This window comes from Bradyrhizobium lablabi (assembly GCF_900141755.1).
In the GTDB taxonomy this organism is placed as follows: Bacteria; Pseudomonadota; Alphaproteobacteria; order Rhizobiales; family Xanthobacteraceae; genus Bradyrhizobium; species Bradyrhizobium lablabi_A.
Map to the genome: position 1 here is coordinate 454,856 of NZ_LT670844.1, position 53,364 is coordinate 508,219.

Annotated in this window: 63 protein-coding genes (1 of these 63 running past the window's edge); 20 read left to right on the forward strand and 43 right to left on the reverse strand. The window is 62.2% G+C overall.

Features of this window, described 5'->3' with window-relative positions; all coding sequences use genetic code 11:
• The 4 genes from B5526_RS02140 to B5526_RS02155 all read right to left on the reverse strand — a co-directional run.
• Nucleotides 1-88, reverse strand: the beginning of a protein-coding gene (locus tag B5526_RS02140; protein WP_079536495.1) for a branched-chain amino acid ABC transporter permease. It extends 776 nt beyond the left edge of the window; the window shows 88 of its 864 coding nt (coding positions 1-88); it begins with the start codon at nucleotides 86-88; its stop codon lies off the left edge, out of view.
• A gap of 79 nt (nucleotides 89-167) precedes the next feature.
• Nucleotides 168-1,391 (reverse strand): ABC transporter substrate-binding protein, encoded by a 1,224-nt coding sequence (locus tag B5526_RS02145; RefSeq protein ID WP_079536497.1) that lies wholly within the window; start codon nucleotides 1,389-1,391, stop codon nucleotides 168-170.
• 34 nt (nucleotides 1,392-1,425) lie between these two features.
• Nucleotides 1,426-2,163, reverse strand: coding sequence for an ABC transporter ATP-binding protein (locus B5526_RS02150; protein ID WP_433994679.1), 738 nt, complete (start codon nucleotides 2,161-2,163; stop codon nucleotides 1,426-1,428).
• Nucleotides 2,164-2,170: 7 nt separating this feature from the next.
• Nucleotides 2,171-2,926 (reverse strand): ABC transporter ATP-binding protein, encoded by a 756-nt coding sequence (locus B5526_RS02155; protein ID WP_079536500.1) that lies wholly within the window; start codon nucleotides 2,924-2,926, stop codon nucleotides 2,171-2,173.
• A 377-nt stretch (nucleotides 2,927-3,303) separates the two neighbouring features.
• Here B5526_RS02155 and B5526_RS02160 point away from each other — a divergent pair, with 377 nt between their 5' ends.
• Together B5526_RS02160 and B5526_RS02165 are read left to right on the forward strand one after the other, a co-directional pair.
• Complete coding sequence (locus B5526_RS02160) at nucleotides 3,304-3,945, forward strand: PAS domain-containing protein (RefSeq protein ID WP_079536502.1); 642 nt, start codon at nucleotides 3,304-3,306, stop codon at nucleotides 3,943-3,945.
• Between the two features lie 7 nt (nucleotides 3,946-3,952).
• Nucleotides 3,953-4,576, forward strand: coding sequence for a hypothetical protein (locus B5526_RS02165; RefSeq protein ID WP_079536504.1), 624 nt, complete (start codon nucleotides 3,953-3,955; stop codon nucleotides 4,574-4,576).
• Here the strand turns inward: B5526_RS02165 and B5526_RS02170 are convergent.
• A complete protein-coding gene (locus B5526_RS02170; RefSeq protein ID WP_079544628.1) occupies nucleotides 4,573-4,944 on the reverse strand; it encodes an ArsC family reductase in 372 nt (123 codons plus the stop codon). The two genes, B5526_RS02165 and B5526_RS02170, sit on opposite strands and share 4 nt — an antisense overlap.
• A 238-nt stretch (nucleotides 4,945-5,182) precedes the next feature.
• On the opposite strand from B5526_RS02170, the gene B5526_RS02175 reads away from it, so the two are divergent.
• From B5526_RS02175 to B5526_RS02185, 3 genes are read left to right on the forward strand one after another with little or no spacing between them, the layout of a single operon-like run.
• A complete protein-coding gene (locus B5526_RS02175) occupies nucleotides 5,183-5,626 on the forward strand; it encodes a MarR family winged helix-turn-helix transcriptional regulator (protein WP_079536506.1) in 444 nt (147 codons plus the stop codon).
• A 35-nt stretch (nucleotides 5,627-5,661) separates the two neighbouring features.
• The gene (locus B5526_RS02180) at nucleotides 5,662-6,003 is read left to right on the forward strand and encodes a hypothetical protein (RefSeq protein WP_079536507.1); all 342 of its coding nucleotides are present in this window, start codon (nucleotides 5,662-5,664) and stop codon (nucleotides 6,001-6,003) included.
• The gene (locus B5526_RS02185) at nucleotides 6,000-7,265 is read left to right on the forward strand and encodes an MFS transporter (protein ID WP_079536509.1); all 1,266 of its coding nucleotides are present in this window, start codon (nucleotides 6,000-6,002) and stop codon (nucleotides 7,263-7,265) included. Before B5526_RS02180 ends, B5526_RS02185 begins: the two co-directional genes overlap by 4 nt.
• Here B5526_RS02185 and B5526_RS02190 read toward each other — a convergent pair.
• From B5526_RS02190 to B5526_RS02230, 8 genes are all read right to left on the reverse strand, one after another.
• On the reverse strand, nucleotides 7,183-7,887 hold the full coding sequence (locus B5526_RS02190) for a glutathione S-transferase family protein (protein ID WP_079536511.1): 705 nt from the start codon (nucleotides 7,885-7,887) through the stop codon (nucleotides 7,183-7,185). The genes B5526_RS02185 and B5526_RS02190 overlap by 83 nt on opposite strands.
• Before the next feature lie 71 nt (nucleotides 7,888-7,958).
• Complete coding sequence (locus tag B5526_RS02195; RefSeq protein WP_079536512.1) at nucleotides 7,959-8,657, reverse strand: GNAT family N-acetyltransferase; 699 nt, start codon at nucleotides 8,655-8,657, stop codon at nucleotides 7,959-7,961.
• Nucleotides 8,658-8,666: 9 nt separating this feature from the next.
• On the reverse strand, nucleotides 8,667-10,004 hold the full coding sequence (locus tag B5526_RS02200) for an amidohydrolase (protein ID WP_079536514.1): 1,338 nt from the start codon (nucleotides 10,002-10,004) through the stop codon (nucleotides 8,667-8,669).
• Nucleotides 10,005-10,073: 69 nt separating this feature from the next.
• Nucleotides 10,074-10,424: a Lin0512 family protein gene (locus B5526_RS02205; RefSeq protein WP_079536516.1), complete on the reverse strand. Its 351-nt coding sequence runs from the start codon at nucleotides 10,422-10,424 to the stop codon at nucleotides 10,074-10,076.
• A 68-nt stretch (nucleotides 10,425-10,492) separates the two neighbouring features.
• The gene (locus B5526_RS02210) at nucleotides 10,493-11,059 is read right to left on the reverse strand and encodes a type II toxin-antitoxin system VapC family toxin (RefSeq protein WP_079536517.1); all 567 of its coding nucleotides are present in this window, start codon (nucleotides 11,057-11,059) and stop codon (nucleotides 10,493-10,495) included.
• A gap of 1 nt (nucleotide 11,060) precedes the next feature.
• Nucleotides 11,061-11,465 carry a hypothetical protein gene (locus B5526_RS38760; protein WP_244562176.1) on the reverse strand — a complete coding sequence of 135 codons (405 nt, stop codon included), beginning with the start codon at nucleotides 11,463-11,465 and terminating at the stop codon, nucleotides 11,061-11,063.
• A 722-nt stretch (nucleotides 11,466-12,187) separates the two neighbouring features.
• On the reverse strand, nucleotides 12,188-12,853 hold the full coding sequence (locus B5526_RS02220; protein ID WP_079536519.1) for a DUF429 domain-containing protein: 666 nt from the start codon (nucleotides 12,851-12,853) through the stop codon (nucleotides 12,188-12,190).
• Nucleotides 12,854-13,182: 329 nt separating this feature from the next.
• The gene (locus tag B5526_RS02230; protein ID WP_079544630.1) at nucleotides 13,183-13,626 is read right to left on the reverse strand and encodes an SRPBCC family protein; all 444 of its coding nucleotides are present in this window, start codon (nucleotides 13,624-13,626) and stop codon (nucleotides 13,183-13,185) included.
• 97 nt (nucleotides 13,627-13,723) lie between these two features.
• Here B5526_RS02230 and B5526_RS02235 point away from each other — a divergent pair, with 97 nt between their 5' ends.
• Nucleotides 13,724-14,812: an adenylate/guanylate cyclase domain-containing protein gene (locus B5526_RS02235; RefSeq protein ID WP_079544631.1), complete on the forward strand. Its 1,089-nt coding sequence runs from the start codon at nucleotides 13,724-13,726 to the stop codon at nucleotides 14,810-14,812.
• On the opposite strand, the gene B5526_RS02240 is transcribed toward B5526_RS02235, so the two are convergent.
• Genes B5526_RS02240 through B5526_RS02250 form a run of 3 tightly spaced genes read right to left on the reverse strand, consistent with a single transcriptional unit; the run spans nucleotide 14,796 to nucleotide 16,716 of the window.
• Nucleotides 14,796-15,578: a DUF899 domain-containing protein gene (locus B5526_RS02240; RefSeq protein WP_079536523.1), complete on the reverse strand. Its 783-nt coding sequence runs from the start codon at nucleotides 15,576-15,578 to the stop codon at nucleotides 14,796-14,798. The two genes, B5526_RS02235 and B5526_RS02240, sit on opposite strands and share 17 nt — an antisense overlap.
• A 53-nt stretch (nucleotides 15,579-15,631) precedes the next feature.
• Nucleotides 15,632-15,925 (reverse strand): hypothetical protein, encoded by a 294-nt coding sequence (locus B5526_RS02245; protein ID WP_079536525.1) that lies wholly within the window; start codon nucleotides 15,923-15,925, stop codon nucleotides 15,632-15,634.
• Nucleotides 15,922-16,716 (reverse strand): DUF899 domain-containing protein, encoded by a 795-nt coding sequence (locus B5526_RS02250; RefSeq protein ID WP_079536526.1) that lies wholly within the window; start codon nucleotides 16,714-16,716, stop codon nucleotides 15,922-15,924. Before B5526_RS02250 ends, B5526_RS02245 begins: the two co-directional genes overlap by 4 nt.
• A 174-nt stretch (nucleotides 16,717-16,890) precedes the next feature.
• On the opposite strand from B5526_RS02250, the gene B5526_RS02255 reads away from it, so the two are divergent.
• The 4 genes from B5526_RS02255 to B5526_RS37315 all read left to right on the forward strand — a co-directional run bounded on the left by B5526_RS02255 (nucleotide 16,891) and on the right by B5526_RS37315 (nucleotide 19,468).
• Nucleotides 16,891-17,187 carry a hypothetical protein gene (locus B5526_RS02255; RefSeq protein WP_079536528.1) on the forward strand — a complete coding sequence of 99 codons (297 nt, stop codon included), beginning with the start codon at nucleotides 16,891-16,893 and terminating at the stop codon, nucleotides 17,185-17,187.
• A gap of 106 nt (nucleotides 17,188-17,293) precedes the next feature.
• Entirely contained in the window at nucleotides 17,294-18,514 is a 1,221-nt protein-coding gene (locus B5526_RS02260) for a helix-turn-helix domain-containing protein (protein ID WP_079536530.1), read from the forward strand.
• A gap of 43 nt (nucleotides 18,515-18,557) precedes the next feature.
• Nucleotides 18,558-19,190, forward strand: coding sequence for a Vgb family protein (locus B5526_RS02265; protein WP_079536531.1), 633 nt, complete (start codon nucleotides 18,558-18,560; stop codon nucleotides 19,188-19,190).
• Nucleotides 19,191-19,300: 110 nt separating this feature from the next.
• Nucleotides 19,301-19,468, forward strand: coding sequence for a hypothetical protein (locus B5526_RS37315; RefSeq protein ID WP_154071088.1), 168 nt, complete (start codon nucleotides 19,301-19,303; stop codon nucleotides 19,466-19,468).
• A 182-nt stretch (nucleotides 19,469-19,650) separates the two neighbouring features.
• On the opposite strand, the gene B5526_RS02270 is transcribed toward B5526_RS37315, so the two are convergent.
• Together B5526_RS02270 and B5526_RS02275 are read right to left on the reverse strand one after the other, a co-directional pair.
• On the reverse strand, nucleotides 19,651-20,568 hold the full coding sequence (locus tag B5526_RS02270; RefSeq protein ID WP_154071089.1) for a hypothetical protein: 918 nt from the start codon (nucleotides 20,566-20,568) through the stop codon (nucleotides 19,651-19,653).
• 644 nt (nucleotides 20,569-21,212) lie between these two features.
• Nucleotides 21,213-21,497, reverse strand: coding sequence for a transposase (locus B5526_RS02275; RefSeq protein WP_079536534.1), 285 nt, complete (start codon nucleotides 21,495-21,497; stop codon nucleotides 21,213-21,215).
• A gap of 214 nt (nucleotides 21,498-21,711) precedes the next feature.
• On the opposite strand from B5526_RS02275, the gene B5526_RS02285 reads away from it, so the two are divergent.
• Together B5526_RS02285 and B5526_RS38340 are read left to right on the forward strand one after the other, a co-directional pair.
• Nucleotides 21,712-22,041 carry a hypothetical protein gene (locus B5526_RS02285; RefSeq protein ID WP_154071090.1) on the forward strand — a complete coding sequence of 110 codons (330 nt, stop codon included), beginning with the start codon at nucleotides 21,712-21,714 and terminating at the stop codon, nucleotides 22,039-22,041.
• Nucleotides 22,042-22,434: 393 nt separating this feature from the next.
• A complete protein-coding gene (locus tag B5526_RS38340) occupies nucleotides 22,435-22,587 on the forward strand; it encodes a hypothetical protein (protein WP_172841950.1) in 153 nt (50 codons plus the stop codon).
• Between the two features lie 78 nt (nucleotides 22,588-22,665).
• Here B5526_RS38340 and B5526_RS02295 read toward each other — a convergent pair whose 3' ends face one another.
• The 6 genes from B5526_RS02295 to B5526_RS02315 all read right to left on the reverse strand — a co-directional run bounded on the left by B5526_RS02295 (nucleotide 22,666) and on the right by B5526_RS02315 (nucleotide 27,064).
• A complete protein-coding gene (locus tag B5526_RS02295; protein ID WP_079536541.1) occupies nucleotides 22,666-23,595 on the reverse strand; it encodes a sigma-70 family RNA polymerase sigma factor in 930 nt (309 codons plus the stop codon).
• A complete protein-coding gene (locus B5526_RS02300) occupies nucleotides 23,592-24,350 on the reverse strand; it encodes an SDR family oxidoreductase (RefSeq protein ID WP_079536543.1) in 759 nt (252 codons plus the stop codon). Before B5526_RS02300 ends, B5526_RS02295 begins: the two co-directional genes overlap by 4 nt.
• 134 nt (nucleotides 24,351-24,484) lie before the next feature.
• Nucleotides 24,485-25,255 carry an SDR family NAD(P)-dependent oxidoreductase gene (locus B5526_RS02305; protein ID WP_079536544.1) on the reverse strand — a complete coding sequence of 257 codons (771 nt, stop codon included), beginning with the start codon at nucleotides 25,253-25,255 and terminating at the stop codon, nucleotides 24,485-24,487.
• Nucleotides 25,252-25,404: a hypothetical protein gene (locus tag B5526_RS37320; protein ID WP_154071091.1), complete on the reverse strand. Its 153-nt coding sequence runs from the start codon at nucleotides 25,402-25,404 to the stop codon at nucleotides 25,252-25,254. Before B5526_RS37320 ends, B5526_RS02305 begins: the two co-directional genes overlap by 4 nt.
• A gap of 206 nt (nucleotides 25,405-25,610) precedes the next feature.
• The gene (locus B5526_RS02310; protein WP_079536546.1) at nucleotides 25,611-26,120 is read right to left on the reverse strand and encodes a hypothetical protein; all 510 of its coding nucleotides are present in this window, start codon (nucleotides 26,118-26,120) and stop codon (nucleotides 25,611-25,613) included.
• Nucleotides 26,121-26,245: 125 nt separating this feature from the next.
• Nucleotides 26,246-27,064, reverse strand: a complete 819-nt coding sequence (locus B5526_RS02315) for a class I SAM-dependent methyltransferase (RefSeq protein ID WP_079536548.1) — start codon at nucleotides 27,062-27,064, stop codon at nucleotides 26,246-26,248.
• A gap of 63 nt (nucleotides 27,065-27,127) precedes the next feature.
• On the opposite strand from B5526_RS02315, the gene B5526_RS38610 reads away from it, so the two are divergent.
• Nucleotides 27,128-27,412 (forward strand): hypothetical protein, encoded by a 285-nt coding sequence (locus B5526_RS38610; protein ID WP_079536549.1) that lies wholly within the window; start codon nucleotides 27,128-27,130, stop codon nucleotides 27,410-27,412.
• 45 nt (nucleotides 27,413-27,457) lie between these two features.
• On the opposite strand, the gene B5526_RS02325 is transcribed toward B5526_RS38610, so the two are convergent.
• Both B5526_RS02325 and B5526_RS02330 read right to left on the reverse strand, forming a co-directional pair.
• Nucleotides 27,458-27,817 (reverse strand): Imm51 family immunity protein, encoded by a 360-nt coding sequence (locus tag B5526_RS02325; RefSeq protein ID WP_079536551.1) that lies wholly within the window; start codon nucleotides 27,815-27,817, stop codon nucleotides 27,458-27,460.
• A 575-nt stretch (nucleotides 27,818-28,392) separates the two neighbouring features.
• Nucleotides 28,393-28,773, reverse strand: a complete 381-nt coding sequence (locus B5526_RS02330; protein WP_079536553.1) for a TfoX/Sxy family protein — start codon at nucleotides 28,771-28,773, stop codon at nucleotides 28,393-28,395.
• A 122-nt stretch (nucleotides 28,774-28,895) separates the two neighbouring features.
• On the opposite strand from B5526_RS02330, the gene B5526_RS02335 reads away from it, so the two are divergent.
• The 3 genes from B5526_RS02335 (at nucleotide 28,896) to B5526_RS02345 (ending at nucleotide 30,663) form a co-directional block, all read left to right on the forward strand.
• Nucleotides 28,896-29,387, forward strand: coding sequence for a GNAT family N-acetyltransferase (locus B5526_RS02335; RefSeq protein WP_079536555.1), 492 nt, complete (start codon nucleotides 28,896-28,898; stop codon nucleotides 29,385-29,387).
• Between the two features lie 7 nt (nucleotides 29,388-29,394).
• On the forward strand, nucleotides 29,395-29,997 hold the full coding sequence (locus B5526_RS02340) for a DUF6151 family protein (protein ID WP_283807595.1): 603 nt from the start codon (nucleotides 29,395-29,397) through the stop codon (nucleotides 29,995-29,997).
• A 177-nt stretch (nucleotides 29,998-30,174) separates the two neighbouring features.
• Nucleotides 30,175-30,663, forward strand: coding sequence for a hypothetical protein (locus B5526_RS02345; RefSeq protein WP_079536558.1), 489 nt, complete (start codon nucleotides 30,175-30,177; stop codon nucleotides 30,661-30,663).
• A gap of 97 nt (nucleotides 30,664-30,760) precedes the next feature.
• On the opposite strand, the gene guaA is transcribed toward B5526_RS02345, so the two are convergent.
• From guaA to B5526_RS02360, 3 genes are all read right to left on the reverse strand, one after another.
• Nucleotides 30,761-32,356 carry a glutamine-hydrolyzing GMP synthase gene (gene guaA / locus B5526_RS02350; RefSeq protein WP_079536559.1) on the reverse strand — a complete coding sequence of 532 codons (1,596 nt, stop codon included), beginning with the start codon at nucleotides 32,354-32,356 and terminating at the stop codon, nucleotides 30,761-30,763.
• Nucleotides 32,357-32,558: 202 nt separating this feature from the next.
• A complete protein-coding gene (locus B5526_RS02355) occupies nucleotides 32,559-33,860 on the reverse strand; it encodes an RsmB/NOP family class I SAM-dependent RNA methyltransferase (RefSeq protein ID WP_079536561.1) in 1,302 nt (433 codons plus the stop codon).
• 35 nt (nucleotides 33,861-33,895) lie between these two features.
• Nucleotides 33,896-34,318, reverse strand: a complete 423-nt coding sequence (locus B5526_RS02360) for an MAPEG family protein (protein WP_079536563.1) — start codon at nucleotides 34,316-34,318, stop codon at nucleotides 33,896-33,898.
• A gap of 173 nt (nucleotides 34,319-34,491) precedes the next feature.
• Between B5526_RS02360 and B5526_RS02365 the strand changes: the two genes are divergently transcribed.
• The gene (locus B5526_RS02365) at nucleotides 34,492-35,205 is read left to right on the forward strand and encodes an acriflavin resistance protein (RefSeq protein WP_433994617.1); all 714 of its coding nucleotides are present in this window, start codon (nucleotides 34,492-34,494) and stop codon (nucleotides 35,203-35,205) included.
• Between the two features lie 83 nt (nucleotides 35,206-35,288).
• Here B5526_RS02365 and B5526_RS02370 read toward each other — a convergent pair whose 3' ends face one another.
• Nucleotides 35,289-35,600, reverse strand: a complete 312-nt coding sequence (locus tag B5526_RS02370; protein WP_244562177.1) for a hypothetical protein — start codon at nucleotides 35,598-35,600, stop codon at nucleotides 35,289-35,291.
• A 204-nt stretch (nucleotides 35,601-35,804) separates the two neighbouring features.
• On the opposite strand from B5526_RS02370, the gene B5526_RS02375 reads away from it, so the two are divergent.
• Entirely contained in the window at nucleotides 35,805-36,632 is an 828-nt protein-coding gene (locus tag B5526_RS02375) for a metallophosphoesterase family protein (protein WP_079536567.1), read from the forward strand.
• A 3-nt stretch (nucleotides 36,633-36,635) separates the two neighbouring features.
• On the opposite strand, the gene B5526_RS02380 is transcribed toward B5526_RS02375, so the two are convergent.
• The 7 genes from B5526_RS02380 to B5526_RS39670 form a co-directional block, all read right to left on the reverse strand.
• Complete coding sequence (locus tag B5526_RS02380; RefSeq protein WP_079536568.1) at nucleotides 36,636-38,906, reverse strand: spermidine synthase; 2,271 nt, start codon at nucleotides 38,904-38,906, stop codon at nucleotides 36,636-36,638.
• A 1-nt stretch (nucleotide 38,907) separates the two neighbouring features.
• Complete coding sequence (locus B5526_RS37330; protein ID WP_154071092.1) at nucleotides 38,908-39,078, reverse strand: hypothetical protein; 171 nt, start codon at nucleotides 39,076-39,078, stop codon at nucleotides 38,908-38,910.
• A gap of 171 nt (nucleotides 39,079-39,249) precedes the next feature.
• Entirely contained in the window at nucleotides 39,250-40,275 is a 1,026-nt protein-coding gene (locus B5526_RS02385) for an NADP-dependent oxidoreductase (RefSeq protein ID WP_079536570.1), read from the reverse strand.
• Nucleotides 40,276-40,412: 137 nt separating this feature from the next.
• Nucleotides 40,413-41,909, reverse strand: coding sequence for an IMP dehydrogenase (gene guaB, locus B5526_RS02390; RefSeq protein WP_079536572.1), 1,497 nt, complete (start codon nucleotides 41,907-41,909; stop codon nucleotides 40,413-40,415).
• A 174-nt stretch (nucleotides 41,910-42,083) separates the two neighbouring features.
• On the reverse strand, nucleotides 42,084-42,332 hold the full coding sequence (locus B5526_RS02395) for a hypothetical protein (protein WP_079536573.1): 249 nt from the start codon (nucleotides 42,330-42,332) through the stop codon (nucleotides 42,084-42,086).
• A gap of 686 nt (nucleotides 42,333-43,018) precedes the next feature.
• A complete protein-coding gene (locus B5526_RS02400; protein ID WP_079536575.1) occupies nucleotides 43,019-43,429 on the reverse strand; it encodes a helix-turn-helix transcriptional regulator in 411 nt (136 codons plus the stop codon).
• Between the two features lie 9 nt (nucleotides 43,430-43,438).
• Nucleotides 43,439-43,537, reverse strand: a complete 99-nt coding sequence (locus B5526_RS39670) for a type II toxin-antitoxin system RelE family toxin (protein ID WP_154071093.1) — start codon at nucleotides 43,535-43,537, stop codon at nucleotides 43,439-43,441.
• A gap of 317 nt (nucleotides 43,538-43,854) precedes the next feature.
• On the opposite strand from B5526_RS39670, the gene B5526_RS02410 reads away from it, so the two are divergent.
• Nucleotides 43,855-45,330, forward strand: coding sequence for a DHA2 family efflux MFS transporter permease subunit (locus B5526_RS02410; RefSeq protein WP_079536576.1), 1,476 nt, complete (start codon nucleotides 43,855-43,857; stop codon nucleotides 45,328-45,330).
• Nucleotides 45,331-45,455: 125 nt separating this feature from the next.
• On the opposite strand, the gene B5526_RS02415 is transcribed toward B5526_RS02410, so the two are convergent.
• The 5 genes from B5526_RS02415 to B5526_RS02435 form a co-directional block, all read right to left on the reverse strand.
• Nucleotides 45,456-46,196, reverse strand: a complete 741-nt coding sequence (locus B5526_RS02415; protein ID WP_154071094.1) for a hypothetical protein — start codon at nucleotides 46,194-46,196, stop codon at nucleotides 45,456-45,458.
• Nucleotides 46,197-46,582: 386 nt separating this feature from the next.
• Nucleotides 46,583-47,452, reverse strand: coding sequence for a lytic transglycosylase domain-containing protein (locus B5526_RS02425; protein WP_244562178.1), 870 nt, complete (start codon nucleotides 47,450-47,452; stop codon nucleotides 46,583-46,585).
• Between the two features lie 92 nt (nucleotides 47,453-47,544).
• Entirely contained in the window at nucleotides 47,545-47,787 is a 243-nt protein-coding gene (locus tag B5526_RS39365; RefSeq protein ID WP_154071095.1) for an ABC transporter substrate binding protein, read from the reverse strand.
• A 15-nt stretch (nucleotides 47,788-47,802) separates the two neighbouring features.
• The gene (locus tag B5526_RS02430; protein WP_079536581.1) at nucleotides 47,803-48,513 is read right to left on the reverse strand and encodes an RlmE family RNA methyltransferase; all 711 of its coding nucleotides are present in this window, start codon (nucleotides 48,511-48,513) and stop codon (nucleotides 47,803-47,805) included.
• Between the two features lie 168 nt (nucleotides 48,514-48,681).
• Entirely contained in the window at nucleotides 48,682-49,779 is a 1,098-nt protein-coding gene (locus tag B5526_RS02435; protein WP_079536583.1) for a Ppx/GppA phosphatase family protein, read from the reverse strand.
• 197 nt (nucleotides 49,780-49,976) lie between these two features.
• Here B5526_RS02435 and B5526_RS02440 point away from each other — a divergent pair, with 197 nt between their 5' ends.
• Nucleotides 49,977-52,349, forward strand: coding sequence for a xanthine dehydrogenase family protein molybdopterin-binding subunit (locus B5526_RS02440; protein ID WP_079544634.1), 2,373 nt, complete (start codon nucleotides 49,977-49,979; stop codon nucleotides 52,347-52,349).
• Between the two features lie 136 nt (nucleotides 52,350-52,485).
• Here B5526_RS02440 and B5526_RS02445 read toward each other — a convergent pair whose 3' ends face one another.
• Entirely contained in the window at nucleotides 52,486-53,286 is an 801-nt protein-coding gene (locus tag B5526_RS02445) for a hypothetical protein (protein ID WP_079536584.1), read from the reverse strand.
• Nucleotides 53,287-53,364: the final 78 nt, after the last annotated feature.

A 53,364-nucleotide genomic window follows, 5' to 3' on the forward strand; every position in this document is an offset into this window, starting at 1 on the left:
CGAAGATCACGGCAAGCCCGAGACTGAGCAGCGCGTAGAACGAGCCGTTGATCAGTCCCACCAGAAGCTGTGCGTAGAGAGCCTGCATCGATCGATCTTTCGCAACCAAAATCAAATGGTAACACGGAAACGGAGCCCACCGGCGCAAGGCCGGCGGGCCAACGCAGTTACTTCTTCAGCAGCGGGCACTTGCTTTCCGAAAGCGGCGTGAAGGCCTGGTCGCCGGGAACGGTTCCGACCAGCTTGTAAAAATCCCAGGGCGCCTTGGATTCCGAGGGCTTCTTCACCTCGAACAGGTAGGCCGAATGGATGGTGCGGCCGTTGGGCTCGATCTCGCCCTTGCCGAACAGGGGATCGTCGGTCGGAATCGACTTCATTTTCTCCACGACCTTGGCGCCATCGTGCGGATTGCCACCGAGCGCGTCGAGCGCCTTGAAATAGTGGATCAGCCCGGCATAGACGCCGGCTTGCACCATGGACGGCGGCGCGCCGTTCTTCATGCGCGCGGCGAACTTCTTGGAAAATTCCCGGGTTTTGTCGTTGAGGTCCCAATAAAAGGTCTCGGTGAAGTTCAGGCCTTGCGCGGTCTCCAGTCCGATCGCCTTGACGTCGGTGATGAACAAGAGAAGCGCCGCGAGCTTTTGGCCGCCCTTGACGATGCCGAATTCGGCCGCCTGCTTGATCGAGTTCGTGGTATCGCCGCCGGCATTGGCAAGACCGATGATCTTGGCCTTCGACGACTGCGCCTGCAGCAGGAACGAGGAGAAGTCAGAAGTATTCAGGGGATGCTTGACGCCGCCGACCACCTTGCCGCCATTGGCCAGGATGACCGCGGTGGTGTCGCGCTCGAGCGCGGCGCCGAAGGCGTAGTCGGCGGTGAGGAAGAACCAGGTATCGCCGCCGGCCTTCACCAGAGCCTGCCCGGTGGCATGGGCGAGCATGTAGGTGTCGTAGGTCCAGTGCACGGTGTTCGGCGAGCACTGCGCGTTGGTGAGATCGGAGGTCGCGGCGCCCGAGTTGATGTAGACGCCGTTCTTCTCCTTGATGATGTTGTTGACGGCAAGCGCGACACCCGAGTTCGGCACGTCGACGATGACGTCGACCTTGTCGACGTCGAACCACTGCCGCGCAATCGCGGTGCCGATGTCGGGCTTGTTCTGGTGATCGCCGGAGATGACGTCGATCTTCCAGCCCTTGGCGGTCAGACCGGAATCCTCGGCCGCCATCTGGGCAGCCAGCGTCGAGCCCGGGCCGGCGAGGTCGGCGTAAAGCCCGGATTGATCGGAGAGCGCGCCGATCTTGACGGTTTTGTCCTGCGCGGCCGCGAAACTTGCCGAGGCAAGGATCAGCGCGCTGCTGAGTAACAATGATGCGGCAATGTTAGTTTTCATATTGGTTTCCTCTTCGGATTCTTCTCGTTGTTCTTCAGACACCGAGATAGGTGTGAAGCTTGTCCATGTTGGCCGATAGCTCCGAATTGGCAAAGCCATCGATGATCTTGCCATGCTCGACGATGTAGTAGCGGTCAGCGACCGTCGAGGCGAAGCGGAAATTCTGTTCGACCAGAAGGATGGTAAAGCCTTCTTTCTTCAGCCGCGCGATGGTGTGGCCGATCTGCTGAATGATGACGGGCGCAAGCCCTTCGGTCGGCTCGTCCAACATCAGAAACCGCGCGCCGGTCCGCAGGATCCGCGCGATCGCCAGCATCTGCTGCTCGCCGCCCGACAATTTGGTGCCCTGGCTGTTGAGCCGCTCTTTCAGATTGGGAAACAGATCGAAAATCTGGTCCAGCGACAGCCCGCCCGGGCGCACGATCGGCGGCAACAGGAGGTTTTCGCGGACATCGAGGCTGGCGAAAATGCCGCGCTCCTCCGGGCAAAAGGCGATGCCCATCCGCGCGATGCGGTCCGAGGAGGTGCGGATAATCTCCTGCCCGCCGAACCGGATCGAGCCGGTGCGCTTGGCGATAATACCCATCACCGATTTCAGCGTCGTCGTCTTGCCGGCGCCGTTGCGTCCGAGCAGGGTGACGACTTCGCCGGCGTTGACGTTGAAATCGATGCCGTGAAGGATGTGTGACTCGCCGTACCAGGCCTCGAGATTTTGCACCGTCAGCACCGCAGCACCAGCTGTCGATGTGGGCTTCGTGGCGGTTTCGGTCATGGTCAGTTCAGGCATGACCCGCCCCCAGATAGGCTTCCTTGACGCGCTCGTCCTTGGTCAGGTCGGTATAATGGCCTTCCGCCAGTACGTGACCGCGCGTCAGCACAGTGATGATGTCGGAGAGATTGGCGACCACGCTCAGATTATGTTCGACCATCAGGATCGTGTATTTCGCGGAGATGCGCTTGATCAGCGCGGCGATCTTGTCGATGTCTTCATGGCCCATGCCGGCCATCGGCTCGTCGAGCAGCATCATCTCCGGATCGAGCGCCAAGGTGGTTGCGATTTCCAGCGCGCGCTTGCGCCCATAGGGCATCTCGACCGCCGGCGTCTTGGCAAATTCGCTCAAGCCGACATCGTCGAGCAATTCATGGGCGCGGCCGTTGAAGCGGTCGAGCACCGACTTGGAACGCCAGAAATCGAAGGAATGCCCGTGCTGGCGCTGCAACGCGACCCTGACATTTTCAAGCGCGGTCAGATGCGGAAACACCGCCGAAATCTGGAACGAGCGCACCAGCCCAAGACGCGCGACGTCGGCCGGCGCCAGCGCCGTGATATCCTGTCCCTTGTACAGGATCTTGCCGGCCGACGGCTTTAGGAACTTCGTCAACAGATTGAAGCAGGTGGTCTTGCCGGCCCCGTTCGGCCCGATCAACGCATGGATACTGCCACGGCGGACCCTGAGATCGACATCGCGAACGGCAAAGAAGCCTGCGAACTCCTTGGTCAATCCGTGGGTTTCGAGGATGAACTCATCGGCCAATCAAATTTCCCCCATCACCATCGCCGCGAAGAGCGTTTCGCACGTGGCTAATTATTTCCTAACCGGAAGGTTCTCGTGAGACGTCCTTTTTAGAAATTCCGTCCCGAACCGCCCGCCTCCGGGCGCGAATATGCCGTCAACGGGCCGGCTTAGGCAAGGCGGAAAGCTGGGCATGCGCCGGCCTGCGCGGATTCGCCATTAATCGAATGGCGTGAGGACCTTAGCGATGGGTCGCCCGAGGCCTTTCGGCCGCCGGTTTCGGTGCGCCCGGAAGGGCCACCCTGATCCGGGAAAGCCACCATTAACGGTATTTCGACGCGGTGGCTCGCTTTCATCAAAAATTTCCCCCTAAGGTCGATGGTTCGGTGTTTTGCTTCATGTGTATTGAAAACGGATTGCTGGCCGTGGAATTCGAGAGCGCCAACCCATCGGTGGTCAAATCGATCAAGCAGCGGGATCTGTTGAATACCTGGCTGCGGCTTTATGCCCGGGAGCAGTTACCGCCGCGCATCGAGGAATACCAGCCCGAACGGCTCGCGGAAGAACTTTCCGACCTCGTCTATTATATCGTCGATAGCGCGCAAGCGCCGCCACGCCTGACGATCCAGAGCGACGGCACACGGATGGCAACCGCCTATGGCAATACCGGCAAGGGCCGCTACCTCGACGAATATGTCGGGCCGCGACTCGCGCCGATCGTGATGCCCGTCTACCATCAATGCTTAAAGCGCGCGCTGCCGGTCTACACGATCGCCAAGTTCGATGACATCTACGGGCGGATCGTCGACTATGAGCGGCTATTGCTGCCGTTCTCGGAAGGCGGCCAAAATGCCGGCCAAATTACCCATGTGATCGCCTCGCTGAAGACCATCAGCGAAGACGGCGGCTTCGAGATCAAGAATTTGATGCGGGGGAATGACTCGTTGCCGACGCCAAAGCTTCGCGCGGTGATCGATCGCGACCTGTTCCACCGCGCCCCCGGCCGCATTCCGGCCGGCGACGTGATCGAATTCAGTTAAAGCTCAGATGGAGTTTTCGAGCGCCAACCCCTCGGTGGTCCGATCCATCAGACAACGCGATCTGCTCAACACCTGGCTGCGCGCGCTGGTCAAATCGCGCACCCTGCCCGTGCTCGGCGATTACCGGCCGGAATGCATCGCGGACGAGCTGGCGGACATGATGGGATTTGACGTCATCGGCGAAGGCTGCGACGCCCGCTTCCTGATCACCCAGGAAGGCGCCAGACTGACCACGACCTACGGCAACGAACACATCGATCCCGACAAGCGGACCAACCGTTATCTCGACGACGCGATCGGTCCGGAACGATACGAACGCGTCGTCACCTTGTACCGCACCTGCTTGGCGCGAAAGCGGCCGACCTATTCGATCTCCATGGTGCAGGACGCCGATGGCAAGGACGTTCAGTACGAGCGCTTGCTGCTGCCGTTCGGCAGCGCCGGTAGCGTCGAGCAGATCGTCGGCTCCTATAAAGCGATCAGCATCGAGGGCCACTTCAAGATCAGGAACCTGATGGCAATCAGGCCGAGAGCTGTACCGGCGATCGTCGTCAGGGCCGTCATCGATCAAGACATCGTTCGCAGCTCCACGCACGTTCGTGCCTCGGAAGACATTATCGAAGTGAGCTAGCGTTTCCGCGCCGCGCCCGACGGCGCCACCTCCTTGGCGTAGATTTCCGGCTTGAAGCCGACCAGCAATTTGCCGCCGAGATCGAGCACCGGACGTTTGATCATCGACGGCTGCGCCAACATCAAGGCGAGCGCCTTGCGCTCGTTCAAGCCTTCCTTCTCGCCATCGGGCAATTTGCGGAACGTCGTGCCCGCGCGATTGAGCAGGGTTTCCCAGCCGAGTTCGTCGCTCCAGTCTTTCAATTTGTCCTTTGCGATGCCTTCGCTCTTGTAATCATGAAAGCCGTAGGCGATGCCGTGGCTGTCGAGCCAGGCGCGCGCCTTCTTCATGGTGTCGCAGTTCTTGATGCCGTAGATGGTGATGGGCAAAGCTGATCCTCGCGCGAATTTGCGGCGCGAGGTTAGCCATGCAAACGGCACCACGCCAGACTGTGCGTTGACGTGATGTGGATGCATCCCGGCCACGCTGCAGCGTCCGCGATTCTAGGAATTCTGTGTCGATCTCCGTCCGGCAAATACCCGGCCAAACAGGGCGAACCTTGAATATGAACAGGAAAACTTGCCAGTCTAAACTTGCAAGTTTTCCTGTTGATGCTATCTTGGTGGCATGAACGACGTCGCCGAAGCTCCAAACCCGACGGAAACAGCCGCCTCTGAGCTTTCATTGGCGATCGGGCAGCTGGTGCGTCGCCTGCGCACAGAAGCTAATCCGGGTGAATTGAGCTGGTCGCAGATCACGACGCTCGCCCGGCTCGACAAGGTGGGCTGGATGACGACAGCGGACCTCGCCCGCTCCGAGTTCGTCAAACCCCAGTCGATGGGCACGACGCTTTCGGATCTCGAGCAGCAGGGATTGGTCCGGCGCCGGCCGCATCCGACCGATGGCCGGCAAGTCCTGTTCGGGCTGACCGCGGCGGGAAGCGAGGCGAGACGACAGCGCAATATCGCCAAACGCGAATGGCTGCTGGCTGCGATGGCGAAGCTCGATCCGGCCGAACAAGCGACGCTGATGTCCGCGGCCGCGCTGATCAAGCGCCTGGCGGAATCTTGAATGTCGCGCCGCGCGCGAGACGAGGGTGCCTGACGATGAACTTTCTTCACGACATCTCCTATTTTTTTGCCGGCGCCTTTCTCACCAACGCGATCCCGCATTTTGTCAGCGGCGTGATGGGGCGTGTGTTTCAAAGCCCGTTTGCGACGCCGCGCGGCGAAGGTCCCTCATCTTCAACAGTCAACGTCCTCTGGGGCTTCTTCAATCTCGCGGTCGGCTATTGGCTCATCTGCCGCGTCGGAAACTTCGATCTGCATTCCAACGAGGATGTCGTTGTCTTGGGGATCGGCATTCTCCTCGCCGGCGTCCTGCTGGCGCGCCGGTTCGGAAGATTCAACGGCGGCAACTTTCCTGACGACAGGCAGGCGGTCCGGTGAAAAATACTTTTCGTTCGCTGAGCGGCTTCAATTATCGGGTGTGGGCGTGCGGCGCGCTGGTGTCCAATGTCGGGACCTGGATGCAGCGCATCGCCCAGGGCTGGCTCGTGCTCACCCAACTGACCCACAACAATGCGACCGCCATGGGCATCGTGATGGCGCTGCAGTTCGGACCGCATCTGTTGCTGCTGCCCCTGACCGGCTTTGCGGCCGACCATCTCGACCGCCGCAAACTCCTGATCGGCACGCAGGCGGCGATGGGCGCGCTTGCCTTCGGGCTCGGCATCCTGACCATTAGCGGACTCGTCCAGTTGTGGCATGTCTACGCGTTCGCGTTCCTGTTCGGCTGCGTGACCGCGTTCGACTCGCCGGCGCGTCACACCTTTGTCTCGGAGCTCGTTGGAGAGGCCGACCTGTCGAATGCGGTGGCGCTGAATTCCACCTCCTTCAACGCCGCGCGGATGATCGGTCCGGCCATTGCCGGCACCCTGATTGCTTCCGTCGATTCGGGTTGGGTGTTCCTGATCAACGGGGCCTCGTTCGTCGCCGTGCTCTCTTCGCTGGCGCTGCTTCGCGTCAATGAGCTTCATGTCCAGGAGCGGGCCTTTCGAACCCCCGGCAGCCTCGTCGATGGCTTCCGCTATGTCTGGGGACGGCCCGACCTCCGGGCCATTTGCTTCATGCTGTTCCTGATCGCAACGTTCGGGCTGAACTTCCAGATCTTTATTTCGACGATGTCGGTCAAGGTCTTTCATGCCGGCGCAAGCCAGTACGGGTTGTTGACGTCGGTGATGGCGATCGGCACGATCGCCGGCGCGCTACTCGCCGCCGGGCGGGAAAAGCCCCGCTTCGCGCTGCTCGTGACAGGGTCGGCGATTTTCGGGCTCGGCTGCACTTTGGCCGCGATCGCGCCCAATGCCTGGTTCTTCGGTATCGCGCTCGTCATCATCGGCGTGTCGGCTTTGACGCTGACCAACTCGACCAACAGCCTGATGCAACTCTCCACCGAGCCGATGATGCGTGGGCGCGTGATGGCGATCCGTCTCGCCATCGCGCTCGGCTGTACGCCGATCGGCGCGCCGATCGTAGGCCTCGTGGCCGATCGCTTCGGGCCGCGCTGGGCGCTTGGCCTCGGCGCCGCTTCCGGCTTTGCCGCCGCCATCGTCGGCATTCGCTACCTCAGGACCGCTTCGGAATCTCTAACCCGCGCTGTACCGCAGGCCGCGCCAGGCCACGCGCGAGCCAGGCCGGGACGCTCTTGAAACCATCGAACTCGACGAGCTCGCGCGCGCCGTAGAAGCCGATCAGATTGCGCACCCAGCCGAGCATCGAAATGTCGGCAATCGTATACTCGTCGTCCATGATCCACTGCCGCCCGTCCAGGCGCGTCTCGATCACCCCAAGCAGGCGTTTTGACTCCGCGACATAGCGCTCGAGCGGCCGCTTGTCGGCAATCTCCTTGCCGGCGAATTTATGGAAGAACCCGACCTGGCCGAACATCGGCCCGATGCCGCCCATCTGGAAGTGCAGCCACTGGATGGTCTCGTACCGGCGCGCCGCATCGTCGGGGAAAAGCTTTCCGGTTTTCTCGGCGAGATATTGCAGGATCGCGCCCGACTCGAACAGTCCGAGCGGCTTTGCGCCCGGCCCGTTCGGATCGATGATCGCCGGGATCTTGCCATTCGGGTTGAGCGACAGAAATTCCGGCGTCTTCTGGTCGTCCTTGCCGAAATCGACGAGATGGGCCTCGTACGGCAGCGCGATCTCCTCCAGCATGATCGAAACCTTGACGCCGTTCGGCGTCGGCAGTGAATAGAGCTGCAGCCGATCAGGATATTCCGCGGGCCAGCGCTTTGTAATCGGAAAGGCGGAAAGGTCGGTCATCGCAACTCGTTCTTTGCTTCGTAGTTGACGCGGCTAATGTACGGGCATGGAGTGAGGTGGCAAGGCCGGCATCACGTCAGCCTTTGCAACGCCGTGACGTGCAGACGCCTGCGGATTTGCATCCCCTGGCGCCGGTACAGCGCAATGGCCGAGCTGTTGTTCGAAAACACGTGCAGGAATGGAATTTCGCTTCGCGCCAAAATCTGTCTTGAGATAGCGCCAAGCAGAACTTGCGCGTAGCCGCAGCCGCGATGCGATGGATGGACGCAGACGGCGGTGATTTCCGTGTAGTTGGCGGGCTTCATCCGTTCGCCGATCATCGCGACGAGCTGCCCGTCGACCCGGATGCCCAGAAACGTCCCCAGTTCATGCGTTCGCGCCGCAAACGGACCGGGATTTGTGAGTTTTGTCAGTTCCAGCATCGCGGGGACGTCGGCGGCGCCGAGCGTGACGATGTCGACGCCGGCGATCGAGCTTTCCGCGGGCGTTCCAATCATCTGCTCTCCGGTTTCGGCGAGCAGAATCTTGAACTCTTCCGTCGGGGTCACCGGCTCGGGCGTAAACAGCACGGCTACCTCGGACGGTGACATCAGCGCGCCGAGCGCGGCAAAACTCTGCGCCGACATGTCGGCTATCGCCGCGAATGGCCCGATCGCCGGAGGATAACGCCGCGCCCGCGCGCCGCCTTCCGCAAGGGCGTGCTGCCGGGACATCAAGGCATTCCAGATCGGATGATCCAGCGGATGGGTCGAGGTACCGGGAGCGGACATGGCAGCGCTTCATTTGCCCCTTGCATGCTGATCGAACGCACTCAACACGGCGAGCGTCATCGCCTCGACGCCGGTTTCGATGGTCGGCTTCGGCACCGGGGCGAACAGCGGCGAATGATTGGACGACAGTTGCGGGCCGGTTCCGTTGGCTGCCGCAGCGACGCGCTCCGGCTCGTAGACGCCGATGTTGAAGAACATCGAGGGCACGCCTGCGTTGATGAATTCGGAATAATCCTCGCTCGGCGTGCCCGGCGGCGATGGCTTGAACTTGTCGCCGAACGCTGTTTTGAGCACCTTCTCGGCGGTCGCGACAACAGCGGGATCGTTGACCACGGCTTTCGCGCCCTCGGTGATCTTGATCTCGGGCGCCGGCGCATCCGACATCGCGGCGGCAGCCTTCGCCGTCCGCTCGATCCCCGCCAGCATCTTTGCGCGCACCTGCGGCTTGAAGGTGCGGATGGTTCCACGCAGCAGCACGTCGTCGGGAATGATGTTCTCGGCGGTGCCGCCCTGAATCGCGCCGATCGAGACCACGCCGAATTCAGTCGGGTCCTTTTCGCGGCTGATCACGCTTTGCAGATCGACGACGAAGCGCGCCGCGATCATCACGGGATCGATGGTCAGCTGCGGCGCCGCGCCGTGACCGCCGCGGCCGCGGAATTTTATCTCGAGGCTGTCTGAATTGGACGAGCCGATGCCGACGCGATAGCTGATGTATCCATAGCCGAACGCGCCGTCATGCAGGGCAAAGCCAAAATCAGGCTTTTTGAATCGCGTGAACAGGCCGTCGGCCAGCATCGCCTTGGCGCCGGACACCGTCTCTTCGGCGGGCTGGGCGATGAACATCAGCGTGCCCTGCCATTTGTCCTTCAGGCCGACCAATGTCTTCGCCGTTCCGACCCAGCTTGCCATATGGATGTCGTGGCCGCAGCTATGGGCGACAAACGTCTCGTGCCCCTGCCAGATGGTCTTGTCGTGGCTCGCATAGGGAAGACCGGTTTTTTCCTCCATCGGCAGCGCGTCGAGTTCGGTGCGCACCATGATGGTCGGACCGTCACCATTTTTGTAAATGGCGACCAGGCCGGTCTTGCCGACTTTCTCGGTAACGTCAAAACCGAGCGCGCGCATCTCACTGGCGAGCTTGCTTGCGGTTTTCTCTTCCTGAAAGGCGATCTCGGGATGGGCGTGGATGTCCTTGTAGAGCGCGTCGAGCTTTGGATAGTCGGCCTCGACCGATTTTTCGATCGCGGCCTTGAGCGAGGCAACATCGATCTCCGCGCGAACAGGCAAGATGGTGGCCGCGCAAAGAGCGGCGGAAGCCAGCAGGCATTTTGTGAATCGGTTCATGGCAACGACGCTCCCTGATGGCGTTTTGTGGTTGAACGCGGATAGCTTGGACGACACAGCTAAAAGTGTCTAGCCGGGCTTGCCGTCGTCGAGCGACACAATCACGGCAGCGTTGGTAATGATGATGGAATCGCTGCCCTGCTCGGCCGGAATTTCGAGCCCGCCCTTGACCGCGGTCACCGTCACCGTTCCATACGGCAATTCGGTCGCGACCGCTGCGGTGTCGACCGCGCCGGGATCCGGCACGCCGATCGTGACATCGACGAACATATCGCGCGAGGTCTTGCCCACCATCCGGAAGAACCCGATGCTCGAGTGCCGGATCGCATCCGAGACCGCGCGTCTCGCGGCCTTGGTGGCATCGCGTCCGTGAACGTCGACGCCCATGCCCATTTCAGTAATACAGCGCACGCGTGCCATCGGGTTTCCTGTCATTGTTTGGGTGGATCGTATCAATCTCTGAGGATTTGCGTCATGCTGCGCCGGCCTCATTTGCGGCGATAGAACAGCGCCCGCCCCGTCGGGATGAGTTGGAGCAGGATGTCGTAGTCACCCACATTCGCGGTCAGCACAACCAACCCGAGCTTCTGCGCCTGCAGGAACAGCACACAGTCCTGAAGAGCGCGCAGCTTACCGTCTTTCCCGTATCCTTGGAGACGGCATAGTATTCCCGATAACAGCGCCGCTCTTCCAAGAGCCTCAACGTCGGGTGCAAAGATCCGATGTGGCGGCATAGCCTTGATCTGCCGGCCGATCGCAGTAATTGCACCCGCCGTTCGCGGATCCGAGGGGCTCAGTATGCCGACCGTGTGCATCAACTCCTGGATCGCGACGGTCGAATGGTTAACCTGTCGCTGCGCGATCAGGTCGTCCAATACCCGCGGCGAACGATCTTGCATTTGGTCGATATAGACGCATGTGTCGAGCAAAAGGCCCTGCCCGCCGATCAGGCGCGCCTTGACGAATGGAAGCTCTTCGTCGCCTCGCCGTGCCAGCGTCTTTTGCTGATCGAACCGCGCCCAGCGTCGCGCTGCGCCGAAATCGAACTCCGCCACCTCAAAAGCCGAGCTTCAATTCTGGATCGGCCTTGCCTCGAGACCGCTTGAACGTCTCTGCGAAGGTGTCCTCAAGCGCGACTGTCGCGAGCGCAAACTCGATCAGATCCGTGTCGGTCTCGATCCCGGTCTGCCTCTTGGCTTGCTTGACCAACGCTGGGCTCACCCTGCCGCCGATCCGGCCACTTTTCTCGCTCAGAAGGCCAGATTGCTCCGCCGCCTGCATCACCGCCTCGAACCGCGCCCTGCTGATGACAAATTGGCCTGTCTTCGCACGGCGCTGATCGGATTTTGTCCGACCCGCGGCGCTCTCTGCCGACCACTCGGGGCCACGCGGCGCAGATTTGCTCCCTGTCTTTGCCATAGTAATCCCTACTGTTCGACAAAATTCGATTTCGTCTGACATACACTGTTACGGCCCCACTTTCAATACGGTCATGGTGAACATTGCAAAAGGCGCCGGCGACCCTGGTAACATCGTTGGTGGCGCGATTTTTCGAAACAGCTGAGCACATATGCGCGTTCATTCCCGCGACGCGTGGCGCCCGGGTTATGCCTGAACTTTGTCCCTCCCAAAGAAAGAGGGCGCAGGGAAAGCCGGGTGTCCGATGCACCCGCGGCCCCACGTGCAAAGGTAGAAAGCACGTGGGTAGGCACCACAGGTTCACCGGTCCAGTCCGGCTTTCCCTGCGCAATGGTTTTAACGGCTGCTTCGTGCTCTCCCCGGTGACCGGGCTCTTTTGCCACCGTCGCCTTGCGGATTGGCGGCGAGCCCGGCCCGGTTGGGCCGCGACTTGCCTCCGCAAAACTTGACGCCAGCGTCGGGGCGTCAGGACCACACGACTTCACCGTCCGCAACAACATCGTTCGTCTGCGCGCCGGATCACCGCTCACAAGTCCGAAGGACAAGCCCTGCGATTTCCATTGGCGCGCTGACGCTGCCGCGTCCACCGCATCCCGCCCCACGTCCGTGACGATCGCGAGCCGCCCCTCTTGCGGGCGAGACGGGCGGATTCTTAGAGGTGATTTGCCCGACGGGTTAAGCGGAATATTTTTTCAATCGGGGCTGGACAGGAATTTGCTGATTTGCCCGTCGGGCAGTTTGCGCATAACAGCCCATCGCTGGCGTTAGTAATTGATCTCCATCCGCAATCCCCGCGGATCGACTTCAGCGCCGCCGAGACGTGCAGTGCTGTCGCGAGCCGCAACCGCGCAGGCACAGGCGTCGATCAGATCGTCGCGTCCGATCCCCGTGCCGTAGCGTTGCGCCAGCCATTTTGAGAGTCTGACAAAACCCTGGTCGGCGAGGAGCTTGATGCGTTGATCGCGGCCACGCTCCAACTTCTTTCCGTGCAGGCGAAGCTGATTGCCAAGCTTCCGGAAGATCAACTCCGGATGTGCCTCGCAGATGGTCGCCTGACGATCCGGCGTGATAAAATCGTCGACTTCCTTGATCTTGTCTCTGATATTCCAGAGCTGGCAGGAAACGCCCATTCCCCGGCCTTCATGCTCCCAGTAATATCGGTTGGCAGAAGCTTGGTCTGCAAACTCCCAGAGGTTTCGGCGAGCACCGAGGAAGACGGAGGCGCCGACCATTTCGCGGGCGCTGATGTCGCAGCTTCGGTGGCCGGACATCTTCAGGCCGATCGGCATGTCGATCATCGCCCGCCGGTACGGCGTCGCGAGAAGCCTGCTCAAGTCGGATGAATAATCGAAGCCGTGGTTGCCTTGATCATCGATCCAGGCCGCGACCCAGCCACCGCGAAATCCGTCAAGCCCGAGATAGTGTGCCACTCTCTTACTCACACGCGAATTGTTCCAGCGTCGAACGATCGACGAGATACACCGGCACGTTAGCGGCTTGATTTCCGCGAAGGTGATTTGTTACGACCGGGTAAATCCTCCGTCGTCAAGGGCGCCGCCATGAGCAGACGACCGAAAGTCGGAACAGCCGATAGCCGCTCCCACTCCTCGTAGCTCACCACCACCGCCTGAAGAAGCCAAGCGCATAGGGAACCTCCATGAAACCCACGGCGAGCAACTCCGCCCACGCCATCCTGATGCGGGAGTACGGAGTTATGGTGACAGTGCGGTCACCGTCATGCTGAGTGGTGGCGGAGATTCTAAAGACCGCGATCGATGCCGGGATCTTGGCCCGCCGCCGCGATCGCCAGCCGGCCTAAATAATGCGCCCAACCCTTGGCGTGGCTGGCGCACTCCGTCTCGTTCGGAAGGCCGCTATGGGTCATGCGCAGAAACGTGCCGCCGTCGCGGTCGACAAGATCGATCTCGACCAGGCTCGATCCCGGCGGCACCTCTTCGCGCCCCTCCCAACCAAAACTGTAGGCGAGGCGGTGGATCGGCACCACCTCCCGGAACGCCCCGCGCGCCGTGCTGGCACGGGCGCCGACGCCTTTGAGGAGATAGAGCCCGCCCGGATGCGCCTCCATATCAGCCTCGGTGCCCATCCAGCTCACGATATTTTCCGGATCGGTCAGGAAGGCGAAAACCGTGGCAGGCGGGGCTGCGATCTGGATCTCGCGTCGGACCACGAGCGGTTCAGTCATCGATGCCTCCTTGGCTGAGAGCGCGCGGATGGCGCGAAAGCCCCTTGTCACAGGATAGCTCGTGACAAGGATGGTGCGTCAACATCATAATCAAGCCATGCAGCTTTCCTCGACGCTCACCTGGCTCGTCGATGCCGCCGGCGAAACGCCGGGCGCCGACCGGCTGCTGGCGGAACTCGGCGCGCATCTTCTTGAGGATGGTCTGCCGCTCGCAGGCGGCGCCTTGACGCTTGCAGTTCCGCACCCGCTGATCGCCCGGCGCACGTTTCTGTGGCGCGCCGAAGGCGGCGAGGTCATCGAGGCGCTGGGATTTGCGCCAGCAGGACTCGGAGCGCGCGAGCAAAATCCCTCGAACGACGCCGGTCGGCGCTGGCTCGCCGGAATAGCTGACGGACTCGTGCGCGAGGACATTGTCGGGCCACGGCCGGACGGGCCGTTGCTCAGTTGGATCGGGCCGCGCCCGTTCACGCGTGAGGAGACCGATGAACTGCGACAGGCGGCGCGCTTCGCCGCGGCACCGCTTGCGGTTCTCGCCGCGCGCGCCACCTTGACGGCGACGCTCGAAGCCTATCTCGGCCGGCGCAGCGCGGCGCGGGTGCTGGCGGCTCCCTTGCGACGCGATGTCGGCGAGACCATCCAGGCGGCGCTGCTCTATGCTGATTTGCGCGGCTTCACGGCGCTGTCTGAAAACCATCCTCCCGCGGTGGTGATCTCGGCGCTCGGCGCCTGGTTCGATCGTATCGCAGGCTCCGTGCACGCCTTCGGCGGCGAAGTGCTGAAATTTATCGGCGACGGCGTGCTGGCGATCTTCCCGGTCGTCGGAGAGGCGCCGCGCGGCGCTTGTGATAACGCGCTGCGTGCGGTGTCCGCCGCGCGTGTCGGGATGACGCATCTGGATCAGGAGCGACATCGGCAAGGACTGCCTCCTCTGCCCTTCGGCGCCGCGCTGCATCTCGGCGAGATGCTGTGGGGCAATATCGGCGCCGCCGATCGCCTGGATTTCACCGCGATCGGCCCCGCGGTCAATCTGGTCAGCCGGCTGGAGGGATTATGCCGGCCGCTTGGGAAGACCGTGCTCGTGTCAGGCGCCCTCGCCGCCGAGACGCAAACGCCGCTGATCGCACTCGGCACGCATGAACTGCGCGGCATCGCGTCTCCGTGCGCAGTCTTCACCTTGCCCGATTGACCTGAGCGTACTCGTCGTGGCGGCGCCACCAGATTCCCCCCTCGTTGCGCCCCTTGGGCGCGCGGTCGAGCCACTGGTACATGCCCCACAGGCCGTCCAGTCCGCGCGCATACGTGGAATAGGCGTGGTAGACGACGCCGTCCTCGTGCACGAAGGCGCTCATGCCGGGCCGCTCGCGCCTGTACGTGGCAACGTCGGTTCCGCACGTGGCCGCGAATTGGACAACGGGCTCCGGGACCGCTTCCGGCTTCGCGTCCAGCACATGGCCGCCGCGTTCGTAATTATATTCGACACCTCCCTCGCGCTGTTGCTCCTTGGTGACCGAGACGTTGAAGTCGAAGTTGAAGTCGCCGCCGAGCGAGGACGCCCAGGGAAACGTCCAACCCATGCGCCGCTTATACTCCTGCAGCTTCGCAAGCGGCGCCTGCGACACCGCCGACAGCGTGACGTCGTGGTTCGCCAGATGGACGGCGAAGCCGTCGAACCCGTCGGCGATCGCCGAGCAGGACGGGCATCCCGCCTTGTAGTCGGGCCCGAACATGAAGTGGTAGACGAGGAGTTGCGAGCGTCCTCTGAAGAGGTCTTTGAGCGAGGCGCTCCCTTCATCGCTCTCGAAGCGATACTCCTTGTCGAGGCGGACCCACGGCAACGCCTGCCGTCGCCGCGCCAGCTCGTCGCTGCGCCGCGTCAGCTCCTTCTCGGCTTCGAGCAGTTCGAGCCGCGCCGCCAGCCACTCTTCACGTGTCCCGGTCATGTGTGTCGTCATCGTTCTCTCTCCGTTGGGAAGGTTTGGCACTGTTCGAATAGGTGAAAGTGGGATCAAGACCGTTGGGCATCGCTTCGCCGGCTCGAGATCAGCCTAAGCCAAGGCGCTGAATGGAAGGCGCTCATCAGCATGTACATCGGGACCATGCCGCTCAGCGGAGACCCATGCCCGGCCGAGCACAGCATATCCATCGGGCCGGCGCCGAGAACACCCGTCATCAGCGCCATGATTGCGAAGGTCGGTGTAGCCGCAAGACATAGCCATTTGGCTATGCCGAGCGCGGCCGCGACGCCCTCGTCATCACGGCTCGCACCGCCGGTCGAGTTGGCGTGATAGGCCCCGGTCATGGCTTGGCGCCCGCGTCGAGGTTGCGGAAGGCGGCCTCTCCGGCGTCCGAGACCTCGACCCATTTCGGGTCGGGCGCGGCCTCGGCGGCGTAATTGTCGTGCCAGTTCCACCATTTGTAGGGCGGGCTCTGGGGGTAGCCCTGCGGCGAGTCTTCCCAAATCTCCTGGCGGCCGAGCGGTGTCGCGTCGAGGTAGCTCCAAATGGTCCCCATCGCCTCGTCGCCGCGGCTGTTGATGAGGTAGGTGCGAAACACGCGCTCGCCGTCGCGGAAGAACACATTATGGCCGTGCCACTCATCCACGCCGAAGTCGGCATCGAAGCTGTCGGTGATGGTGTACCAGGGCATCTTCCAGCCCATCCGCGCCTTCAGGCGCGCGATGTCCCCCTGCGGTGCGCGCGAGGCGTACGCGAGTGTGGTGTCGCGGACGTTCAGATGGGCGAGGTGGGCGACCTGATCGGCCCCAAGCGAGCAGCCGCGGCAGGCATGTTCGGGCCAGCCGAACACCCCGGGTTCGAAGAAGGCGCGGTAGATGATCAGTTGACGCCGGCCTTCGAACAGCTCGAGCAGGCTCGCCGTGCCCGTCGGCCCCTCGAACGCATACGCCTTCTCCACGGCCATCCACGGCATCCGCCGGCGTTCGGCGGCCAGCGCGTCATGGGCCCGCATCTGGGCCTTCTCCTTCACGAGCAGCTGCTGGCGCGCAGCCTCCCACGCTTGCGGCGAAACGATCGGCGGCGTGTGCATGGCGAGCTGTCCGACTTTCCGGTCGTTCTCAGGTGATTTAGTCATGGTCGTTGCAACCTCCGAATTGGACGAGTTCCCCGGCCTTCGGGCTGAAGTGCTGCTCCATCGCTGCCGGTCGCTCGTTGTTGGTCATGAGCTAACTTGGCACCGGGGTATCGGACGGTGGGAGTTACAAGTGTGTCGGGATTCCAATGGATTCGCAGATGAGGAGAAGGCCCTATGCCGGACAATTGGATGCGCTTCGGCGGCTACGAGTTCACTATCGACGCCGCCTCGTTCCGCTATATCACCCAGAGCCGTTCCGGACCCGGTTGGGATTTCAGCTTCCGCGGCCCGTGCGTCTCCGAGGATCCCGATCGTCTCTTCGGACAAGGCGCACGCTTGTACGCCGAGGCCGCGCCCATGCCCTTGCGCAAGATGGACGACTATACCGGGATCGAGCTGCTTCTTCCTCTGCCATACGACGAGTCTTCACGTGTCCCGGTCATGTGCTTCGTCATCGCTCTTGTCTCCTAGCTTCGGGTATCCAATAGTTCCCGACGCGACGGGTGGTTATTGATCACGCGACAAATTTGGCGCCGGAAATCGAAGCGATGGGAGTTACTAGTGTGCCGGGATTCCGATGGACTCGCTGATCACTGCCGCAGCGCAGGCCCTCGCCGCCGGTGATCCGCTCGGGGCATTGAAGCGGGTCGCGCTCCGCGACGACGCGCCTGCGCTGGCGCTTCGAGGCATCGCGATGGCGCAGCTCGGCGATCTCGTCCGCGCCAAGACTCTGTTACGAAGGGCGGCGCGCGGCTTCGGTCCGAGAGAGGCCGTGGCGCGTGCGAGGTGTGTCGTCGCCGAGGCCGAGATCGCGCTCGCCTCGCGCGACCTGGGCTGGCCCGCGAAGGCGCTCGAGGCGGCGCGGGCAACGCTCGATGCGCACGGCGACTTGGTGAACGCCGCGCATGCGCGGTATCTCGAAATCCGGCGCCTGCTCCTGATTGGGCGCCTCGACGAGGCCGAGCGTGCGCTTGCCGAGCTCGACCCCGCGCCCTTCCCGCCCGCGTCGAGAGCCGCCCACGAGCTGGTGGTAGCGGGAGTAGCGATGCGACGCCTGCGGACCGAGACGGCGCGCGCGGCGCTCGCTCGGGCCAAGCACGCCGCGCGCCTCGCTTGTATCCCCGCGCTGGCGGCGGAAGTCGAAAGCGCGTCACTCTTGCTGAACACGCCTGCGGCGCGCCTGATCGAGAGTGGCAACGAGCGCCTGCTCCTGCTCGAGGACGTCGAGGCGTTGCAGGCGTCGAAAGCTCTCGTCGTCGACGCCTGTCGTCACCTCGTGCGTGATCCACGCGCCGTGGTCTCGCTCGCAAGGCGTCCGGTGTTGTTCGCGCTCGCACGCGCGCTGGGCGAAGCGTGGCCGCAAGACGTGCCGCGGGCGACACTGGTCGCACTGGCATTCCGGGGGAAGCACGCCGATGAATCGCATCGCGCGCGGCTGCGGGTCGAAGTCGGGCGCCTTCGCACGGCGATTCGGACGCTGGCCGGCGTGAGCGCGACGAGCCGCGGGTTTGTGCTGGTGCCGCGCCGCGCCAGCGAGGTCGTGGTGCTGGCGCGGCCCGTCGAAGAGCAACATGCGGCGGTGCTCGCCTTCCTCGCCGACGGCGAATCGTGGTCGAGCTCGGCGCTCGCGCTTGCGCTTGGAGCCAGCCAGCGCACCGTGCAGCGCGCACTCGACCAGCTTGCGGCAACCGCCAAGGTGCAGTCGTTTGGTCTCGGGCGAGCTCGTCGCTGGATGACCCCGCCGGTCGGAGGATTCACGACGACCTTGTTACTCCCGGCTCCGCTACCGAGTGGCTAGGATGCAAGCCCGCCTAGCGATGACGAGCAATGAGGAGTGAAGCATGAAAAGATCAGCGGCCGAAATTATCAGGGAGTATGGACCCTTTCCGGGTTCCGAGCGCGTCAATGGGGTCACCTATGACGGTCATCACGTCTGGCTTGCGTCCGGCGACAGGCTGAACGCGCTCGATCCGGAAAGCGGCAAGACGGTGCGCTCGATCGATGTCGCCGCGCATGCCGGAACGGCCTTCGACGGCCAGCATTTGTATCAGATCGCCGAGAATCGCATCCAGAAGATCGATCCGAAGACCGGCCGTGTGCTCGCCACGATCCCGGCGCCCGGCGGCGGCGGTGACTCCGGCCTCGCCTGGGCCGAAGGGACGCTCTGGGTGGGGCAGCATCGGGACCGCAAGATCCATCAAATCGATCCGCAGACAGGAGCGATCCTTCGCACCATCGAGTCCAACCGCTTCGTTACCGGGGTCACCTGGGTCGACGGCGAGCTCTGGCACGGCACCTGGGAAGGTGAAGAGAGCGAAGTGAGGCGATTGGATCCTCAGACGGGAGAGGTCCTGGAGAAAATAGAGATGCCGCCTGGCGTGGGCGTGTCGGGGCTCGAGTCCGATGGCGGCGACCGGTTCTTCTGCGGAGGCGGAAGCAGCGGAAAGGTACGAGCCGTCCGCCGGCCCAAGTGAGGGGAATTATCCCTTTAACATAGTATCGCCTACCCGTGGTTTTGATTGCGCGGCGGGGGATTGCGGGCTTCCGGTCGTGTTATACTTGTGCGGGAATCAAGGAGGCGCGAATGTCAGAATTTTCGGAAGAGCATCACAAGGTGGCGCAGGAAACCCTTTTCGCCATGATGGGGCGAGTATTGACCTTCAGCCGCAATGGTCGTGACAGGACGCCAGAAGCAATTGAAGAGCAAACGGAGCGAGTAGCCCGCAGTTGGTGGTGGAAGGGCAAAACTTGACGCCGAAGCGTTCGCAAAAAACAGAGGCCCGAGCCTGATATCGAGCTAAGACCGGACGGCTGGGAGCGGTTTGAACGCGCCGTGGGCGCGGCGGTCAAAAGTGGACCGAAGCATAGGCCCGCTTCGAAACCGACGACGCGCAAGCCAATAAAAAAGCCCAGCAAGTGAGCCGGGCTTTTTGCTTAGTCGTCTTGCTTAGGCGCGCTAAGATCGTCTGCATTACGTTCTTCGGCTGGGTAAATCATTTCCAGATTTGCTTCGAACGTCAGCAGCCACTTTTTCCGCTTTTCTATCGACCAACTTTCGCCCGGTGGGGGAAGCCGATCGAGTAAACCCACGATCAAAGGATCAAGAGAAGGCCCTCCACCACCGGCAAAAGAGGCTGGCCTTTTGATGGGGGAGACCACGGTGGCAGCACTAGTGCCCGGTCCTCCCAGCATAGGTTCAATCAGCCTATCTGGATCAAGAGTTGAAAACCCCGCCTGTCGCGCGGATTTGTCAAAGGCGAGCCGGGCGTTTGTCTTTTGCTTTTGAGTGACGCCCATCTGTACAAACGTCTGCTCCAGTCCATGAGGTCGCGGGGGCAGCTGCTTGCCTTTGAAGTCCTCATAGATTTTTCGATATAGTTCGACGCTGAGAAAAGCTTGCACCCTCGCGGGTTTCGCGCGCAACTCATTCTTGTCAACAATAGAGAACCCAAGGTCAGTTAGCTTGAATTTCCCGTCAACATAATCGACCAATCCAAATTGCCGAGCGGCACTTAGTTTCATAATGAACGCACCGCTGAGCGGAGATTGGCTTAATGCGCCAGCGAGTTGATCCCGCGTGCGTGCGCCCCCTCCGTTTTCAACGAAAGCACGGGCAACAGTGATTGCCGTATCCAAATCCATGTACGGAAATGCAATCGACGATTGCTCTTTTGGGCGCTTGGCCGGTTTTTTCACGAGTTTTGCCATTGATGCTTTTGCTGTTGGCAATTTGATGGGCTTAGGCTTCGATAGCGGTGGTGCGGGAGGCAATACTGTGGGATCGGGCAAATCAAATGCACCAGAGCCTGATGTCCATGCGTCCGCTCCGGGCTTTTTCAATACAATAGTCATGGTTAATCTCCCATTCCGTTGGAGAGGCGGTGCGGGGTGTTACCCGCACCGTTTTGCAATGTTGTCACCGCCTAAAGCCGCATCACGCTAGCTTTTCAACGGTACCCTTGAGGCCTGTCGTCGATTAGAGACGGCGAAAAAAGGCAGGCTTCTTAACGGGAAAGTGCTTGATAAAGACGTCTTTCGGACGCCTCCACCGTTGCACGTTCGACATTACGCACCTCGTGTTAGAGGGCGTCCTCTTGAATGGAGAGCGGGCTTGTGCTACGTTTCACGCGGTACGCGCGCGACGGCATTCTCTAGCCTCGTGACCATACCTAGTGTTGAGAGGACAACGACTCTGCACTAGGACCTTAACTGGCGTCTGAAGTGGTGGAACACTTTTCGACGTTAAGTTGCTGGTTCCCGTCTATCTAGACCGAAACGCTCTCCCGTGTCAACGCGGGGGAGCGTTTTTCGCATAGGGCTGTGGAAGGCCGTCATCTACACTATCAGATAGTCCTATCCCCCCACCCTAGATACCACTCTTGCGGCGCCGCCTACGGTTCTTCAGAATCCAGTTAGACTTGTAAGAAGTGCCTGCGGCAGTGAGGTTATTTATAAGTCAGCCGCTTGCCGACGATGCCAGAAATTGATTTGGACATTCACTCCGCATCCCCCACCCCCAGAGCCATGCGCTCATTATACCGAAAATCGAATTCTTCGAGGTAGCGCTTCAAGTGCTTCTGACTGACGTGGTGATAGGTGCCGTTGATTCCCCGTTTCATTATCGAGAAGAAGCCTTCAATCGTATTCGTGTACACGTCGCCGCGCACGTGTTCACCGATGCTGTGATTGACGGATTCGTGCTTCTCATAAAGGCGACCAAAGGCCCTTCGAGGTTGCGCCTTCGTCCGTGTAAACAACGGTCGGGCCGTGAAGTTGGGCATCTAAAATTGGGGCCAAGTTGGCAGCGTTAACCTTTGGAACGTGGTGAGAGCGAACCCGCCCATTGCGCTCAACCAGCGAATAGACGGCCTCTTTGTCGACGCCGCCCGTTCCCTTGTGCTTGCGCTTGCTGGGATGAACCGCAAAATTCGCTGGACTCAGATACAACCCCAGGTAAATAATGCCTTTTAAATCGCAATGAATGGGGGTTGTTCGGTGAAGACATTTTTATTTGCCCTTTCCATCACTCTGACGTTGATTTCGAACTCCGAAGCTCGCGATGACACGAGCGTGCAATCGAACATCAAGTGGTGCTTGATCGACGGAGCGGGAGAGATCCAGGGCAGGAACACAATGCGCATCGCGATTAATGACGGAGACCTTGGCAGAGCCGAATTTGATTTCCGTCGCGGATTTGGAGCTTGCGTCGGCTACGATGGAACAAAGACCAGAAACTACGCTGAATGGGAGGCCGCTGACTCCGCTGGTCCGCTGAAGTACGGACGTTCGCTTTACGGCAAGTATCTCCGTACTCACAGACGTTAGGCAGCGTAGCGCGACCGCAAGTTGCGAGCCCGTTCGCGGCCCAACGTGCGGGCCAGGAAATCTGGGCCGCAGTACTTCACGACTGTCTTGACCGCGACAACCGGGACGTACGTTTTCTGTGAGGCGGCATAAGCGAGCGCAGGCAAGATGATATCAGGCAACGAGTCGACGAGCACGAGAGCTTTAAGACTATCGTTGCACTCGCGCAGCTTCATCAATGCCGGAATGAGAATGTCTAGTGGCGCTTCGCTGTGCGCAAGGTCATGCGCTTGGCCTCCGCCCGGTCACCGGGGCTCGCCTCTCGACAAAGTGACTATATGATCATGGTCATTCCATTGATCGGTGCCACGCGGCTACTAGCTGAATAGTAATGGCCGTTAAAGGAGAAATCCGATGACCAAGCAAACCGAAGCGTTCACCAAATATCATCGCTATCAACTCGTGCACGGCGACGATGCCGACTTCATCTCCTATCAGCGGCATCTCGGTGACGGCGTCTGGCAGACGTTTTCAACGTGGATGATTCCGCGCACGGACTGCCACTAAACCCATCTGATCGCCGCGAAGCCGTCCAAACGGTCAGGGGTGCCGCCTCCAAACTCTCGCGCCGTGGAGAGCGCCCCCTCACTCCCCCTCGCCTGCCGGCTTCGCGTCCGGCGCCAGCACCAGCTCGGCATCGGCGGCGACGTAGCGGACATAGCGGTAGTCGCGGATAAAACTGATCCGGCCGTCGTGCCACTCGAGCCACATGATGTAGCTCGGCTTCTGATCGGCGCGGTCTTCGAACACCGCGATCACTTCCCTTCCCTCGAGCCAGGCCGGCGCCAGCCAGACGCCATCGATCTTGGCATAGATCGAGAAGAACATGCCGACGTCAGCGGCGCCGACGCGAAGCGGATGCGTGGCCTGATTGAGTTTGACGTCGTGGGCGAGCATCGCCCGCAGGCCATCCCAGTCGCGCTGATTGAACAGCGCGACATAGCGCGCCACCGCAGCGGACGCCGGGCGCGGCTCGGCAAGCGTGGCGGCTTGCGCGTTGATCTCGCGAAGACGCGCGCGACCCCGCGCCAGATGGCCCTTCACGGCGTCGACGGTGAGGTTAAGGAGTGCGGCGATCTCTGAGAGCTGCTCGTCGAGCACGTCCTTCAGGATGACGACGCTGCGCTGGGTGGTGGGAAGCTCGGCAAAGCGCGACACCGCGGTCTTCACCGCTTCCTGGCGCATCAGCATTTCCACGGGATCAGGGCTCGCCTCGTCGGCGACATCGGCGGCGGCGTCGATCGGCTCCGTCAGGCGCACCGTCCGGCCGCGCAGCAGGTCGAGCGCGCGGTTGTGCGCGATCCGGAACAGCCAGGGTCGAAGCGGCGGCATCTCCTCCAACTCCTCCAACGCCACGAGGGCCCGGGCGAGCGTGTCCTGCACGACATCCTCGCCGTCGATGACCGATCCCATGAGACGCGCGCTATAGCGATGCAGCTCGGGCCGCAGCTCGCCGGCCAGAGCGAGCAGCTCCGCCCGGCGGTCGTCGTTTCGTGGGGGTCGTCCTGCGCTCAAGCCGCCGCTCCCTCAAGCATTGTTATTCCGGTGTCGCCCTTGAGCCCGAAGGCGAGGCCCTCGGCATATTTCGGGTCGTCGAGCACGGAAACAACCTTCTCGCCGAAGTCGCGAGGCGGCATCGGCGCGCCGAAGCGGGCCAGGTACGCTTCGAGCGTGAGGCCCAGGTGCCCCGCATAGGCGGTAGACGCCGCGTCGCCGACCCCGGTTCCACCCACCATCTGCCGCGGCACGATCGCCTGGAAATTGATCCCCAGGTCCCTCTGCTGCGAGACGCTATTGGCGTACTGGGCCATGAACCAGAGCATGCGTTTGGCGCCGCCATAGCCGCCCGACATCGGCGATCCGTTGACGGCCGCGCCGCTTGACACCACCAGGACGCGGCTTCCGGGCTTGAGCGGCACGTTGAGTGCGGCCTGCAGCCAATAGAGCCCACCCCTGACGTCGGTCTCCCAGGTCGCGGTGAAATCCGCCCAGCTGATTTGGTCCAACCGGCCCATAAGCGGCGTCGCGCCGGCGTTCAGCGCCAGGATGTCCGGTCGAACCTGGCTAAGGATGCGGTGGGCAGCGGCCTCGTCCGTCACGTCGGCGGTGACGGTGGCGACGCCCAGCCGCGCGCCGACTGCCTGGAGCGCGTCCGCGCCGCGGGCGACGACCGTCACTTTTGCGCCGTGCGCGACCAACGCCTCGACCAGTCCCAGGCCAAGGCCACGGCTTCCGCCGGTGACGACGACATTTTTGTCTTTGAGGCTCATCGGTTTGCTCCGGTGTCTGATGTCTAGAGCGGGATGACTTTTCTTCGAATCGTCATCCCGCTCTATCTTTTTGTTTGAGCATGATCTTTTCGGAAAACCGGTACCCACTTTTCCGGATCATGCTCTAGGTACGCTTAAGACGATCGAGGCCCGGAAAAGGAGTCAACCAGCGCCGCATATTGGCGCTCCAGCGCCTTGGCCGCGCCGCCGCGCCAGCTCTCCGCCATGGTCGCCGACATTTGATCCGGAAAGATGTCCTCCTCCCCCTTCTCCACCCCGTCGAAGATCGCTCGCGCGACCGAGGCCGGTGAGGCCTTCGGAATGTCGAGGCCGCGAGACATATCAGTGTCCACCGGGCCGGTCAGCACGGCATGAACGCGCACGCCGCGAGGGGCCAAAAGCGCCCGCAGCGATTGCGACAGCGAGAACGCGGCCGCCTTCGAGATCGAGTAGGCCGGAATCACCGGCAAGGCGGCAAGGGCCGCGACCGACAGAATGTTGACAATGGCTCCCTTTGAACGAGCAAGCAACGGCAGGAAAGCCTGGGTCACACCATGCGTGCCAAAAAGATTGACCGCGAGCTGCTGTTCGAGCGCGGCGCGATCGCTCAAATCATCATAAAGCGCCAAGCCGGCGTTGTTGATGAGGATATCGAGAGAGGAGACCTTCTCGACGGCCGCCTTGATCTGCGCCGCGTCGGTCACGTCAAGGGTCAGCGGCGTGACGCGCTTATCCGGATGCACCAAGGGCTGGCGCGTCCCGGCATACACCCGCTTCGCACCTCTGCTTAAGGCTTCCTCGACCAGCGCCTGTCCGATACCGCGGTTGGCGCCGGTGACCAGAACTGAACTGTCTGCGAGGCCGAGGCCACGGCTTCCGTCGGTGACGACATTCTCTTTGCTCATCGGTTCTGCTCCACTGTCCAGGGCGTGATGATTTTGAGTTGAATCGTCGCCTGCGCAAGTTCGATCACCTCGCCCCGCTTGCGGGGAGAGGTCGGATCGCGCAGCGATCCGGGTGAGGGGGATTCTCCGCATACGTTGTGCTTCAGCATTCGCGGAAACAGCCCCTCACCCCAACCCTCTCCCCGCAAGAGCGGGGCGAGGGAGAAGTCACCGCTGTGCCTCAACCTAAAGTCATCACGCTCTAGGTGAAGCTAGAACGATCGGGGCATGGAAAAGGAGTCACGCGGCCGCGACGGCGCGCGGTTGTTGAAAGCCGCCGCGCCTCCTGTTTGCGGCTCGCGATGGCCGAGATGCCTTATGCCGGGTGCCGGCTTTCCTGTTTTGCGGATTCATTTTGATGTTGCAGAAGAATCCGGAAAACGAGCCCGTGCGTGATCAGCAGTAACGGCACAACGAAAGTCGGAATGAAATAGGTGGCTCCCAATTGCCCCGCCAAGAGCCCGGCGTGATTGGCCTGGTAGAAAGCGTTCAGGAGATCGGCTGAACCCCAGAGATTGAAGATCCATGCGGTGACAACGCCAGCCCCACGTGGCAGCGATAGCAGCGAAAGCAACGCGAGTGTCGCCGCAATGATGTCCCCATAGGCCGCGGACTGCGCAAAGGCAGGCGGCAGATCGGGCGACACGACCCCTGGGACCAAGAACGCCAACCCCATGAAGCGGAAGCTGTGCAGGACGAGCACAGGCCGCAACGCTTCGGCCCGTTGCCGGAGGCGGAGTTCTGGCCAGATGTAGCGAGCGGTGACGATCCCCCACGCGATGAAGCTGAAGGCGATGCTCACGAAGAAGCAGAGTTGCGGCGACATGAGGGTCTCCTTAGTTAGAATTCCAGCCATTGACCGCGCCTAACAACGAAGCGAGCACCTTGCGCGGTTCCGCCATCAATGCGCTTCGCTCCTCACGGCCCTAGAAGACCGGGCGGCGATAGGCTTCAGTCGCGGGTCAGGACCGCGGAGAGCACGCCCAGGCGGTTCTCACGGATGTTGCGGGCGAGATTGCCGGTGATGGCCGGGAAGTCCGGACCCATGACCACCCCGAGGTTCGGTCCGCTCTGCGGTGGGGCGCCCATGGCTGCCTTGAACCAGTCGAGCGCGGTCTGGGTGTCGTCGCGCCAGAGGACCGCCTTGAACCCCGCCTGCTCAATCGCCGCGCGGGTGTCGGCCTCGCTGAACAAGAAGCTCGTCGAGGCGTCGCGCGCCCAAGGGGCCGGATAGACGACGTCGCCGTCGCGCAGCACCAGGTCGTACGTAGCGAACCGCCCGCCCGGCGCCAGGATCCGTCGGACCTCGGCATAGAGCGCGGCGCGGTCCTCGATATTCATCGCCACGTGCTGCAGGAACACGGTATCGAACGCGCCGTCCTCGAAGGTGAGATGCAGGGCGTCCCCGACCTGGAACGTCACCCGCTGAGACAACCCACAGCGCGCTGTCAGATAGGCGGCGGCGTCGATGAAGCCGGGGCTGAGATCGACCCCGCTCACTTGGCAGCCGAACGTCGTGGCGAGATAGCGCGCCGGTCCGCCGATGCCGCAGCCCAGGTCGAGCACGCGGGTCGCGGGCTCCAGGCCGGCGGCGCCGGCCAGTTCGGTCGTGGCGAGGATGCCGCGTGTGTGGAACTGATCCAGCGGCGCGAGCTGGGTGACGGTCAGCGGCTGATCTTCGGGCGTGACGGCCGCAAGCGCCGCCTTGATGCGGTCGGTGAGGCCCGTGGGGCTATAGTGCCGGCGCACCATGCTGGTCGTGTCGTTCATGGGAGTTCTCCAGTAGGGATAGTACCGCGTCTTGGTACCAATAGGTACCACCTCGCCGTAGATATGGTACTATCCGGTACCAGTGTCAAGGGAGAGGATGATGGCTACGGCATCGACGTCAAAACGGCGCAAGGCGGCGACGAAACCGCGGTGCGCGGGCGCATGCTTGAAGCGGCCTTCGCGGCGTTCATGACGAGTGGCCACGCGGCGACGAGCACGCTTGAGATCGCCCACGCACGCGCGCGTTTCGAAGCGAGAGCTTTATGCGCTGGTTGGCAACAAGCAGGAAGCGTGGATTTCATCGAGGTACTTTCCGTTCAGCAAAAGTCCCATGCGGGACTAATCTGACATCCATGCCCGTTCCTCCCCTGCGCCGGCGCCGGTTGACGCAGATCAATCAAGCTCGGCGCGGGACAACAGATCTCGGAGGATTTCATCGCTCTCAAACGCCGCCAACATAACCGTGGCGAGACGTTCCAGCGCCGGACGCGCTCCGCCGGCTGAGAACATTCCCGCCTCGGGATCAAAGGAAATATTGCTTTGCAGGTCAGGCAGTTGCTCAGTCAGCAACACCTGAGCGATGGAAGTCCAATCATAGCCGCTGCCGATCCAGCCTTCGGCTTTCCGCTCTTCGAAGACGTGCGCCTTCGCAATCATGTCACGGTCGGTAAGGATGAGTGATTTATGTTTTCCACGATCCACCAAGATGAACGGAGCATAGCTGCTCTTATCCGTTCGGTCGCTATCTGGCATTTGCTGTGATATCTCCGAATACTATGCTGGATGACAACAACAATCCGTTCAACGTCTATTGTCAGTTCGGCTCGACCGTGACGGCGACTCGGGAGGCGCACGGCGCTCCGGTTCGGCATCCCACCCTTACACTCCCATTCGATTATTCTGACGCACGCTAACACGCCGATCTATCGGAGCAACTTTCTTCTGCGTACGGCCAAAGCCCGCCGCCCGATCCGTCAGAAATTTCGGCTAATGATTTTGAAGGCAAATTTTCGCGCTTCGAAATCTACCGGGTTTCAGTCACTCCGGGTTTCAGTCACTATCGATATCGATTGGTCGATTTTTAGCATCTCCGGCGACGACGGTGTTGTCGACCTAGTGGCTGAAAAATATCGTCAGCCCGGCATGACCCCCGCGAACTCTATCGCTGTGCAACTCCGAGATGAATCAAGAAAAAATCGGCGAACGCGTGGGTGTTGCCTGGAGGTTGGCCCTCTTCGCCCCTTCTGATCTATTATTCAGTCGTTTGCCCGCTGATACAGAACCACCAGCAGAAGGGGGATGAGGACGATTGAGGCATGGAAAAGGAGTCAACGCCGCCGCGGGGATGTTCGCCCTGGCGCCGTCCGTTCCCTCTTCGCCGCGACCCGACCGGCCGCCGCCAGCGCGGTTCGCGCCCACGTGACAAGCTCATCGGGTTCGTCGAACAGCCGCTCCGGCGCGCGCCAAAAGGAGAGGTCTATGGTGCGGCCCTTCTTCCCGTAATTGAGCGGGGGAAACGGCTCGGCTTCCTCGAAGGCTGCCCGGTTGTGTTCATCAACCCGGAAGTACAGGGTGTCGTTAGTCACCATCCCGAACATCACACCGTCGCAGAACACGCCGGTCTTGCCGAACATACGCCGCATGGTCACGCGGCCGAGCGGAGCGAGTTGCTCGCGCAGGAACTCCGCAAAGCTGTCGCTGGCAACCATCCTCCATCCTCAGTCCTGGCCCGGCGGTCTCAACTCTGGCAGGATAGCAGTGACGATGGTCCAATAGTTGCCTTTATCAACTCTCATTTGCAACCGACGCGCGGTTTAGTTCGGGGAGCGACATGGATATCCGTCCGGACGATCTTTCCAGTGCCGCCAGCCAAGCGCTCTTGCGCCTGCATCTTGAAGGCATGCACGCCAACTCGCCACCCGGCCACGTGTTTGCTCTCGACTATTCCGGTCTCAAGGCGCCGGACGTCACCGTTTGGACCGTCTGGGAAGGCAACGAGGCCTGCGGGATCGGCGCGCTTCGGCAGATCGATGCGCACTCGGCTGAGGTGAAGTCGATGCGCACGCACCCCGACCACGTCGGACGCGGAGTGGGCACCGCGATACTCGAACATATCATCGCCGAGGCACGAAGGCGCGGCGTCCGCAGACTGAGCCTCGAGACCGGCAGCGGTCCGGCGTTCGAACCCGCGCTCGCGCTCTACCGCAAGCATGGTTTTGTCGACGGCGGACCATTCGACTATTATGCGCAGAGCGAGTTCAATCAGTTCCTCCACCTTGAGCTGGACTCTGTGTCGACAGGGGCCCGCGTCCGCCTGAAGTGAGCCTCCCATGCCCTTGGACTTTCCGCTTCGGTGCCGGTGCGGCCGCATGCGCGGCGTCGCAAGCAACGTCTCCCCATCCACCGGCTTCCGCTTCATCTGCTACTGCAGGGATTGCCAGGCGTTCGCGCGTTTCCTCGATCGGGCGGACGTGCTCGACCCCGCGGGCGGAACGAACATCTTCCACATGCCGCCCGCGCGCGTGAAGCTCACCGCGGGCACAGACGCCATGCGCTGCCTGCGCTTCTCCAACAGGGTCTTGCGCTGGTACACCGAATGTTGCCGGACGCCGATTGCCAACAGCGCCGCTGGGCCGGGCTTCCCGGTCGTCGGCGTAATTCATTCCTTCATGGACCAGGAGGCCGACAGTCGTTCCCTGGACGAGGCGCTCGGTCCGCCGATCTGCAGCATCTACGAACGCTCCGCAGTCGGGCCGCTCCCGCCTAACGCGCCCGGTCCGCCGTCTGTCGGGGTTTTCGTCCGCCGTGCGCCAAAGTTGCTCGGCTGGTGGATGCGCGGGCTCGGTCGGCCCACACCGTTCTTCGACGATCGGACCAAGGCTCCGCGCGCCGTGCCGCGCGTGCTGACGCCGAGCGAGCGCGCCGCTCTTTGATCCGCTTGGTCACTCGATTTGTAAATTCGGCCATCTCAAAGCCGAGCACCGCATGGGCCGCAACTATCTCAATCCAGCGTGAGATCGACGTTCTTCACGGCCGACTTTGAATATGCTAAGCGGCTTTACTTACGTCGGCCGACATTGCCGTCGAAAATTCTGTAGCAGGAGGCGAGCGTGGAAAGGCACCGCACGGGTGGAATGACCGCGATAGCCGTCCTCACCATCATCTTCGGCGGTCTCGGGATCCTTAACGGGCTGTTCCAGGTTCTCCATTTCCTCGTCCTGATGTACGAGTTATTGCGGGTAGGCCTTTTCGAGATCCCCGTAGCCCCCTTGACGTTCTCTCTTCTGAGTTTGGCAACGGGCATCGTCGGGCTAATCACAGGTATCGGAATGTTCGCACTGCGCCCATGGGCGCGCGCATTGAGCCTTGTGTACGGTGGATTGTTGATCCTATCGTCCGTCTTTTCCTTCTTTACCCTCCCTATCATAGCTTCGATAGGTACTTACGACATAGGTTCGATTGGTGCTTCCGGCCTGGCACGATTAATAATATTTAGCGTAATATACCTTGTATTACCCGTGCTTTATCCGCTTCTTTTATGTGTAGTTTTCTTCAGCCCTGCATGGAAGATCACCTTTGCGAAAGGCCGGACGGCATAGCGCAGCGTGGGTCGACGATCAAGATTTGCGCGCGCCCGATGCGCAATACCGCAGCTAATACGCTGCTCTATCCCACTCTATTCCATAGTACTCCCCGTCACTCCCACTCGATCGTCCCCGGCGGCTTTGACGTCACGTCATAGACCACGCGGTTGACGCCCTTGACCTCGTTGATGATGCGGGTCGCGGTTTCGCCTAAAAACTTCATGTCGAAGGAATAAAAATCGGCGGTCATGCCGTCGGTCGAGGTGACCGCGCGCAGGCCCACGACGTATTCATACGTGCGGCCGTCGCCCATCACGCCCACCGTCTTGACCGGCAGAAGCACCGCAAACGCCTGCCAGATATTGTCGTAGAGGCCGGCCTTGCGGATCTGGTCGATATAGACGGCATCCGCATTGCGCAGGATGTCGAGTTTTTCGCGTGTGATCTCGCCGGGGCAGCGGATGGCGAGGCCCGGGCCGGGGAATGGATGGCGGCCGACGAAAATTTCCGGCAGGCCGAGCTCGCGGCCGAGCACGCGCACCTCGTCCTTGAACAGTTCGCGCAAGGGCTCGACCAGCTTCATGTTCATGCGCTCAGGGAGGCCGCCGACATTGTGGTGCGATTTTATGGTCACCGACGGGCCGCCGGTGAAGGAAACGCTTTCGATCACGTCGGGATAGAGCGTGCCTTGCGCCAGATACTCCGCGCCACCGATCTTTTTTGCTTCAGTGTCGAACACATCGATGAACAGGCGGCCGATGGTTTTGCGTTTTTGTTCGGGGTCGCTGACGCCGGCAAGTTCGCCCAGGAATTGCTTTGACGCGTCAACGTGAACGAGCGGGATGTTGTAGTGATGCCGAAAGAGATCAACCACGGTCTCGGCCTCGTTGAGCCGCAGCAGGCCGTGATCGACGAACACGCAGGTGAGCTGATCGCCGATCGCCTCATGGATCAGCACGGCCGCGACCGCGGAATCGACGCCGCCGGACAGGCCGCAGATCACCCTGCCCGGGCCTACCTGATTGCGGATTTTCTCGATCGCCTCCTCGCGAAACGCGCGCATGGTCCAGTCGCCGGCAAGCCCTGCGACCTTGCGCACAAAATTGCGGATCAGCTTGGCGCCGTCGGGCGTGTGCACGACTTCGGGATGGAACATCAATCCGTAATATTTGCGCTTCTCGTCTTGAATGACCGCAAACGGCGCGTTGGCGCTTGTACCGGCGACGGCAAAACCCGGCGGCATTTTGGTGATGCGGTCGCCATGGCTCATCCACACCGGATGGCGCTCCCCGGTCGACCAGGTGGAATCGAACAGCTGGCTCGCGGCCTTGACCTCGACATCGGCGCGGCCGAATTCTCTGGCGTGGCCGCCTTCGACTTCGCCGCCGAGTTGGGCCGCCATGGTCATCTGGCCGTAGCAGATGCCGAGCACGGGAACGCCGGAATCGAAGATTAATTGCGGCGCGCGCGGCGAGCCCTTTTCGTGCACCGATTCCGGACCGCCGGAGAGGATCACCGCCTTCGGCTTCATCTCCTTGAACGCAGCTTCCGCCTTCTGGAACGGCACGATCTCGGAGTAGACGCCCTCTTCGCGCACCCTCCGCGCGATCAGTTGCGTGACCTGGCTGCCGAAATCGACGATCAGAATCTTGTCATGCGCCGAGGCCGTGGGGGCGCTCTGCTCGCGGGCTGGCTGTGCTGCTGTCATGGGAAGGAAGTAAACGACGGGGGGCGGTCCCGCAACCCTTAGGGAGCCGTCCACCAGCCGTCATTGCGAGCGAAGCGAAGCAATCCACGCTTTTTTGCCCGGAGGGATGGATTGCTTCGTCGCATCCGCCTTCGCCCGAAGGCGGGGCTTCGGCGGACAAGAGGGCTCCTCGCAATGACGGTGGATAGGTCACGGGCTCAGGCTATGCCTGCCTTCTGAGCACCGACACGAAAAACCCGTCGGTTCCCGTGCGGCGCGGGGTCATCAACAGCCCCTCCGGCGACTGCAGCGTGGCGGCGGTAAATTCCTCCGCTTTGTCCCACAGGGCGGTCGCGACTTGGGCCGGCGGCACCACGGCGAACTCCGGATGGCGGCCGATAAAGGCGCGGACTTGCCCGGCGTTTTCCGGCGGCAGCACCGAGCAGGTGATATAGGCGATCCGCCCGCCCGGTTTTATCAGGGGCGCGGCGCGGTCCAGCACCTCGATCTGGTCCTTCAGCCGCACCTCCAGCGCCCCGGGCCGCATCCGCCATTTGGCATCGGGATTGCGCCGCCAGGTACCGGTTCCCGTGCAGGGGGCGTCGATCAGGACCAGGTCGGCGGAGGCCCGGATGTCGGAGAGCGTATCGCCCTCGCCCTTGGGAGTGCGGACATCGGCGTTGTGGACGCCGGCGCGGGATAGCCGCTCGTGGATCGGCGCAAGCTGGCGCTTGTCGTGATCGGTCGCGATCAGCCTTCCCTTGCCCTGCATCATCGCGGCAATGGCAAGCGTCTTGCCGCCGGCGCCGGCGCAGAGGTCGATCACCTGCTCGCCGGGTTTTGCCGCCGACAATAGCGCCGCGAGCTGCGAGCCCTCGTCCTGCACTTCGATGGCGCCCTTGATAAAATCCTCCTCGGCATGGATGCCGGGATTGCGCGCGTCGGCGCCGAGCTCGATGCGAAGCCCGAGCGGCGACCACGGCGTCGGCTGCGCGCCGAGATGTTTTAGCGAAGAGAGAACCTTCTCGCGTTTGGCCTTCAGGCTGTTGACGCGGAGATCGAGCGGCGCGCGGCTCGCCATCGCGGCTGCTTCCGCGGCGCGGTCATCGCCAAAGGCCTGCGCCAGATATGGATCGAGCCATTCCGGATAATCGCCGGCAATGTGCGCCGGCGCATCGATAAGCGAGCGCGTGGTGAGCGCGGCGCGCTCGCGCTCGCTGAGCGGCTCCGGCGCAAAGCGCCCGCCATCGCACAACGCGGCGATATCATCGACATTCATGCCGCGTTCGAGCTTCAGCATGCCGAGCGTGCGTGCCCGCGGCGTATCCTCCTCCATGATCCAGGCGCTCGACGCACGACGCCGCAGCACGTCCCAGATCAGCCCGGAGATCGCGGCGCGATCGCCCGATCCCGCGTAGCGATGCGCGGTGCCCCATTCCTTCAGCGCCTTCGCCGCCGGGATGCGCTGGGCATCGATGGTCTCTATCAGTTCGATGGCCGCGGAGAGCCTGGCTGCGGGAGTCATTTATAGCTTTCAGTACGAGGACAACGAGGCGCGCGTCAAATCAGCAGCAAAATCTTCAGCGCGAAGTAAATCCACATCGCGAGCAGCACCAGCACACCGGCGAGCCATACCGTCGAGCGCTGCCCGAGATCGTTGGAGGTGACGAAAATCCCGGCATGCGCAAAGCGCGTGACCACGAACACCCACGACATCAGCACGATGAACAGATCGGCGTGACGCAACGGCATCGCCAGCGCGATCAGGATGTAAAACAACAGCGGCAGCTCGAACTGGTTCTTGTAGCAGTTGCCGATCTGGGTGGCGCGGTTAGGCCAGTTTGGCTGACCTAACGCGATATCCCTGATCTTGGTCTCGCCGCCGACCAGCGCGTTGCGGCGGGCGCCGACCATCCACAACAGGAGCGCAAATGTCAGCCCGATCAGGACGAAGACCGGCAGCAAAACCATTTGAATTGACATTGGAATTCCTCCCCAAGCCGATGCAGCCGCCCGCTATAGCCGCAGCACCTCTCCCTGACAACCAATCGTGACCGCAGCCGGATTGAACCATAATTAACTCTCCGGAGACTGATGTTAGTCAGTTCCCATGATTTCAGTCCGACTAGACTCTGACGCTACCGGCGAGCGCTGCGATGAACCTGTCCTCCCCGATCCTGACCGGCGCGGCCCACGCGGCCTCCTTTCCCGGCGATTCCGTGACCTCGTTCCTCAGGCTGGTCGGCGACAGCTGGGGCCTGTTCGCCGACGACAGCCCCGACGGCTCGCTCGGCATCGCGATGTCGGCCCTTGCCGGCGTCGCCGCGGCGCTGGCGGTCGCGATCGTTCTGTCGGTGTATTTTCGCAGCGGCTATCGCAGCCTGCGCGACATTCTCAAACACGGCCTGGCGACAGCCGCCGTCCTCGGCCTGCTTGCGTTTGTGGCCTACGACATGCGGCATGCGGCGCTGGCCTATCTCGGCATCAACGCGTCCAACCCCGCGGTCGAGTTCGAAATCCGGCTACCGAAGGCGGCGTTGTCCGATATCGCCGACACCCAGATCGAGCTGCACACCGACCGCAACCAGACGCTGGCCCAGGTGCAGGGCGCGCTGGCGCCTGACGGCAACGGCCGCAGCGTGCTCAAGGGTTCGGTCGCGCTGGACTATCGCACCCGCGACCGCGTGGTGGTCGTGAACTTGCCGGGCAAGGCCCAGTGCGAGTTCAAGCTCCGGCTAGCGGCAAGCCCGAGCCGCTCCGAAGCGTTCGGACCATGGCACCTCGCCGACCGCGTCGCCGCCCCCGGCAAGGGCGAGGAAACGCGCCGCGAGCAGAACGACGCCTTTGCGATCCGCTATCGCGTGCTCTAAAGCATGATCCGGAAAAGTGGATACCGGTTTTCCGAAAAGATCATGCTCAAAAAAAGATAGAGCCACGATCGCTTGATCCGCCGCTAGATCTGAGCGGCATCCTTCAAATCTTGTTTGATTGCGGCGAGCAGCGATTGCAGCCGCTCAACGCTGGCAGGACGCGCTTTCAAAGCTTGCCTTGTCGGCGCTTTCATCGTCGGCAGTTGCGTCGTCGACAGTTGCGTCGTCGGCGCTTGCGTCGTCTGCAGTTGCGTCGTCGGCAGTTGCGTCGTCGGCAGCTGCGTCGCGGCGGGCTCAGGCCGTTCCTTGCCCTCGACGAAATCGCCGTGCAGAACGTCTTCGCGACGGCCCATCAGAAAGAGCGTCGCCCAATAACCGATCGCCAGCGCGATCACGCAAAAAATAATCAATTCAAACATCTGTCACGCCTATAAATTATCTTATTGTTTCAATCTCTTGGGGCCCTGGTCAAGCACCTGGGACGCTAGTCTGTTCTATTTGAAAACGATTGTGGCCTTTGGGCCACGCCCAGGCGCCGCCGGGCGACGGCGGATCTTCGTCTTCGTCGCGCCCTCCGAGGGGGCCGGAAGGAATGGTGCATGCCCGAATTTCGCCTGATCCAGATTTCCGACACCCACCTTGCCCGCCGCTACCAATCGCTGACCGACAATTTTCACCGCGTGAGCGAATATATCGACGCCAAACGGCCCGATCTCGTCGTCAACAGCGGCGATCTCGCCTTCAATGGCCCGACCAGCCGCGACGATCTCGAATTCGCCAAAACCCTGCATGCCGCACTCCCGGTCCCCTGCCGCGCCCTGCCCGGCAATCATGACATCGGCGACAACCCGACCGCGGTGGGTCCTGCGCCGTCTCAACCTGTCACGGAACAGACGAGGCAAGCCTATGTCGCCGCTTTCGGTGAGGACCGCTGGCGGTTCGAGGCCGCCGGCTGGCGGTTTGTCGGACTTAATTCGCTTGTGATGAACACCGCCCTTGCGAGCGAGGCCGAGCAGTTCGACTGGCTGGCGTCGCAGCTCGCGAGCGCCGGCGGCAAGCCGGTGGCGCTGTTCCTGCACAAGCCGCTGTTTCTCAATGCGCCCGATGATCCCGAGCTCGCCGCCACCTCGATCCGCTACGTGCCGATGCCGGCGCGCAGCCGCCTGATCAAGATGCTGGGTGCCGTCGACCTGCGGCTGGTCGCTTCAGGCCATGTCCATCAGCGCCGGGATTTTACCCATGCGCATGTCCGGCACATCTGGGCGCCGTCGGCCGGTTTTGTGATCTCGGATGCGCGGCAGGAGGTGATCGGCATCAAGGAGGTCGGGATGGTGGAGTACCGCTTCCAGCCCGACAGCTTTGAGGTGCTGCATGTGCGCGCGCCCGGCCAGGTCGATGTCGATGCGGATTCGCTATTGAAGAAGTAAAGATTACCAGCCGAATTTTTTGCGCAGCATGACCGTCAAAATATCGGAATAGTCGTCGCTCCAGGTCGCAGCCTTCGGGTCCGGCTGCAGGCGCGCCCATTTTCCGGCGATGCTTCCGGTATCGCCGGCGTCGCGCGCCAACACCACGACGCGGGCATTGGTTTTGAAGCCTTTGAGGAAATCGCCGGCGCTGTTGTCTTCCCGCAAGAAGGCCACAAGCCCCTGCGTCTGCGCGACGTTGGCCACGACCGGTGCGAGATCGAGGTGACGGTTGGAGATGTGCGCGACGATCACGCCATGCGGCGACAGTTTTGACAGATAGCCGGCAAACGCTTCGCGCGTCAGCAGATGAACCGGAATCGCGTCGGATGAGAAGGCATCCAGCACGATCAGATCGTAGCGGTCGCGCGAGGCCTCGAGCGTCAGACGCGCATCGCCAAGCACGATCGGCGTCTCGGGCGCGCAGCTCGACAGAAAGTCGAACCGACGCGGATCGCGGGCGATGCGGACCACCACCGGATCGATCTCGAAGAAGGTCCAGCGCTCACCCCTGTGGCTGAGACAGGCGAGCGTTCCGGTGCCGAGCCCGACCGCCGCCACGCGATCGAAGCCACCTTTCACGTCGCGCGCGGCGGCGATCGCCTCCGCGATCGGGCCGCCGGCGTAGTAATAGGTCAATGGGATCGGCGGCCCGCTGCGAGGGGTGCCATCGTCGTTCCGCAACAGCTGCGCCCCATGCATCGTGGTGCCGTGGTACAGCGCGCGCGCCCTGCCGTCGGCGACTTCGACGACCTTGTGGACGCCGAAGAAACTGCGCGCGGTCTCGATCGGGGCGATCCCCGGACGCCAGAACGCGGTCACGGCGAAACTTAGGATCGCCAGCGCAAAGAACCCCGCCGGCCGGCTGTGCTGGAACAGCATGCCAGCGGCCAACGCTGCCGATACGATCTGAAACCACATATCCCAGGTCGCCGGCAGATGCAGGCGCGTAAGATACCAGGCGAGCGTCAGCGCGGCGCTGAGCGCGAGCCATGGCAGTGCCTCGGCCAGCGCCTTGCGCGGGCCGCCGGCAAAGAAGCCGGGCATGCACAATAGCGCCGCCGCGACCAGGATCGGATATTCGTAATTGCCGTTGAACAGATACGGCGCCGCAAGGCCCGAGAAAGCGCCGCCGATGACGCCACCGGCCGAGGTGCACAGGTAAAACTCGGTCAGCCGGTGCGGTTTTGGCCTGATAGCATAGAGTTCGCCATGGCATGTCAGCGTCAGCATGGTGAAGGCTAAGAGGTTGAGTGCGATCGTCGTCACCCAAAAAACCCTCTCCCCGCCGATCAGGCTGACCGCGAGCGGCGCCACCACAAACGGGGTCAGCCGGACCACGGTCGCATGGGAGATGAAGGGGCGCTCGCGAAACACGGCGACGAAGGTGAGCAGATAAAGCGCCAGCGGCACCACCCACAGAAATGGCGCGGCGGCAATGTCCGTCGTCAGATGCGCGGTGACCGCGATCACGAGGCCGGAGGGAATGGCGGCCAGCCCGATCCAGCGCAGCCTCCGGCCCACGCTCGGCGCGTCGTCGCGCTCGACCTCGATTTTTGTCACAGCCGCAGCCGCGGTGCGCGCGGTCAGGAGCCCGACGGCGGCGATGAGCACCGCGAGAATGCCGAATCCGAGCGACCAGATGGCGGCCTGCGTCTTCAAGGTCAGCAGCGGTTCGACCACGACGGGATAGGCGAACAGCGCGGCAAACGAGCCGAGATTGGAAGCCGCATAGAGCACATAGGGGTTGCCGGCTTGCGGATGGCCACTTGCGGCGAACCAGCTCTGCAAGAGCGGCGCGCTCGCCGACAGCGTGAAGAACGGCAATCCGATCGAGACCGCGAACAGGCCGAACAGCCAGAACGCGATACCCTCCGACGGAGGCGCCCCCCAGCCGGAGGCGATCGCGATCGGCAGCGTCGTGGCGGTGGCGCCGATCAGAAGCAGATGAAACAGCGCCGCCCGGTGCGGCGACAACAGCCGCTCCAGCACATGGGCGTAGGCGTAGCCCGCGAGCAGGACGGTCTGGAAAAACACCATCGCCACCGACCACACGGCCGGCGCGCCGCCGAGTTTTGGCAGCACCATCTTGGCGAACATCGGCTGGATCGAGAACAATAGCAGCGCCGAAGCGAACAAGGTCAGCGCGTAAAGCGTGGGCGCGAACCGAACAGAAATCGCCTCCCGATCCGCAACCGGAATCACACGATCCGGCGCGTTTTCAAAAATAGACATGTCACGCCTGGCCGGCGCCGGCGGCCTGGCGAAGACCGGCGCCTTTGAGCGACAGCGACCTTCGCGAGAACAGCCAGGCGAGCGAGTAAAATCCCAGGGCGAGCAGATAGAGGAACGCAAATCCGAAATACATCGAATTATATTCCATCACGCCGCCGAACAGCGTGCCCATCAGGTTATAGGCAAAGGCGGTCGAGATGTTGATCGTGGCTTCGCCGCGTGCGTCAAATCGGAACAGTAGGCAGCTTTGCTTAAGAGGCTGTTACCGGGCGAGAGCCGATGCGGCCGCCTATCGTTCGATCTTTATGACGCATTAACAAACGCCGGCAAATTGCCGGTCGGATTACGCTTTGTCCGGGCCGACCCGCACCAATTGCTTGCCGAAATTGGCGCCCTTGAGAAGCCCCATGAACGCAGCCGGCGCGCTGTCCAGGCCGTCGGTGACGAACTCCTTGTACTTGACCTTGCCCTCGCGCACCCAGCCCGACATGTCGCGCAGGAAGTCGCCATGGCGCGCGGCGAAATCGCCGACGATGAAGCCGCGGATGGTCAGGCGTTTTGTCAGCACCGCGCGCATCATCGAGGCCGCCCATTTTGGGACCGTCGCCTCGGTGTCGTTGTAATGCGCGATCAGGCCGCAGACGGGAACACGCGCGAACGTGTTGAGCAGCGGAAACACCGCCTCGAACACCGCGCCGCCGACATTCTCAAAATAGACGTCGATGCCTTTCGGGCAGGCGTCCTTCAATTTCGCCGCGAGATCGGGATCGCGATGATCGAGGCAATCGTCAAAACCGAGTTCGTTTTTGACGTAATCGCATTTGTCCTTGCCGCCGGCGATGCCGATCGCCCGCGCGCCCTTGATTTTTGCGATCTGCCCGACCGCCGAGCCGACCGCGCCGGAGGCCGCCGCCACCACCACGGTTTCGCCGGCCTGCGGCTTGCCGATCTCCAAAAGGCCGGTATAGGCGGTCAGGCCGGGCATGCCGAGCACGCCGACCGCGGTCGAGACGGGTGCGAGCTTCGGGTCGATTTTTGCCAGTCCCTTGCCATCGGACAGTGCATGCGTCTGCCAGCCGGCGCGCGAAAGCACGATGTCGCCCTTGGCAAAGCCGGGATTGTTGGACGCGATGACCTCGGCCACCGTGCCGCCTTCCATGACGCCGCCGACCGGCACCGGCGCCGCATAGGACGGGCCGTCGTTCATACGCCCGCGCATATAGGGATCGAGCGACAGCCAGATGGTGCGCAACAGAACCTGGCCGTCGCCCGGGGGCGGCGCCGTGTAGTCCTCGATGCGAAAATCCGACGGTTTCGGCTCGCCGACCGGGCGAGAGGCGAGAACGACGCGTTTTGCGGATTGGGTCATTGTTGTTTCCTCCGGTTTTTGTTGCTTCCCGTCATTGCGAGGAGCGCAAGCGACGAAGCAATCCAGCTCTCTTCCGCGGCAATAATGGATTGCTTCGCTTGCGCTCGCAATGACGGTGCGCGCGGGGGGCCGAAGCCCTACACCCCGCCGGGATAGTTCGGCGCTTCCCGCGTGATGGTGACGTCGTGGACGTGGCTTTCGCGCAGGCCCGAGCCGGTGATGCGCACGAACTGCGCCTTGTCATGGAATTCGGCGAGATTTCTTGCGCCGACATATCCCATCGCGGCGCGCAGGCCGCCGGCGAGCTGATGCATGACGTTGCCGACCGGACCCTTGTAGGGCACCTGGCCCTCAATGCCCTCCGGCACCAGCTTCAGGGTGTCCTTGATGTCCTGCTGGAAGTAACGGTCGGCCGAGCCGCGCGCCATCGCGCCGACCGAGCCCATCCCGCGATAGGCCTTATACGAACGGCCCTGCCACAGAAACACTTCGCCCGGCGTCTCGTCGGTGCCGGCCAAGAGCGAGCCGACCATGGCGATGTCGGCGCCGGCGGCGAGCGCCTTGGCCAGATCGCCGGAATATTTGATGCCGCCGTCCGCAATCACCGGCACATCGGCTTTCTTTGCGGCTTCCACCGCATCCATGATCGCGGTCAACTGCGGCACGCCGACACCGGCGACGATCCGCGTGGTGCAAATCGAACCCGGCCCGATGCCGACCTTGATCGCATCGGCGCCCGCATCGATCAGCGCCTGCGCGCCCTCTTGGGTCGCAATGTTGCCGGCGATCACCTGCACGGCATTGGAGAGCCGCTTGATGCGGTTGACGGCTTCCAATACCCGCGAGGAATGGCCATGCGCGGTATCGACCACGATCAGGTCGACGCCGGCGTCGATCAATCGCTCGGTGCGTTCGTAACCGCCCTCGCCGACCGTGGTCGCGGCCGCGACGCGCAAACGCCCCTGCCCATCCTTGCAGGCGAGCGGGTGCGCGACCGCCTTTTCCATATCCTTCACAGTGATCAAGCCGACGCAGCGGTACTGGTCGTCGACCACCAACAGCTTCTCGATGCGGAATTTGTGCAGCATCCGCTTGGCTTCGTCCTGGCTGACGCCTTCGCGCACCGTCACGAGATTCTCGTGCGTCATCAGTTCGCTGATCTTCTGGTTCGGATCGGTGGCAAAACGCACATCGCGGTTGGTGAGGATGCCGACCAGTTTGCCCGGCACGCCCTTGGCCCCGCCGGTCACCACCGGAATGCCGGAAAAGCCGTGATCCTTCATCAGCGCCATCGCGTCCGACAGTTTTGCGTCGGGACCGATGGTGAGCGGATTGACCACCATTCCGGATTCGTACTTCTTGACCTGCCGCACCTGGGCGGCCTGGCCTTCGGGATCGAAATTGCGATGGATGACGCCGACGCCGCCGGCCTGCGCCATGGCGATCGCCATGCGCGCTTCGGTGACGGTGTCCATCGCGGAAGCAATGATCGGAATATTGAGCGCAATGGCGCGGGTGACGTGGGACCTTATATCGACCTCGGAGGGGAGGACATCCGAAAGGCCGGGTTTCAGCAGCACATCGTCGAACGTAAAGGCTTCGCGTATCCCGTGAAGTCCCTGCACAACCGCCATTGCCAACTCCGTTCAGCGGCCATTCGCCGCGCTAGAACCTAAGGGATGAACGCCGCCTTCGGCGATGCGGATGGCATCACCGTCGAATCGAGCCCATCGGTAGGGTTGGCGGTGGTCGATAGCATGCCCCCATGACAATTCAAAGGGGTCGAATCAAAGGCCGCAGCGCCTGTTTCAGCGCGGATAACCCGGCGGCGGGCCGCGCCGGCGGATCGCCTCGACCACCTCCCGATGCATGCGTTGTTCCCGCTTCATATGAACCGCGATCAGCGCGTGCGCCGACGGCACCAGCAGCAGAACGTGGAAAACCAGCCCCAGAATCACGCAAAACACGATCAGGACCAGGTTGAAAATCGCCGAAAATGGCTGCCCGTTCAAAAGCAGCCCAAGCGGCGGCACCAGCGCTGCGAGGATATAGATCATCGTCGGGTCTCCGGCGGCGGTATCACGCTGGATTTAGGTGGTATTCCGCTTTGGGCAATAGCCGAGCCAGCATCAAATCGCGGGGGTAGCGGGCTATTTTGATTGTGGCAACGTCGGAATTTCTTCTGCGCGGGCTAGCTGTCGTCGAAGAATACCGTCCGGATCAGACAAGAGGCCCGGATCGATCAACAATACTAGGTTCTTCCTGACATCGGACGGATTGCCTCCCTGCACAGCTTTTTCAATCTGAGAGAAAACAAATTTTTGGTTTTCTAGAGCAAGCTTCCGAAGCTCTATGTCCTGCTGAGCTTTGCCATTTGTCCACGTAATTAAAGCTGCCGCTATGGCGACGTTTGCGGTAATTACTGTGCTCAAGAACGCGGGAGAAGAAATGAAACGACTTCAACCCGCTTCATTTTTCGTTCAACTCTAATTTCTTCAACTCTAATTTCTTCAACTAAATATCCAGCCGTGAAATCTTCAGCTCTAGCCGCTCTTTTTCGTTCCCATTGTTCGGCGCATCGACGGATGGGTTTTGGTTTGTCACGCTTTTCCCTCCCAAGCTTACAGCACGTCAACGTTTCCAGAGTTCGTTAAATTAAGGCGGCGCAAAGGAGCCCACTACCATCGCGGGTGGTGCCTGGTGACACTGCCCAAACGCGGTTAGGATCGTCGGTCGTCTGAGCTTATTCGATCAAAATGTCTATCGGCACGCCCAGCGCGCGGGCGAATCTCTTCTGCAATTCGGCGGGTCCTTTGCGTCGGCCATTTTCGATCTCGGACAGGTAGTTCTGGCTGATGCCGACGGCCGCGGCCAGTTCGCCCTGAATCATGTCGCGCCATTCGCGGATGACGCGCACCGCGTTGTCGCCGTTTGCGAGGCGATCAGCGACGGCCTTTGGCAATGCGACCTCCCGGCCTTCCTTCAGCGCGCGCGCGGAATTCCGGACGATCCGGCTCGCGGCGGCATCCTCCTGCGCCTCGGCGGCAAGGACGACCAACCGATCATACTCGCTGCGTGGCAGCACGGCGAGATCGTCGCCGCCGGGCGTGTGGATGAACTGGACTTTGCTCTTTACGGTGCCGGCTTTTGCCATGATCTCCTCTCAGTGGTAAATTTCGCGGCGGTGTCCGACCGCGTGAATTGTAATGGTGTCGCCCTTGATCGTGAACAGGACACGCCAATCGCCGGAACGCAGGCGCATTCCGGCCGCGCCTTTGAGCGCCTTTCACATCGCCGTTGCCGGTCTCCGCAAATGCCTTCAATTTGAGGTCGATCTGGGCGCGTGTCGTCGCGGTCAATTTGCGCCACTGCCGGACCGCGGCGGAAGTGAACTCGATCTCTTTCACTTGGTGACTATCGCGTAATGCGATTAAAAAATCAACCATAATTTCGCATAATGCGATATATGGGCACTGCGCGTAAGGTCACGCAGTATTAGACCTCGCGCGACATCGGCAATAGCCTCCCGGGCAAGGGGGTGCTACAGCCCCCTGCTCCCGCCGGTTTCCTCGAATCTCCATGAACAAACAACGCCTGATTCCGCTCATCGTGGCTACCGCCCTGTTCATGGAGAACATGGATTCGACGGTCATTGCGACCTCGCTGCCGGCGATCGCGGCCGATATCGGCACCAGCCCTTTGACCCTGAAGCTTGCGATCACCTCGTATCTGTTGTCGCTTGCGGTCTTCATTCCGGCGAGCGGCTGGACCGCCGATCGTTTCGGCGCCCGGATGGTGTTCTCGATCGCGATTGCGGTTTTCATGGTGGGCTCGATCGGATGCGCGCTGTCCTCCTCGGTCACCGATTTTGTCATTGCGCGCATCCTGCAGGGCCTCGGCGGCGCGATGATGACGCCGGTCGGGCGGCTGGTGCTGTTGCGCTCGATCGACAAGAGCGCGCTGGTCAACGCGATGGCCTGGGTCACGGTGCCGGCGCTGATCGGGCCGGTGATCGGTCCGCCGCTCGGCGGTTTCATCACCACCTATTTCTCCTGGCACTGGATCTTCCTGATCAACATCCCGATCGGCCTGCTCGGCATCTTCATGGCGATGCGCTACATCGACCCGATCAAGAGCGAGAACCCCGAACGTTTTGATCTTTACGGGCTGCTGCTGGCGGGGATCGGGCTTGCCGGCATCGCGTTCGGGCTGTCGGTCGCCGGCCTCAGTCTGTTGCCCTGGACCATCGTCGCCGCGCTGGTCACGATCGGCACCATTTCAATGACGCTCTACGTGATCCACGCAAGGAGAACCGCGTCGCCGGTACTGGATTTCTCGCTGCTGCGGTTGGCGACGATGCGGGCCGCCATCATCGGCGGCTTCATGTTTCGCCTCGGCATCGGCGCGCTGCCGTTTTTGCTGCCGCTTCTGATGCAGGTCGGGTTCGGCCTGTCGCCGTTTCAATCGGGCCTTGTCACGTTCGCCTCCGCGGTGGGCGCGATGGGCATGAAGACGCTGGCCGCGCGTATCATACGCACCTTCGGCTTCCGGAACTTGATGACCATCAACGCCGTCGTCAGTTCGCTCTTCCTTGCCGCTTGCGCGCTGTTCACGGTGACCACGCCGCTGCTGCTGATCATGATCATCCTGGTGGTCGGCGGCTTCTTCCGCTCGCTGCAGTTCACCGCCATCAACACGGTCGCCTATGCCGAGATCGACCCGGCGCAGATGAGCCGGGCCACCACGCTCGTCAGCGTCAACCAGCAATTGGCGATTTCGGCCGGTGTCGCGGTCGGTGCGTTCTCGGTGGAAACCACGCTGATGCTGCATCACGCGACCGAGTTGACCGCCGATGCATTCGCGCCGGCCTTCCTGGTGGTCTCGATCATCTCGGCGGCGTCGGCCTATTTCTTCTGGCAGATGCCTGACGATGCCGGCCACGAAATCTCCGGCCGCCAGGCGGTCGAGATTTCCAGCCGCAAGGAAGCGGCCAAGGCCGTGGCGAAAGCCGCAAGCGAAACCACCGAAGACGCGCGGGATCAGAGATTGGGGTGAATCGCGAGTGTCAAAAGTCCATGAACGGACTCATGTACCGCAGAAAAAAACCCGTCGCGGCGCATTAGCGCGTCGCAACGGGGTACTAAGGATAAGCGCGGCGAAACAGCCGCTCGGCGTCTGCTCTAGGCGAGCACAACAAAGCTGTGAACAGCAGCAATCTGCTCGTGATGCTCTAATGCTTGCAAGGTGATCTCATAATGCTGGCCCGCATCCAGACGGTGCGACCCAAAATCATCAAACGCATGGAACGCCAAATTCACTGAATTTTCCGCCTGTGAGGCAACGACGCCGGGGCTTGCCGGGTGCGTGAAATCATCCCCGCCAAAACCGTGGGTCGGATTTTGCTCGCTGATCCAGACGTGGCTGCCGTCCTTGGCCAGATCGAACGTCTCGGAGTGCGTGCCGTTGGCCACCGTGATCCTGAAGTCGAACTGACTCAAAGTATGGTTGCCACCGCCGAGCTTCGTGTCTGCGCTGAAATCGAAGTTCCAGTTCGCCCGTGTCGGGGTCTGGAGGCCCGCCGCTTCCGTGTAGATCGGGTCTCCATGGCTATCGAAGGTCGGCGTCTGATCACCAATCCCGCCGCGCTGATGGACTTTCAGGCCGACTTCGACGTGCTCCTTCGCATTATCCGCGATCTCGTAGCCGGTCGCCAGGTTTCCATTTCCGAAATACATCTGACCGGGATGCGTAGGATCGATGGCATTGGCGTCAAGCGTGCCGTACCGATGGACCGAAGCATCGTCATTGCCATCTTCACGGCCCCGGTGTTCGCCGTCATCCCTGTGCTCGTTGTCACTGAGGTCTTGGCCGTAGTCGTGCTCGTTGCCATCGTCGTCGTAGTAGCCCCTATGTTTGGTCATGCATAATCCTCCCTGTGCGTAGCTTTATGCTACACGCCTGGATGGTACCTATGAAAGGAATGCATCCGCAACCCGTGATTGCGATTGATTCTCTCGGCAAGACCTTGCCATGAGCGGACCAACGCACCGCAGCAAACAGGAAGCCAGTCACCGGTGCATCGCGGCAAGATTGGCCACCGATGTCCGAGATGGGCCCACCACGTCGCCGTGAGGCGCGACCTCTTCCCCGTCATTGCGAGGAGCAACTTGTCCGCCATAGCTCAACGAGCGAAGGCGGAAGCTGCGAAGCAATCCATAATCGCGGAAACAAGGCTGGATTGCTTCGCGGAGCCTCCGTTGGGTCGCAAACGACGGTCGGGCTTTAGGTCAGCAAGCGATGGGAGTTTTCAGCGTGACGCCACGCGGTGCCATCTGGCCTCGATCCGCGCGTTGATGGCACGGATGCGGGCTTCGTGCGCGGCCCAGAAGGCCCGGCTGGCCGCGGGCGTGCCCTGCCTGTACTGCGCGTAGACGTCCTTCGGTGAATTCAGCGCCGGCCTGGCCGAGATGTTGGCGAGCACCGAAGGTGGAATGATGGCGGGCGGCGTCGTTCCGCTCGCCAGCGGCGAGCCCAGCGCGGCGAGATGGAGTTTGGCCCGATTGCAATAGATTTGCGAACGTTTGGTCATGACCTCTTCGCCATGCCCGGCGCGATACTTCATCAAGGTGCGGCAAAGGTCGCCGTTGGCCAGGCGCCAGGCTTTGCTCAGATAGGTCACGCCGTAGTGAATATTGACTTCGGGTTTGGCGAGTTCTTCGGCGCTGCCTCGAAATCCCAGCATCGCCGCGGTGCCCGGCCTGATCTGCATCAAGCCGATCTCGCCGACACCACCGATCGCAGACGGGTTGTAGTTGCTCTCGACGTCGACGACCGCATCGGCGAGATCGGCCGGCAAGCCGGTGCTTCGAACTTCCTGCTCGACCATGGCGCGGACGGCCGCCCTGAACGAAGGCCCCAACTCGGTGGTCGACTTCGGCGCGTCCACGTTTGGCGCATCCGCCGGCTGCGGCTGTTCGGGAGGCTTCGGCTCGCTGACCGCAGCCGCGGCTGACTCCGGCGACGCCTTTTGGTCCGCGGCGTGAACCGCAGCGAAACTGACCATACCTGCCACAGCGGCAAGCAGAGCGCCGGCTAACATCCGCCGTGTCCAGAACGCGTGTCCTTCCAGCCGCCAATCGACGCAACCGGTTCCGATATGACGCGAATTGCTGCTCATCTGTCCGTCGCAAAAAACAAGATCGTACCGATCCAGCACAAGGACATTAACAAGCTCAAACGTTTCGAGCGAGTAAACAGATCTTGCGCTGTCTATTCGATGACCTCATCGGCAAGGAGTTGAAGCGTGCTGGGGATCGTCAAGTTAAGCGCGCGGGCGACCTTCATGTTTATAACCAGGGTGAACTTGCTCATCTGCTGAACCGGCAAATCGGCAGGCTTCTCACCCTCGAGAAGGCGCGTCGCGCTTTCCCAGAAACAACAGGCCGATCGAGGGAAGGTCTGGCTCGGCCGATGCAGCCAGCGGCCACGCCGTAACGCAACCGACGAGACCAATAAATTCGCGCCGTCTCATGCGCCCCCCTGCTCCGAGGTCAGCGCCTTCGGCTGCCCGCGAAAACCCATCGCCAGCACGTAGCGCTCGGAAGAGTCCTGCCGGCTCGATGCCGGCTTGACGTGCTTGACGGTCGCAAAATCGCGCTTGAGCTGGGTCATCAGCTCGGCATCGGCGCCGCTTTGAAACACTTTTGCGACAAACGTGCCGCCGGGATTCAAGACGTCGGCGGCGAAGGCGGCGGCGCCTTCGACGAGGCCGAGGATGCGGAGCTGATCGGTCTTGCGGTGACCGGTGGTGTTGGCGGCCATGTCGGACAGCACGACGTCCGCACGTCCCCCCATCATTTTGAGTATTTTTTCCGGCGCGTCCTCGGCCAAAAAATCGAGTTGCGCAAAGGTGACGCCCGGTATCTCCGGCATCGCCAACAGATCGATCGCAACCACCCTGCCCTTGCCATCGGCAGCGCCGACGCGTTTTGCCGCGATCTGGCTCCAACCGCCGGGCGCGGCGCCGAGATCGATCACGGATATGCCGCGCTTGAGGAAATGATGCTTGTCGTCGATCTCGAGCAATTTATAGGCCGCGCGCGAGCGAAAACCGTCGCGCTTGGCCTGCGCCACATAGGGATCGTTGAGCTGCCGCTCCAGCCAGAGCTTTGAGGACAGTTTTCGCTTGCCGCCGGTCTTGACCGTGACGTGCAGCCGCCCGGTGGTGTCTTTTGCCATGTCGCTTGTCACACATCCGGGCCGCATGGTTCGAGACGCGCGGCGTTGCCGCGCTCCTCACCATGAGGGTTTAGAGACCTCATCCTGAGGAGCATCGCGAAGCGATGCGTCTCGAAGGATGAAGCCACCGAACTGGAATAGCCTCTAACACATCGCTGGGTCTTGCGCCTATCGGCAAACGCCGATAGCGCCGTCCTCGCGCATCATCTCGACGAGCATGCCCTCACGCAGGCCGCGATCGGCGACGCGCAGCCGCTTGAGCGGAAATGCAGTGCGGATGGCGTCGAGAATGGCGCAGCCGGCCAGCACCAGGTCGGCACGCTCGACGCTGATGCAATTATTGCCGGCGCGCTCGGAATAACTCATGCGAAGCAGCCGCGCGACGGTCGCGGTGAGGTCCGCTTCGCTCATCCAGATGCCGTCGATCCGGCGGCGGTCGTAGCGCAGGAGATTGAGATGGACGCCGGCGAGCGTCGTCACCGTGCCGGAGGTGCCGAGCAGGTGCATACCCTCGAGATCGGCGCCGTGCTCGGCCGCGAACTGAGCAACGTGCTGCGCGACCTCCGCGACCATCTTCGCATAGGATTGCGTGGTGACGTCCCGGCCGCCGAAATGCTCGGCGAGGGTGACGACGCCGAGCGGGATCGACATCCAGGCCTTGATGCGAGGCGCTGTCTCCTGCTCGCCTGGGTCGCGCTCGATCCGCACCAGTTCGGTCGAACCGCCGCCGATGTCGAACAGGATGGCGCCGGTCCCTGCGGGATCGAGCAGCGGCGAGCAGCCGATGACCGCAAGCGCCGCTTCGGTCTCGCGATCGATCACTTCCAGCCGGATGCCGGTCTCGGCCGCGACCCGGTCGCGAAAACCTTCAGCATTCGATGCCGCGCGGCAGGCTTCGGTTGCGATCAGCCGCAGCCGTTTTGCCTTTTTGGACTGGATCTTGTCGCGGCAGATGCTGAGCGCGGCGATGGCGCGCTCGATCGCGGCCTCGCTGATGCAGCCTGTTGCGGAAACGCCTTCCCCGAGCCGGATGATCCGCGAGAACGAATCGACGACGCGAAATCCGTCGCCGGTCGGACAGGCGATCAGGAGGCGGCAATTATTGGTGCCCAAATCGAGCGCCGCGTAGACGCCGGCCTCCGCGGCCGGCGCGCTGACCGCGGCCGATCCCGGCAGGCCGCCGAGCGGACTGTCCACGCCAAGCGGCCCCTGCCCGTCGTCTCCGCGCGGCCCAAGGCCGCCGCGAAGCCGCGTGTCATCGTTCATTCAAAATGTCTTTCCGCGGCCAAATCGGGCCGATCTGGAATTTCTGTTCACGGAAACTTTAGCAGCGCGCGGGGGCAGCGCAACTGTCGTTCACATGGGACCATGCCTAATCAGGCGTTGTCGTGGGGGTTGCGGTGCGTTATCTCCGGGGAAGCGGCGAAATCGCCCCAAAAGCCGGACATTTCAAGGATTTTCCGATGCAAGACCACACGTCTCCGTCCTCGCTGGAGAACGCTATCGCAGTGCAAAAATACGGTGTCGGACAGCCGGTCCGCCGCAAGGAGGACGACACGCTGGTGCGCGGCAAGGGCAAATACACCGACGATTTCAATTTGCCGGGCCAGGCCTACGCCTGGATCGTGCGCTCCAGCCACGCCCACGGCATCATCCGCGGCATCGACACATCCGCCGCCAGGGCGATGCCGGGCGTGCTCGGCGTCTGGACCGGAACCGATCTCGTAGCCGCGGGCTACGGCCCCTTCACCTGCGGCCTTCCTTTAAAGAGCCGCGACGGCTCGCCTTTGCTGCAGACCAACCGCACCGCGCTGATGACCGACAAGGTGCGTTATGTCGGCGATCCCATCGCCTTCGTGGTCGCCGAGACGCTGGCGCAGGCGCGCGATGCCGGCGAAGCGGTGGAGGTCGATATCGATCCCCTGCCCGCCGTTACCGATCCTGAGGAGGCAACAAAGCCGGGCGCGCCGCAGCTCTATGATCACATCCCCAACAACGTCGCGCTCGACTATCACTATGGCGAAGCCGAAAAGGTCGAAGCTGCGTTTGCCGGCGCCGCGCATGTGACAAAGCTCGACATCGTCAACACCCGCGTCGCCGTGGTGGCGATGGAGCCGCGCGCGGCGCTTGCTTCTTACGACAAAGCGAGCGAGCGCTACACCATCCAGGTGCCGACGCAGGGCGTCGCCGGCAACCGGCAGAATCTCGCGAAAAACATCCTGAAAGTTCCGAACGAGAAGGTTCATCTGCTGACCGCCAATGTCGGCGGCTCGTTCGGCATGAAGAACATCAACTATCCCGAATATGTCTGCATCCTGCATGCGGCGAAGTTGCTCGGCCGGCCGGTCAAATGGACCGACGAGCGCTCGACCAGCTTTTTGTCAGACAGCCATGGCCGGGCGCAGAAGATCCATTGTGAGCTGGCGCTCGACGCGGAAGGAAAATTTTTGGCGGTAAAAGTTTCCGGCTACGGCAATCTCGGCGCCTATATCACTGGCGTCGCGCCAAGCCCGTTGTCGCTCAATGTCGGCAAGAATCTCGCCAGCGTCTATCGCACGCCCTTGATGAGCGTCGACATCAAGACGGTGTTGACCAACACCACGCTGATGGGCGCCTATCGCGGCGCCGGACGGCCCGAGGCGAATTATTTCATGGAGCGGCTGATCGACCGCGCCGCCGACGAGATGGGCATCAACCGGCTGACGCTGCGCAAGCGCAATTTTATAAAACCGCAGCAGATGCCGTTCGCGGCGTCTTCCGGCGTCACCTATGACAGCGGCGATTTCCAGGGCGTGTTCAACAAGGCGCTGGAAATTTCCGATCACGCCAATTTTGCCAGGCGCAAGAAGGAGAGCCGCAAGAACGGCAAGCTGCGCGGCATCGCGATCGGCTCCTATCTCGAGGTCACCGCGCCTCCCGGCGTCGAGCTCGGCAAGATCGTGTTCGAGGCTGACGGTGCAGTGCGGCTGATTACCGGCACGCTCGATTACGGCCAGGGCCACGCGACGCCGTTCGCGCAGGTGCTGTGCGCGCAACTCGGCGTGCCCTTCGAGAGCGTAAAGCTCGAACAGGGCGACAGCGACGTCGTGCATACCGGCAACGGCACCGGCGGCTCGCGCTCGATCACGGCAAGCGGCATGGCGATCGTCGAAGCCTCGAAGATCGTCATCGAGAAGGGCAAGCGCGCGGCCGCGCATCTGATGGAAGCCGCCGAAGCCGACATCGAATTCGGCAATGGCCGTTTTGTCATCGCCGGCACCGACCGCTCGATCGACATCATCGAGCTGGCGAAAAGGATGCGCGAAGGCAAGATGCCCGACGGCGTGCCGTCCTCGCTCGACGTCGACCATACCTCCGAGCCCGTGCCCTCGACCTTCCCCAATGGCTGCCATGTCGCCGAAGTCGAGGTCGATCCCGACACCGGCATCGTGAAGATCGTGCGCTATACCGGCGTCAATGATTTTGGCACCATCGTCAATCCGATGCTGGTCGCAGGCCAACTGCATGGCGGCGTAGCCCAAGGCATTGGCCAGGCGCTGATGGAATGCGTCAGCTATGACAGTAGCGGCCAGCCGATCACCGGTTCCTTCATGGACTACGCGTTGCCTCGCGCGGAGGACATCCCGTTGATGGAGGTCGGCGATCATCCGGTGCCGGCAAAATCCAATCCGCTGGGCACCAAAGGCTGCGGCGAAGCCGGCTGCGCCGGCAGCCTCTCCACCATCGTCAACGCGGTGGTCGACGCGCTCTCCGACTACGGCATTGCACATATCGATATGCCGCTGACGCCGGAGCGGGTGTGGCGGGCGATCGAGGATGCGAAGAAGGTGGCGTGAGGCGCGGCGCGTCGCCCAACAACAACTGTCATCGCCCGGCTTGACCGGGCGACCCAGTATTCCAGAGACGCCGGTGATGAATCGAGAAGCCGCGGCGTACTGGATCCCCCGCTTTCGCGGGGGATGACGATCGGGGCTACGCCGCGGCCTGCTCGCGCGGCTGGTAGATCGCGATGTGCTGGCAATGCGCCAGGGGCGTGCGGCCGTTGGCGACGACGAGCGCATCTAGCTCGACGAAGCGGTGACCTTTCTTCTCGTAATTGCCGGTGACCTTCGCGCGCGCGGTCAGCTCATCGCCGCTTTTCGCGGCGGAAAGAAGCTGCATCCGGCTGCCAACGTGAATCCATGGGCCAAGGATCGCGTTGTCGACCAGCACCTTGTTCATCACCCGCTGCAGCAGGCCGGGATGGCCGAGGCCTTCGCGCGCGTAAATCGGATCGCGCTCGCGGACGTCGGTCAGATATTCGGTTGCGGCTTCGCCCGCCCAGGCGCGCGGCACGGTGCCGAGCCACTTGCCGGGTTCGTAGGATGTCGCATCGACCGGCTTGCGCTCGTTCACCGCGGCGGTTTTGACATACTCCGAAATCGAGAACGACGGTGCCGAGGCGGGAAGCGATGCGCTGCCGGTCGCACAGAGCTGGCCGCGGCTTTCGACTTCGATCGAGAGGATGCCGTCGCTCTCCTCGCCGCTGACATTGGCGACCTCGCCGTCATAAACCGGTTTTACAAAACGCGCCTCGATCAGCCCGCGCTCGAGAAAGGCGCGGCCCCACCGCTTGACTGGTAAATGCATCATATAGGCCATCACATCGACGCCCGGCACCAATCCGCCGGAAAAGCCGAACCGCTTTGCCACGGTGTCGTCGTGCATCTTGTTTTCGGACAGTTTTGCGGTGTTGTAGGCTGATACGCGGTAGGCTTCGAGCCGGCTGGTCATGCCCAATTTCCCCGATTTTTGGGAGCTTTTACGGCTCATGATCGTAAGCAAAGAATGGGCCGTGGCAAGCGTGTTCCG

Excerpts from the sequence above, each read along its gene's own strand:
- B5526_RS02375 (WP_079536567.1), top strand. The coding sequence starts at position 35,805 with ATGCCCGAATTTCGCCTGATCCAGATTTCCGACACCCACCTTGCCCGC.
- B5526_RS02380 (WP_079536568.1), bottom strand. The coding sequence starts at position 38,906 with ATGTCTATTTTTGAAAACGCGCCGGATCGTGTGATTCCGGTTGCGGAT.
- B5526_RS02340 (WP_283807595.1), top strand. The coding sequence starts at position 29,395 with ATGCCCTTGGACTTTCCGCTTCGGTGCCGGTGCGGCCGCATGCGCGGC.
- B5526_RS38610 (WP_079536549.1), top strand. The coding sequence starts at position 27,128 with ATGGTACTATCCGGTACCAGTGTCAAGGGAGAGGATGATGGCTACGGC.
- B5526_RS02430 (WP_079536581.1), bottom strand. The coding sequence starts at position 48,513 with ATGGCAAAAGACACCACCGGGCGGCTGCACGTCACGGTCAAGACCGGC.
- B5526_RS02250 (WP_079536526.1), bottom strand. The coding sequence starts at position 16,716 with ATGACTAAATCACCTGAGAACGACCGGAAAGTCGGACAGCTCGCCATG.
- B5526_RS02300 (WP_079536543.1), bottom strand. The coding sequence starts at position 24,350 with ATGAGCCTCAAAGACAAAAATGTCGTCGTCACCGGCGGAAGCCGTGGC.
- B5526_RS02150 (WP_433994679.1), bottom strand. The coding sequence starts at position 2,163 with ATGACCGAAACCGCCACGAAGCCCACATCGACAGCTGGTGCTGCGGTG.
- B5526_RS02315 (WP_079536548.1), bottom strand. The coding sequence starts at position 27,064 with ATGAACGACACGACCAGCATGGTGCGCCGGCACTATAGCCCCACGGGC.
- B5526_RS02230 (WP_079544630.1), bottom strand. The coding sequence starts at position 13,626 with ATGACTGAACCGCTCGTGGTCCGACGCGAGATCCAGATCGCAGCCCCG.
- B5526_RS37320 (WP_154071091.1), bottom strand. The coding sequence starts at position 25,404 with ATGCTGAAGCACAACGTATGCGGAGAATCCCCCTCACCCGGATCGCTG.
- B5526_RS02195 (WP_079536512.1), bottom strand. The coding sequence starts at position 8,657 with ATGTCCGCTCCCGGTACCTCGACCCATCCGCTGGATCATCCGATCTGG.
- B5526_RS02445 (WP_079536584.1), bottom strand. The coding sequence starts at position 53,286 with ATGACCAGCCGGCTCGAAGCCTACCGCGTATCAGCCTACAACACCGCA.
- B5526_RS02365 (WP_433994617.1), top strand. The coding sequence starts at position 34,492 with ATGAACCTGTCCTCCCCGATCCTGACCGGCGCGGCCCACGCGGCCTCC.
- B5526_RS02270 (WP_154071089.1), bottom strand. The coding sequence starts at position 20,568 with ATGACTATTGTATTGAAAAAGCCCGGAGCGGACGCATGGACATCAGGC.
- B5526_RS39670 (WP_154071093.1), bottom strand. The coding sequence starts at position 43,537 with ATGCGCCTGCGTTCCGGCGATTGGCGTGTCCTGTTCACGATCAAGGGC.
- guaA (WP_079536559.1), bottom strand. The coding sequence starts at position 32,356 with ATGACAGCAGCACAGCCAGCCCGCGAGCAGAGCGCCCCCACGGCCTCG.
- B5526_RS02360 (WP_079536563.1), bottom strand. The coding sequence starts at position 34,318 with ATGTCAATTCAAATGGTTTTGCTGCCGGTCTTCGTCCTGATCGGGCTG.
- B5526_RS02440 (WP_079544634.1), top strand. The coding sequence starts at position 49,977 with ATGCAAGACCACACGTCTCCGTCCTCGCTGGAGAACGCTATCGCAGTG.
- B5526_RS02385 (WP_079536570.1), bottom strand. The coding sequence starts at position 40,275 with ATGACCCAATCCGCAAAACGCGTCGTTCTCGCCTCTCGCCCGGTCGGC.
- B5526_RS02145 (WP_079536497.1), bottom strand. The coding sequence starts at position 1,391 with ATGAAAACTAACATTGCCGCATCATTGTTACTCAGCAGCGCGCTGATC.
- B5526_RS02400 (WP_079536575.1), bottom strand. The coding sequence starts at position 43,429 with ATGGCAAAAGCCGGCACCGTAAAGAGCAAAGTCCAGTTCATCCACACG.
- B5526_RS02260 (WP_079536530.1), top strand. The coding sequence starts at position 17,294 with ATGGACTCGCTGATCACTGCCGCAGCGCAGGCCCTCGCCGCCGGTGAT.
- B5526_RS02245 (WP_079536525.1), bottom strand. The coding sequence starts at position 15,925 with ATGACCGGGGCCTATCACGCCAACTCGACCGGCGGTGCGAGCCGTGAT.
- B5526_RS02310 (WP_079536546.1), bottom strand. The coding sequence starts at position 26,120 with ATGTCGCCGCAACTCTGCTTCTTCGTGAGCATCGCCTTCAGCTTCATC.
- B5526_RS02305 (WP_079536544.1), bottom strand. The coding sequence starts at position 25,255 with ATGAGCAAAGAGAATGTCGTCACCGACGGAAGCCGTGGCCTCGGCCTC.
- B5526_RS02175 (WP_079536506.1), top strand. The coding sequence starts at position 5,183 with ATGAACGACGTCGCCGAAGCTCCAAACCCGACGGAAACAGCCGCCTCT.
- B5526_RS02355 (WP_079536561.1), bottom strand. The coding sequence starts at position 33,860 with ATGACTCCCGCAGCCAGGCTCTCCGCGGCCATCGAACTGATAGAGACC.
- B5526_RS37315 (WP_154071088.1), top strand. The coding sequence starts at position 19,301 with ATGTCAGAATTTTCGGAAGAGCATCACAAGGTGGCGCAGGAAACCCTT.
- B5526_RS02275 (WP_079536534.1), bottom strand. The coding sequence starts at position 21,497 with ATGCCCAACTTCACGGCCCGACCGTTGTTTACACGGACGAAGGCGCAA.
- B5526_RS02205 (WP_079536516.1), bottom strand. The coding sequence starts at position 10,424 with ATGGCACGCGTGCGCTGTATTACTGAAATGGGCATGGGCGTCGACGTT.
- B5526_RS02425 (WP_244562178.1), bottom strand. The coding sequence starts at position 47,452 with ATGAGCAGCAATTCGCGTCATATCGGAACCGGTTGCGTCGATTGGCGG.
- B5526_RS02395 (WP_079536573.1), bottom strand. The coding sequence starts at position 42,332 with ATGATCTATATCCTCGCAGCGCTGGTGCCGCCGCTTGGGCTGCTTTTG.
- B5526_RS02235 (WP_079544631.1), top strand. The coding sequence starts at position 13,724 with ATGCAGCTTTCCTCGACGCTCACCTGGCTCGTCGATGCCGCCGGCGAA.
- B5526_RS02160 (WP_079536502.1), top strand. The coding sequence starts at position 3,304 with ATGTGTATTGAAAACGGATTGCTGGCCGTGGAATTCGAGAGCGCCAAC.
- B5526_RS02415 (WP_154071094.1), bottom strand. The coding sequence starts at position 46,196 with ATGACCAAACATAGGGGCTACTACGACGACGATGGCAACGAGCACGAC.
- B5526_RS02240 (WP_079536523.1), bottom strand. The coding sequence starts at position 15,578 with ATGACGACACACATGACCGGGACACGTGAAGAGTGGCTGGCGGCGCGG.
- B5526_RS02190 (WP_079536511.1), bottom strand. The coding sequence starts at position 7,887 with ATGACCGACCTTTCCGCCTTTCCGATTACAAAGCGCTGGCCCGCGGAA.
- B5526_RS02335 (WP_079536555.1), top strand. The coding sequence starts at position 28,896 with ATGGATATCCGTCCGGACGATCTTTCCAGTGCCGCCAGCCAAGCGCTC.
- B5526_RS37330 (WP_154071092.1), bottom strand. The coding sequence starts at position 39,078 with ATGGGCACGCTGTTCGGCGGCGTGATGGAATATAATTCGATGTATTTC.
- B5526_RS02255 (WP_079536528.1), top strand. The coding sequence starts at position 16,891 with ATGCCGGACAATTGGATGCGCTTCGGCGGCTACGAGTTCACTATCGAC.
- B5526_RS02165 (WP_079536504.1), top strand. The coding sequence starts at position 3,953 with ATGGAGTTTTCGAGCGCCAACCCCTCGGTGGTCCGATCCATCAGACAA.
- B5526_RS02265 (WP_079536531.1), top strand. The coding sequence starts at position 18,558 with ATGAAAAGATCAGCGGCCGAAATTATCAGGGAGTATGGACCCTTTCCG.
- B5526_RS38340 (WP_172841950.1), top strand. The coding sequence starts at position 22,435 with ATGACCAAGCAAACCGAAGCGTTCACCAAATATCATCGCTATCAACTC.
- B5526_RS38760 (WP_244562176.1), bottom strand. The coding sequence starts at position 11,465 with ATGTCAGACGAAATCGAATTTTGTCGAACAGTAGGGATTACTATGGCA.
- B5526_RS02325 (WP_079536551.1), bottom strand. The coding sequence starts at position 27,817 with ATGCCAGATAGCGACCGAACGGATAAGAGCAGCTATGCTCCGTTCATC.
- B5526_RS02410 (WP_079536576.1), top strand. The coding sequence starts at position 43,855 with ATGAACAAACAACGCCTGATTCCGCTCATCGTGGCTACCGCCCTGTTC.
- guaB (WP_079536572.1), bottom strand. The coding sequence starts at position 41,909 with ATGGCGGTTGTGCAGGGACTTCACGGGATACGCGAAGCCTTTACGTTC.
- B5526_RS02330 (WP_079536553.1), bottom strand. The coding sequence starts at position 28,773 with ATGGTTGCCAGCGACAGCTTTGCGGAGTTCCTGCGCGAGCAACTCGCT.
- B5526_RS02180 (WP_079536507.1), top strand. The coding sequence starts at position 5,662 with ATGAACTTTCTTCACGACATCTCCTATTTTTTTGCCGGCGCCTTTCTC.
- B5526_RS02435 (WP_079536583.1), bottom strand. The coding sequence starts at position 49,779 with ATGAACGATGACACGCGGCTTCGCGGCGGCCTTGGGCCGCGCGGAGAC.
- B5526_RS02200 (WP_079536514.1), bottom strand. The coding sequence starts at position 10,004 with ATGAACCGATTCACAAAATGCCTGCTGGCTTCCGCCGCTCTTTGCGCG.